A 57,671-nucleotide genomic window follows, 5' to 3' on the forward strand; every position below is an offset into this window, starting at 1 on the left:
TCCGGATATTTTTGCAGCAATTCCTGGCGATGATTATCCACCTCGGATATAGCCAACTTGTAGATCACATTCATACCGTTCAATCGGGCGTGCAGCATAGTTCCTCTCGTCGTGTCAATCGGCACAAAATAATCCGGCATAATACCTCCGCCACCATACACCGTACGTTTGTTTACCAATGTAGTGTATTTAAGCGAATCAGGGAAATGAATACTGTCAGCCTGAAACAGTTCACCGTGATTGTAACGATTCACAAAATCCTGATTGTATGTATCCTGGTCCCCGTTCTCATACGGTTTCTGGATACTTCTGCCGGTAGGGGTATAATACCTCGCCACGGTCAGACGGATCATGCTCCCGTCGGGAAGTGGTAACTGGCGTTGTACCAATCCTTTTCCAAACGTCCTTCTCCCGACTATCACACCTCTGTCCCAATCCTGAATGGCGCCGGCCAGGATCTCACTTGCGGATGCCGAGGCCTCATTGACCAATATCACCAGCTTTCCCCCTTTCAGTTCATCATCACCCGTGGCATTCATTGTATAGCGCGGCTGATTCTTTCCTTCGGTATAGACAATCAGTTTGCCGTCTCCCAAAAATTCATCCACTATATCATTGGCTGTCTGAAGTATCCCCCCTCCATTATCAGTCAGGTCAAGAATGAGGTGATCCATACCCTGCGACCTCAACTCCTGCTCCGCCTGCCGGAACTCATCACCCGAAGTGATACCGAAGCGACTCAGACGGATATACCCTATATCATCGGCCACCATATAGGAAGCATCGATACTGGTGATAGGGATCCTATCCCGGACAATCCGGAAAGGCATCAATTCCGGCACACCTCTGCGGAGCACTTTTACATTCACTTCAGTCCCTTTAGGGCCCCGAAGCATAGACACGACATCCTGGTTATTCTTCTTCACCCCGGCAATAAGCGTATCATTCACATAAATGATCTTATCTCCCGGCATAATACCGACCTTCTGCGACGGGCCACCGGAGATAACCTCCATTACATAGAGCGTATCGGTCAGCATATTGAACGATATACCAATCCCATCAAAGTTCCCCTGTAAAGGCTCATTCATGGCCTTCACCTCCTCCTTATTGAGATAGGTGGAATGCGGATCCAGTTCTTTCAACATGCCGCGTATGGCCGCTTCGGTCAGCCCTGAGGCATCCACATCGTCCACATACAGCCCCTGAATAAGTTGGAGGGTTCTCTCTAACTTGACACCTTCGGGTGACGGTCTGAATTGGGCATAAACACATCCGGTTAAAAACAGTGTACCTAAAACAATCGGTATTATTCTTTTTAGCATTTTTATTTTTTTGAGAGGTTTTATTCTTTTAATTCGATTCATCAGACAATCTCTATCCTTGTTTTCATTTAACGAAATAGTCCATTAAAATAACTCCATCCCTTCCGGGATAAAGCCACTCACATCGTACCCGTAACGCAACAATTCCCTTACATGGGATGAACTGACATGGGTCAGGGCAGGTTCCGTAAATAGTACAAACGTCTCAATTCCCGAAATAGTTCGGTTCATGTCGGCTATCGTTTTTTCATATTCGAAATCTATTACCGACCTGATACCCCGTAAAATATATTGTGCACCCACCTTTTGTGCAAATTCTATGGTGAGGGAGTCGTAACTCTCCACCCTTACCCGCGGTTCGTTTTCGTATAATCCACGGATCATCCTGAGTCGTTGATCCAGGGGGAAAAATGACTTTTTCGCTTCATTAATCCCTATGGCGATCACAATTTCATCCACCAGCGATAATCCCCTTCTTACGAGCGACTCATGACCTATGGTGAAAGGGTCGAACGTACCGGGAAACAAGGCGATTCTATATTTAGCAACATCCATCTGAGACATATTTATTGGGGATGTGAGATTTGAGATGTGGGATGTGGAAAATGATTAATTACAAATTACTAATTACAAATCAACCAATCACCTAACCACCTTTCCACCTTAATCAAGCGACCTCATCTTCTTCAACAACCAGATTTTCAATAATAAAAGATTGGCGTTCAGGAGTATTTTTGCCCATATAGAATTCGAGCAATTCTTTCAGAAGGTCTTCTTTACGCATGGTCACCCTATCCAGTCGGATATCCTCACCGATAAAGTTACGGAATTCGTCGGGCGATATTTCACCCAGCCCTTTGAATCGGGTTATTTCGGGGTTGGGTCCCAGCTCTTCAATAGCACTGAGGCGCTCTTCCTCCGTATAGCAATAAAGAGTTTTCTTTTTGTTACGCACCCTGAAAAGAGGTGTTTGCAGGATATAGACATGCCCCTTTTTGATCAGGTCGGGGAAGAACTGCAGGAAGAAGGTAAGCAGCAGCAGGCGGATATGCATCCCGTCGGTATCGGCATCGGTAGCAATGATCACTTTATTGTACCGCAAGCCGTCCATATTTTCCTCAATATTGAGTGCCGCTTGCAGGAGGTTGAATTCCTCATTCTCATACACGATCTTCTTTGTCAACCCGAAGCAGTTCAGGGGTTTTCCCCTTAGGCTGAATACCGCCTGCAGGTTGGGATCACGGCTTTTAGTGATGGAGCCGCTGGCTGAGTCCCCCTCAGTAATGAAGATGCAAGTCTTATCCCTGTCATCCCCTTTGGCATCGTTGTAATGGATACGGCAATCTCTCAGTTTCTTATTGTGCAGATTGGCTTTTTTCGCCCGCTCGCGAGCCAGTTTGGTCACACCTGCTATGGCTTTACGCTCTTTCTCCGAATCAAGTATCTTTTTCTGTAGTACCTCTACAGTATCAGCATTCTTATGCAGATAATTATCCAGTTCTTTTTTGAGGAAGTCGTTAATATGTTTGCTCACTGAGATACCATTGGGTGTCATCTCCTTGGAGCCGAGTTTCGTCTTTGTCTGCGACTCGAACACCGGCTCTTCCACCTTGATACTGATGGCTGCCACCATACCGTTACGAATATCAGAGTACTCAAAGTTACGGTTGTAGAACTCTTTGATCACACGTGCAGTCGCCTCCCGGAAAGCAGCAAGATGGGTTCCCCCCTGAGTAGTATGCTGTCCGTTGACAAACGAATAATACTCTTCACCGTACTGGTTGGTATGGGTAATTGCCACCTCTATATCTTCACCGAAAAGATGGATAATAGGGTAAAGTTCTTCGGAGGTGAGGTTTTCGTTCAACAGGTCTTCCAATCCGTTTTTCGAACTGAATTTTTTATCGTTGAAAACAATGGTCAGGCCGATATTCAAAAAGACATAATTCTTCAGTAACGGCTCAATATGTTCGTCGCGGTAATGATACTCTCCAAATATTTCCACGTCAGGGGTAAAACTCACATAAGTTCCGTTTGGATTTGTGGTCGCCACAATCTCCCTGTCATTCGAGAGCACACCCTGCACAAACTCCACCGCCTTCATTTGCCCCTCCCGGAAACATTCCATTGCAAAAGAAGAAGAGAGCGCATTCACAGCTTTAATACCCACACCATTCAATCCCACAGACTTTTTAAATGCCTTGGAATCATATTTGGCGCCGGTATTCATTTTGGAGCAGACATCCTTCACTTTACCGAGTGGTACACCACGCCCGTGGTCACGAACAGCCACACTTCCATTTTCAATAGTCACCTCGATGGTCTTACCGTATCCCATCATAAATTCATCAATGGCATTGTCCAACACCTCTTTCAGAAGGACATAGATACCATCGTCATACGAAGATCCGTCGCCCAGCTTCCCGATATACATTCCGGGCCGCCGGCGGATATGTTCTTGCCACTCTAAGGTGACAATATTCTCTTCCCTATAATTATTATCGGCTATTTGTATGTCTTTTTCCGTTTCGTTCACTATTCTATTTCATTAAAATCAGACTATTTTCCACCATGGTATAGCTCAAGCAAACTTGACTCTGCTCATTTGGCTTATAAAATAGTCCTTTATAAATTTTTTATAAATGCTCTCCGCCTTTTGTGTTGCTTTGTTTCCAGGCTATTCCACATGGAATGCACTTTACTGTTTATTTCCAGTTCGGGGTTACTCTCGGCATATTCAAATCCCAATCGGTTGGCTGCCGGGATAAACTCGTTGAACATTAGCGCATTCAGCCCTTTACCCTGATATTCGGGATCTACCGCCACCATTAACAAGTCGAGCACGTTGGTATCTTTTCCTTTTAACGCTTTGTAGAGGTGATACCAGCCGGTAGGCACAAATCGGCCTCTGGCTTTTTGTAATGCCTTGGCAATACTGGGAAGGCCTATGCCCACCCCTACCAGTTTATTGTCTTCCTGGCGAATCACCAATGTGAGGAATTCCAAACGAAGCATCGGGATATACATATCGACGTAATAATCAATCTGCCGGTCGGTCAACTCCACATATCCATAAAGATCTTTATAGGCACGGTTGATCAACTTAAAGATATCCCTCGCGTAGGGCAAAACATCCTTCTTACTCTCGAGATGCTTCACATCAAGCCCGAAACGTTTTTTTACGATCTCCGAGGCGCGCAGGAACCGCTCCGGCATCTCTTTGGGAATGGTGATAAGAAATTCAACCCAATCCTGATCCTTCACATACCCTATACGCTCCATATGACCTATATAGTAGGGATAATTGTATATGGTAGAGAGGGTACTTATCTGGTCGAATCCCTCTACCAACATCCCTTCGTGGTCGAGATCTGTAAAGCCGAGCGGCCCGTGTATCTTGTCCATCCCCCTCGACCGGGCCCAACTCTCAGCCGCACCGAAAAGGGCATCCACCACCTCACTATCATCAATAAAATCCACAAACCCGAATCGCGCATTCCGTTCGTTCCATCTCTCATTCGCCTTATGATTGATGATAACAGCAATTCGGCCTACGATCTTATCATCGCGATATGCAAGGAAATAGATCGCATCACAATGATCGAATGCCGGATTTTTACTCCAGTTGAGTGTGGCTCTCTCATCGTAGATCAACGGAGGGACAAAATACTCATTCCCTTCATAGAGATCGATACCGAATTGGATGAATTTTTTCAAATCATCTTTCGTTCTGACTTTATTGATTATGACTGACATGTTTTATTTTCTGTAAATATGATTTTTACACCGATGGCAAAGATAGTGATTTTTTTATTGAATGATCAACAGGATTTTCATTCTTTCACCTTCTCCTTGTATATCTCCCATCTGTCTATCACATCGCGTACATATTTGATTGTTTCATCTGCCCTGAAATAACCGTTCTTACAAACCGGATCGCTGTAATACTGCTCTAAACGTTTCAATTGCAGATAACGTTCCACATTCCCTTCCCAAACCTCTTTATCACCACCGTATTTTTCGGTGAGTGCCAATGCATCGAATACATGGCCGAGGCCTCCGTTATAAGCAGCTAAAGCCATTTTTATTCTCTCATCAGGATTATTTATAAAACGGAAAATGTGAAGCAGATTTTTCAGGTATTCCGTACCTGCACTTATGTTTTTCTCAGGATCAAAAAGTTGCCCTCCTTCTGCACCCAACGAAGCGGCAGTAGCCGGCATTAATCCCATCAGTCCTGTAGCACCCGCCCATGATTGTCCTTCCGTCTCGAATCTGGACTCCTGATAGGAAACCGAAGCAAGCAGCCGCCAGTCGATTCCCGACTCTTTCCCATATCGTTTGAAATAGGAATCAAAAGGGGAAATAACCCCATGGCCGGAAATCTCCCGGAAAGAGGGGCGGCCAATATTAGAGTACCCTTTTGTTTCTTCAAAATAGCGTTTAACGATCCGTAAGAAGGCCGATTCGGAAGAGCGGTTTTCAATCCAGCTATTCAGGGAATCGGCAAGCAGGGGGGTGTCTTTTCTCACCACCCACGAAGAGCGTTGGTCGAAACTGACCGGGAGGTTTACATTCAGATTTCCAAAATAGGTATGATTGACCAAAGCCAGGTCATCGTCGGCTACTGTATAGGCGATCTCCCCTCGCGAAACCATCCGGATCAGGTCTTCAACCACGATAGTGTCACTGTCAACCTTATCTATCACGATGCCTCCACCCAACTCATTATTCAGATTGTTTATCCTGTCGAGATACTTCGACTTATCAATCACCGTCACCTGCTTACCGATTAAACCGGTCACATCCGTCAACAGGGTATCTCCCTGTCCCGCACGTTGTACCAACACCTGATGTGAAATTTGCCGGAGCCCGCAATATAGTATTGAATCTTTCAAAGCATTGGTGACCGGTATACTGTAAGCAATTACATCAGCTTCCTTGTTTTGTAGCATCTCTACCATAGTTCCTGTATTCCCGGCCACAATAATCTCCGGGACTAATCCATGATGCTTGCAGAAATCACGAATCATATCGTAATGGTATCCCATGGGTTGATCCCGGTATATGAAATAGGAAGTGGATGTATTCAGAGTCAGTATGCGTAATGTATCCGACTCTACAATCTGAGGAAAATCGTACGTCCTCTCCTGCCTGCCCCAGTTCCCGCATGACAGGCACAGGATAACGGGAAACAGTAAAAACAATAGAGCTTTGCTCATATCCTGTTTAAGTTAAAAACCGGGGCAAATATAGTGAAAGCCGAGAGAAAAGCCAAGCTTGCTTAGGTTTTTCCGAGGCGCATCCTATATTATGGAAATTTAGTGAAAGCCGAGAGAAAAAACAAGCCGCCCTTGTAGAGGCAGCTTGTCCCGAAATTAAGAAAAATCAAATGACGGGTGGTTTTATTCATACGCTATTTCACCGTGTTCGGAGATATCGAGTCCGACAGATTCGCTTTCTGCACTCGCTCTGATTCCCACCATAGCATCCACGATCTTGAATAATATCCATGTCATGACCGCACTGAATACAATGGTGGCAGCAGTCGCCACGACCTGTATCCATAACTGGTTCCAATCACCGTAGAGCGCTCCCTGTGCTCCCCCTTCACCAGTAATCGCCTGTGTGGCAAAAATCCCGATGAGAAGGGAACCAACGATTCCCCCGATACCATGTACTCCGAAAGCATCCAATGAATCATCGTAACCTAACTTGGGTTTCACATATGCCACCATAAAGAAGCAAACCAAACCGGCCACCAGACCAATGACAAAAGCGCCCAATACGCCGGAAGAGCCGGCAGCAGGCGTAATGGCGACCAGACCGGCAATAACGCCCGTACAAAAACCAACCACAGTCGGCTTCTTGTTGATAACCCAGTCGAGCACCGCCCATGTCAGCGCCGCAGTTGCTGCGGCTATATTGGTAACCAGTAATGCACTTGCAGACAAGCCGTCTGCCGCCAGGCCGCTTCCGCCGTTAAATCCCAGCCATCCCAACCACAGCAAAGCCGTACCGATCACTACAAACGGCACATTATGCGGGGTAATAGGTGTGGCTCCTTTCACATTCCATCCTTTTCTTTTGCCGAGCAGGACAGCCATCACCAATGCTGATATCCCTGCGTTGATATGTACCACGGTACCACCTGCAAAATCGATGGCACCCATTTCACCTATCCAGCCGCCGCCCCATACCCAATGGGCTAACGGATTATAAATCACCAGCGCCCACAACACGGAGAACAGCAGAAAACCACTGAATTTGATACGTTCGGCAAATGCACCGACGATCAATGCAGGCGTAATAACGGCAAACATTCCCTGAAACGACACAAACAAAAGTTCGGGAATGGTATAACCGTCAAGCAGATCATTGATTCCTACGCCTTGCAGGAATATTTTATCGAAACCACCCACAACAGCATTCAAACCTCCCTCCAGCGAAGTAAAGGCCAGGCTATAACCAATCGCGACCCACTCTATAATGATTACAGCGGCCAGAATAAGACACTGCATCAATACACTCAATACATTCTTCCGGCGTACCAACCCTCCGTAGAACAGGGCCAGCCCGGGAATGGTCATCATCATTACAAGAATAGTGGCTACTATAATCCAGGCAGTATCACCGCTGTCCAGAGCAGGTACCGCATCGTCCTGTGCAAAAGCAATGGCAGGCATGGCAAATAATGCGCAAAACATCATTATATATCTTATTATTTTATGCTTCATAATCTGTAAAAGTTATTGTTTAATCATTCTGTCTTTTGGGAGTTTTAAGCATCCTTCTGCTCTTTGTCATACAATGACTCATCACCACGGTCTCCTGTGCGGATCCGGATGGATTGCTCAATGGTTGACACGAAAATCCGGCCGTCACCGCTTTCACCCGTATAAGCGGATCGTAAAATAGCGTCGATCGATTTTTGCACATTCACTTCCCTGACCACGAAAGAGAGATAAATACGCTCGATGGCATTGACATCGTAAGCGATCCCCCGGAAAATAAGACCCTGTTTTGCCGTTCCCTGACCTTTTACCCCCCACCATGAAAGGAAGTCTATGTCAGCCTCATGCAAGGCAGCCCGAACTTCGTCGAACTTTGACTTGCGGATAATTGCTTCAATTTTCTTCATAAGTGTTTGTTATAATTAATATTTAGTGTAAAGAATAGATTTTATCAAAAACTCATACCGAAGACCAGGAAGACATCCTTCGTATCAGGATTCAGAATTGCCTGGGTAAAGACCGGAAGTGAAAATGAATCGGTGATGGTTATCTCTTTGCTTGCTTTTATCGACGCATTGATCAACGCGAACCCATCTGAATAAGCGCCTTCCCAGGGAGTTGCCCCCAATATCAAATCCACATTGACACTCCCCACCGGGAGGGTATAAGATGCTTCAAAATAGCTGGAATAATCATCATCTCCTGCAAAATTGGTATTCCAGGCCAATGAAAGGGGGAATGCTTCTCCGAACGAATAGCCTAACGTGGCTTCGAAAACATGCTCCGAATAATCAAAATAACTACTGCCTTCACCGTCCGGAAGATTCCTGGGAAAGAAATAATCGGTCACCAATACCGAAAAATTGCCAATGGAGTAACCGGCATACAGGTCAAACTCCCTCCAGCTACTTTCGAAACTGGTCGAACCCCATGCCCCGATTGAAAAATTGCCTGCCGAAAGTGAAATACCCGGTTGTACTGAAGCCGGGCCACTATACAAACCACGCCAGATATACGAACTTACAATATCAGCCCCTGCCGAGACAGCCACCTCCTGCCCTTTGACCCCATTTGCAGCTCCTAAGACTGCAATCAGCACAAAAAATAATTTTACCTTTTTCATCTTTTTTGCTTTTTAAATGAATAACCTTCAATCTTTAATCTATATGTAACCAAAACCTAAAACAAACAATCTTTTTGAAATCAAATACAGGAAAATAAAATCCTTTTGATATTTTTACGATGCAAAGGTAATCAAAAAGATTATAAAACAAATAAAAACATAACATTTTGATTAAAATATCTCAAAAAAATATACACTAAGACATAAATAATGGGCTATTATCTATAAAAAAGTCAATCTATCAACTCATAATCAAATATTTATGGAATAAGAAAAAAAATCGTTATTTTTGTGTGAAACCGGGTACGAATTGAGTAGTGGCTATGAGTGTGCCATTTAGAGCAAACCTTTGAATTGAGAAACAAATATCGAAAATGAAATGAAGATGTTACAATCAAAAATCAAAACCAATGAAACCCTGTCTCTGGATCTTTATCCTATTTTCCTGTCTCTCAGAGATATCTTACGCACAACAATTTAACGACTGGCGTAAAATTGTGGAACAGCTGGCCGAAGAAGAAATGAATGAAACCGCCATCGAAAACATGTATGAAGAATTGCTGCAACTGGAAAACAACCCCATGAATCTGAACATGGTGACCCGTGAACAACTGGAAAATTTCCCGTTGCTGTCTATAGAGGAAGCCGGTGCCATTTTCCGTTTCTTAGAGAGGAATCGACCCATATACACTGTGTTCGAATTAAGGAACATACCGCTCCTCGACATCAAAACCGTAGAAATGATACTTCCTTTTTTCCGGGCAGGCGACGCAGAAAAAAGGGAAGCACGCCTGCAAGCGAACGATATACTGAAGTATGGTCGCCACGAAGCCCAATTCCGTTTTGACAAAACGTTGACACAGCGTGCGGGCTACGGAGAGTTTTCGGACAGTATTCTTGAACGGTATCCCAACCGGAAATACCGAGGGGAAGATTTTTACACCTCTCTCCGCTATTCATTCCGTTACCGGAACAGAATACAGATGGGTTTTACTGCGGAAAAAGACGCAGGAGAGCCTTTCTTCAAACCAGACTATCCTAAAGGATATGACCACTATGGCGCCCACTTGATCATTAATGATATAGGGCGACTAAGCACGGTCGCCCTGGGAGATTACCGGCTCTCTTTTGGCCAGGGATTGGTATTGAACAACGACTTTATGATCAGCAAATCATGGAGCAGTGCCAATATTGCCCGACGGACATTGCAACCCAAACGCCATTTCTCCACCGCCGAAAATGGTTTCTTCAGGGGTGCTGCCGCAGTAGCAGAATTTGGAAATTTCTCCGTCACCGGCTTTTATTCCAATAAAAAGATCGATGCTAACCTGTCGGACGATGGCGATATCACCTCTTTTAAAGTGGATGGCCTGCATCGCACCCCATTGGAAATCGAGAAGAAAAAGAATACGCGGGAACAGGTGGCGGGAGGCAACATCAATTTCCGGAAAAATCGCCTCCAACTGGGTATCAGCGGTATATTCCATCAATACGACAAGATGTATAATCCCACACTTCGGGACTACAATCTTTACTACTTACGTGATTCCTCTAATTTCAACGCAAGTATCGATTACTCTTATCAACTCCCGGGATTGATTTTTGCAGGAGAAACAGCAATTGCTAAAAACGGTGCAGTCGCCACGTTGAACACCCTGCAATACCGCTTCTCCGGCAACCTCTCTTTTTCCCTGCTCCACAGGTATTACCCCGTCTCTTACAATGCCCTGTATGCCCAGGCGTTCTCAGAAGGGAGCAGCGTACAAAACGAACATGGATTGTATATCGGCACGGAATTCAGTCCATTTTCAAAATTCTCAGTGACCGCTTATGCTGATTTCGTCCGGTTTCCCTGGTTGAAATATGGAATAGATACGCCGTCGAATGCGGTTGACCTCTATTTTCTGGGAACCTATACCCTGTCGCGTCAATCATTTCTGGAAGTACGATACAAGTACAAACAAAAGGAGAAGAATACCGCCTGGCCGGATGAAAAAAGCCGGTCGGTACTCCCCTATGCCACCCATAAATTCCGCTTCAGGTACTCCCACGATCTCCGGAGCGGGTGGAATTTCCGGACTACCGCGGATATGGCGCATTATAAAGAGAAACACTTCCCTGCTGAAAACGGATTTATGCTCTCACAAAATATCGGCTACCGGGGAAAGGGAACGTTAACCGGAGATGCTTATCTGGCCTGGTTCAATGCCGACACCTACGATGCAAGGCTTTATTCCTATGAACGGAACCTGCTGAACACCTTTTATATGCCCTCTTTTTACGGAAAAGGCTACAGGCTGGCATTTTCCGCAAAATACGCGATCACCGACAATCTCTCTTTCTCCGTGAAATTTGGACATACCCGCTATTTCAACCGCGACACCATTGGAACCGGCACCGAACTGATCGACGGGAATAACCGTACCGATATTTTCACGTATATCAGATGGGTGTTTTAGAGATACGAAATAGTTTGTACATTTGTGCACAAAATCAGAAAAGGCATGCCCACTCCACTTCTTCAAATCGACAAGCTGACCAAAAGCTTCGGTGATCTGGTATTATTCAGTGATATCTCTTTCGGCATTGCCGAAGGGGATAAGATAGGGCTGATTGCCCCGAACGGATCGGGCAAAACCACCCTGTTGAATATACTGTCCGGCAAAGAGCCGTACGAGAGCGGAAGGGTGGTATTCCGCAATGATATACGACTGGCTTATTTGGAACAGTCCCCTGTTTTCGACCCTGAAATGACGGTGTTGGAAACCTGCTTCAGCACCGATAGCGAAACAGTGAAGCTGATCGCCCGCTATGAAGAGATGATCTCTTCCGGCAACCAGAAAGGGCTGGATGAACTGCTTGTCCACATGGATCTCCACAACGCGTGGGATTACGAACAGCGGGTCAAACAGATATTGACACAATTAAAGATCACCGATTTTCATCAGAAAACAGGAGAACTCTCCGGCGGACAAGTAAAACGGGTGGCACTGGCCAATGTGTTGATCAGTGAACCGGAACTGCTGATCATGGATGAGCCGACCAACCACCTCGACCTGGAGATGGTGGAATGGTTGGAAGAACATCTCACCCGTAATAATATCAGCCTACTGATGGTAACACACGACCGGTATTTCCTCGATCGCGTCTGCAACCAGATCCTCGAGATCGATGAAAAACGGCTCTTTTCCTATAAAGGCAACTATTCCTACTATTTAGAGAAACGGGATGAGCGGGTCATGGCACAAAATGCCGAAACCGAAAAGGCCAGGAATCTGCTGAGGAAAGAGCTGGACTGGATGCGGCGGCAACCACAGGCTAGGGCCACCAAAGCCAAATCGCGCATCGATGCGTTTTATTCGCTCGAGGAGAAAGCCCAACAGAAAAAGGATGAACAAAATATCCGCCTGGCCGCAAAGGGCAGCTATATCGGGAAAAAGATCTTCGAAGCGAAAGACGTCAGTAAGCGGTTCGGCGACGTCAGGATCACCGAAAAATTTAACTATATCTTCACCCGTTATGAAAAGATGGGCATCGTGGGAAATAACGGTAGCGGAAAATCCACATTCGTGAAGATGCTGCTGGGAGTGGAAGAACCCGACAGTGGCGGTTTTGATATCGGCGAAACGGTCAATTTCGGCTATTACAGCCAGGATGGATTACAATTCAACGAACAGACAAAAGTGATCGATGTGGTACAGGCTATTGCCGAAGTGATCGACCTGGGTGACGGCCACCGCCTGACCGCCTCCCAGTTCCTGCAACACTTCCTCTTCCCGCCCGAGAAACAACATAATTATGTATACAAACTCAGCGGGGGTGAAAAACGGCGACTCTACCTCTGTACGGTACTGATCAAAAATCCCAATTTTTTAGTACTGGACGAGCCGACCAATGACCTTGACATTCTTACGCTGAATATATTAGAAGAGTATCTTGCAGGCTTCAAGGGATGCCTTATCGTAGTGTCGCACGACCGATATTTTATGGATAAGGTGGTAGATCACCTGCTGGTCTTCCATGGCAACGCGCAGATTCAGGATTTTCCGGGTAACTATACGCAATACCGGGAATGGAAAGCAGTGGAAGATAAGAAAGAGTCCTCCGAAACAAAGATATCTGTACGCCAGCAGGAAACTCCACCACACAAGAAAAGACCTGAAGAGAACAAAAAACTCTCCTTCAAGGAAAAACAGGAGTTCGAAGCGCTGGAACAGCAAATTGAACAATTGGAAACGGAGAAGGATCGGATCAGTGAAGAACTCTCCTCCGGAAATCTTTCTACCGAAGAACTGATGAACAAATCGAACCGCCTGTCGGAACTGATCGATATTATTGATGAGAAAACAATGCGCTGGCTCGAGCTCAGTGATCGCGATCAATAATACCAATAGTTTTTCACCTTTGAGATAACGCTATATTGTTTCATTGGTATTACTTTTGTGCGCGATTTGAAAACAAACATGGAGTACAACGAATTATTTGCCCGTACCGAATTGTTGATCGGGAGGGAAGCAATGCAGTCGCTCGCCACAAAAAAAGTGATCCTTTTCGGTGTGGGCGGTGTAGGCAGTTGGTGTGCCGAAGGATTGATCCGCAGTGGGATCATGCACCTTACGATTGTCGACTCAGATAAAGTGGCTATTGCCAACAGCAACCGACAGCTACCCGCTACTACCCAAACAATTGGACAGTTGAAAGTGGAGGTACTTAAAAAGCGGCTTCAGGAAATCAACCCCTTCGCCACTATCAATGCAATCCCGGAAATTTACAGTGCCGACTCATCCTTGTCATTTCAATTGGAACAGTATGACTACGTGATCGATGCGATCGACTCACTCGCACACAAAACGCATCTGCTCACCGCAGCATCGGAAAGCGGAGCCACTGTCTTCTCCTCTATGGGTGCAGCACTCAAGATAGACCCGCAACAAATCAGGGTAGCGGAGTTCTGGAAAGTACGTGGATGCAAGCTGGCATCGGCATTACGTGACCGCCTGCGGAAAGGAGTAAAACTACAAAAACCGATCTTGTGTGTCTACAGCGAGGAACGACTCTCCAACATAGGCACAGAAGCCCTACCCGATGCCGATGAGAAAGGCAGTTTCCGTAAAGCGCAGACCAACGGCACCATGGTGCAGGTGACCGCCGTCTTCGGCTTCACCCTCTCGGGCCTGGTAATTCAGGATATTGTGAAAATGAAATCTGCGAGTAAGCGAGAGCAAAGATAAGTTTACTTGAGTTTGCCGAGCGAGAGCAGATTGCGCGAAGCAAATAGTGAATAGTGAAAAGTGAATAGTGAAAAGTTCGCTCAGTAGCAATTTCTTTACTACTTTTGTGTCTCTAAAACAGCAATATCAAGACATGCATATCGAGAATAATCTTCAGGATGTCATTATCCGCGCAATAAAAGAACTTTATCACGTAGACGTGGAAACGTCGCAAATCACGCTTCAAAAAACAAAGAAAGAGTTTAAAGGGCACTACACGCTCGTCACCTTCCCTTTGCTAAAAATCTCCCGGAAGAAACCGGAAGAGACAGCACAGGAAATAGGTTCCTGGTTAACGGAAAAGACAGATATCATCTCCGGATTCAATGTAATCAAAGGATTTCTGAATCTGGAAATTACGGCAGAAGCCTGGCTCCGATTACTGGAACAGATCGACAGAGAACCTGATTACGGTTTCACACCTGTGGCGGATGATGCACCACTCTATATGATAGAGTACTCTTCCCCCAACACCAATAAACCATTGCACCTGGGGCATGTGCGAAACAACCTCCTGGGACATTCGTTGTGCGAAGTATTGGCAGCCAACGGAAAACGGGTGGTAAAAACCAATATCGTGAACGACCGGGGTATCCATATCTGCAAATCGATGCTTGCCTGGCAGAAATGGGGTAACGGCGAGACGCCCGAATCTTCCGGTAAAAAGGGGGATCACCTCATCGGCGACTATTATGTGCTGTTCGATAAAAAATATAAAGAGGAATTGGGTTCATTACAGGACAAAGGCATGTCGAAAGAGGATGCCGATGAACAGTCGCAACTGATGGCGGAAGCCCGCGAAATGTTACGTAAATGGGAAGCCGGGGACGAAGAGACCGTCAACCTGTGGAAGCGGATGAACGAGTGGGTATATGCAGGATTTGACGAAACCTACCGCCGAATGGGAGTATCATTCGATAAAATCTACTATGAATCGGAGACTTATCTTGCCGGAAAAGAAGAGGTACTGCGAGGTCTGAATCAAGGACTTTTCTACCGGAAAGAAGATGGATCGGTGTGGGCCGATCTCACTCCCTACGGGCTGGATCACAAGCTGCTACTACGTGCCGACGGGACATCGGTCTATATGACGCAGGATATCGGTACAGCCAAATTACGGTTTGACGACTATCCCATCGACACCATGATCTATGTGGTGGGGAATGAACAGAACTATCATTTCCAGGTACTTTCCATCCTGCTCGACATGCTTGGATTTGAATTTGGCAAGGGACTCGTGCACTTCTCTTACGGCATGGTGGAACTACCCGAAGGAAAAATGAAATCGCGTGAAGGGACAGTGGTCGATGCCGACGACCTGATGACCGAAATGGTGGAAACTGCCCGTGAGACATCGAAAGAATTGGGTAAACTGGATGGTATATCTACCGAAGAAGCGGATAAAATCGCAGAGATGGTCGGTATGGGCGCCCTCAAATACTTTATACTGAAAGTAGACCCGAAGAAAAACATGACCTTTAATCCGAAAGAATCGATCGATTTTAACGGGAACACAGGGCCATTCATTCAATACACGCACGCACGTATACAATCCGTCCTGCGCAAAGCCAGTGAACAGGGCATCACTATTCCTGAAAGACTGGAGAACACCCTCACCCTTTCCGGGAAAGAAGAAGGGCTGGTACAGTTACTCGCGGAATTCGATGCGGTGGTGAAACAGGCAGGCACCGAATACAATGTCTCTCTCATCGGGAACTATGTGTACGAACTGGCAAAAGAGTTCAACCAGTTCTACCACGATTTCTCCATCCTTCGTGAAGAGAACAGCTCATTACGTGATTTCCGGTTGTTATTGTCAAAAAATATAGCCCTGACCATCAAAAAAGGAATGAAATTATTTGGCATAGATGTACCCGAACGGATGTAATACTAACTGAAGAATTGATTCAGTCGGAAGTCCGGGATCTGCCATATCGGAAGCGCTATGAGCAAAACAAAGATCAATAGAAGCATACTCCTTCTTACCATCCTGTTTTTCTGGAACACAGGAGGCGTGCGGTCACAACTCTATCCCGATTCGGTTTACTCCGACCGGCCAACTCTTATTCACCGGTTAGAAATAGGAGGCCGTCCGGGTTACATCATTCCCACCAACAAATTCCTGAGGGGAGAGAATGAGCAATCCCGACCGATCAGGTATGCCTTTTCCTCTCACCTGAAATATGCTTTTCAGTTCCATCCCGACAGCCGTACCGGACAGATCTACCGCGGCGCTTATCAAGGAATCGGGTTTGCCTATTATAACTTTGAAAATTCCCGTGAGATCGGGAACCCGAAAGCGGCCTATCTGTTTCAGGGAGCTACCCTTGCCGAGATCACTCCTCGCTTGTCGTTCGATTATGAATGGAATTTCGGGCTGTCGACCGGATGGAATCCTTACGACTATGACAAAAATCCTTACAACGGAATGGTCGGATCAAAGGTCAACGCCTATATGAACGTAAACTTTTATTTCAGGCATCTTCTTTCCCGGTATTTCGATCTTATTTACGGCGTCACTTTCACCCATTTCTCCAACGGAAATACTAAATTCCCCAATGCAGGATTGAATGCGACAGACATAAAAGCGGGGATCACCTATAATATCAACCGGCAGGTAAACTACCTCTCACAAGGCTTGCCCGGTTACACCTCTCTTATAAGAGATTTTCCCCGCCATATCAGTTACGACGTAGTATTATTCGGCTCCTGGCGGCGCAAAGGGATAGTCTTCGATGGGGAACCAATGGCTTCGCCTGACAAGTACACCGTGCTTGGATTCAACATCAACCCCATGTACAATGTGGGATACAAACTTCGGGTAGGGGCATCGTTGGACGGGATATATGACAGCAGCGCCAACATATATACCGAAGATTACATCACCTCCTACGGCGACCCAAATCCCGGATATACATTTTATAAACCTGCGGTGAATAAACAACTGGCGCTGGGACTTTCCGCACGGGCAGAATATGTGATGCCCTATTTCGATGTGGGAGTGGGTATCGGGGCCAACCTGTTGCACGGCGGTGGTGACCTTAAAGGGTTTTATCAAATATTGGCTTTAAAAATAAAAGTCACGCGTCACTCGTTCATCCATATCGGGTATAACCTGCAGAATTTCGATACGCCTAACTACCTGATGTTAGGCCTTGGCCTGCGGCTAAATAACCAACATCCGCAGCATTAAATGAAGTGGAAAGGTGGGAAAGTGGAAAAGTGATTTGAATTAGCAATTACCAATTACTAATTACCAATGGATCAATGCGACATAAGTCCGAGATCCCAAATTTTTCATTTTTCACTTTTAGTTTAAGAAGTCTTGATTCATGACTCTAAGAGTCTTAATTCTAAATAAAATGAAACTAAAAAAACTGATCACATCTTTTTTCCTGACAGGCAGTATAGTATTGGCCTGGGGGCAGAATCCCGCATTAAAGACGCACTATAATTCTCCCGCTACAAATTGGGAAAATGAAGCTCTGCCGATTGGCAACGGCCACATAGGTGCAATGGTCTTCGGGGGTGTCGACGAAGATGTTATTCTTGTGAATGAAAAAACATTATGGTCAGGCGGACCGGGTAAAAATCCCGGTTACAACGGCGGGCACCGGAGAACGCCTGCTGAAAACCATCGCACTTTGCAACATATCAGAAATACTTTGCAGGAGAAAATGACGGATTTCACAGCTACACAGTCCGCAGGAATAGATGCAAACGGAAAAGTTATCGCACATGATTATGCTCCTGAAGACGACGAGTTGAAAAGCCATATCCTAGACCTGACAGGGAACAGAGACGATTTTGGATCCTATCAGCAATTGAGCAACATCCATATTGGCTCGAATCCGGCGACATCTGCCGGTTATTCGCGGTACGCGCGCGAACTGGATATCGATAATGCGGTTGCTAAAACGACGTATCTCCAAAATGGAATAAATTACACACGTGAATATTTCGTCAGCCATCCCGACAATATAATTGTCATTCGCCTTACGGCTGATAAAAGAGGTTCACTTTCACATACATTTTATTTCACATCACCGCAGGAAAGCATCCATATGAACGTGACAGATAACATAATTACTATGGAAGGGAGGCCGGCTGACCATGGTGACGACGGCTTGAAGTTTGTCCAGCAAATGATAATCATCCCTACGGGTGGAGCGATAAGTAATGACGGTAACCAAATCAAGGTGGAGAATGCCGACGAAATATTGCTGATCTCCTCGGCCGCAACCAATTACCATCAGTCGATGAACGCTGATTTCAATTATTTTTCCGGCATTAATCCCCGCAACACAGTTGAAAACACAATACATAAAGCAGCTCAAAAAACCTATACCCAATTGTTGGATACACATATTCGGGATTATAAATCACTGTACGACAGGATGAGTATTTCATTGGGCAATGCGGCTAACATCAACAATAAGACTACTGATGAGCTATTAAAAGGATATAAAGACGGTACCAATACACCTGCAGAAAATTTATACCTCGAGCAGTTGTATTATCAGTTTGGACGCTATTTATTGATCTCATCTTCCCGAAAAGGCTCATTGCCCGCCAATCTTCAGGGGATCTGGGCAAAAGGATTAACCCCTCCATGGAATGCCGACTATCATACCAACATTAATGTCCAGATGAATTATTGGCTGGCCCAACAAACCAATCTGTCCGACTGCCATATACCGGTCATTGAATACACCAAAAGCCTTGTTCCACGGGGAAGACTTACCGCGCAACATTATTATTGTAAACAAGACGGAAGTCCGGTGAGAGGCTGGGTCATTCATCATGAAAATAATATCTGGGGTAATACCGCCCCCGGAAACTGGTACACAGCATTTTATTTTCCGGCTGCCGCCGCCTGGATGTGCCAGGATATCTGGGAGTATTATCAGTTCAATCAGGACATAGAATTCCTGAGAGATTATTACCCGATTATGGCAGATGCCGCATTATTCTGGGTAGATAACCTCTGGCGCGATTCCCGCGACGGAACTCTTGTCGCGAATCCCTCTTATTCACCTGAACATGGCCCCTATTCGCTTGGCGCATCAGCCGACCAGGCCATTATATGGGAGCTGTTCGATATGGTAATCAAGGCAAGCGATGCATTAAAATATGATACTCCGGAATTACAGGAGATAAAGAAGGCAAAGGATCAGTTGGCCGGACCCGGGATCGGGCTGGCCGGACAACTGATGGAATGGAAAGATGAGTTGCTGATGGACATTACGGGCGACAACGGGCATCGGCACGTCAACCATTTACACTGGTTGCATCCGGGAAGCAGGATCGTATCAGGCAGAAGTGCGGAGGAGGATTTATATGCAAAAGCGATGCAAACCACACTGGATACGCGTGGCGATGGGGGTACAGGCTGGAGTAAAGCGTGGAAAATCAATTTCTGGGCACGACTGCATGACGGTGACCGTGCTCATAAACTGGTGCAGGAAATATTGAAAGAATCTACACTGGCAAATCTGTTCGATACCCACCCACCCTTCCAGATCGACGGGAACTTTGGCGCTACTTCAGGAATGACCGAGATGCTCGTGCAAAGTCACGGCGGTTATATCGAATTATTGCCTTCACTCCCTGATGCCTGGGCCAGCGGCAGCTTTAAAGGGATCAAAGCCCGGGGAAATTTTGAAATAGAAGCAGAATGGAAAAATGGAAAAATAATATCACTATGGATCACCTCCGGTTCAGGAAACAACTGTAGGGTGAAATACAATGGAAAAATGTTCTCTTTCCCAACCACAGCGGGAACGATTTATGATGTAAGCAATGAAATAAAACAAAAATTTTAAGCATATGAAACGAGCATGTAAACTATTCTTTTTTATTACGATCGCTTTATCGCTCAAATGTTCCTCCAATGTACAATTGATTGCAGAACCAAAGGGATTGGTAGATTATGTCAATCCCTATATGGGTAATATCAGTCATATGCTTGTGCCCACGTATCCAACAGTTCACCTTCCTAACAGTATGTTGCGTATATATCCCGAACGGGCTGATTATACCAGTGACCTGTTGCATGGTTTACCGATCGCGGTTACAAGCCATCGTGGAAGTTCGGCTTTCAATTTAAGTACTTTCCATGGAATCGAATCGGAGTTGAAACCGGTTATCCCTTACAGCTATGACAGGGAAAAAATCACCCCTTATGACTATTCTGTCTATCTCGATGAAGAAGAAACAAGCGTCTATTACGCCGTCTCCAATCAATCAGGTATCTATGAACTGGATTTCGACCGGACAGATCCTTTGTTTGTGATCCTCAATTCAAGAAGAGGTGAGTTGAAATGGGATGGAAAAGCATTTTCGGGTTATCAGCAACTTCAAAACAATACCCGGATTTTCGTCTATATGGAGCCCGATGTGCAACCTCAAAGTGTAAAGAACGAAACAGCATCGGGCACAAATGCCCATATTGTATTATCTTACCCGCCGAACACCATGCGGTTGAATTTACGTTACGGAATTTCGTTTATCGATGCCGAACAGGCAAAGAAAAATCTCTCCCGGGAAATACCGGATTTCGATGCAAGAGCTGTAGCGGAAAAAGGACGAAAAGTGTGGAACGAAACATTGGGAAAAATTAAAGTGGACGGAGGTTCGGAAAACGACAGGGCTGTTTTCTACACCTCACTGTACCGAACCTACGAGCGTCCGGTTTGTATATCGGAAGACGGACGTTATTTCAGCGCTTTCGACGGAAATATCCATAATGACAACGGAACACCTTTTTACACCGATGATTGGATCTGGGACACTTACCGTGCCACACACCCGCTTCGTGTCCTGATAGAGGCCGATATGGAAAGCGATATCCTCAACTCTTTCTTGCGGATGGCGGAACAAATGTCGGAATTTTGGTGGCCTACTTTCCCCGAAATTACGGGCGATAGCCGCCGGATGAACTCCAATCACGGCATTGCCACTGTAATTGACGGATACATAAAGGGACTGGAGAATATCGACCTCGCTAAAAAATATCCGGCTATGCGAAACGCCATAATGGAAAAAACGCTGGCTCCCTGGTCGGCAAAGCCGTCAGGCGAATTGGACCGGTTTTATCACGAGAACGGGTATATTCCCGCACTAAGAGAGGGCGAGAAGGAAACGATCCCTGAAGTGCATGGTTTTGAAAAACGCCAACCTGTAGCCGTAACGCTCGGAACAGCTTATGACCAATGGTGTCTGGCACAGATAGCCAAAGAATTAGGAGAAATGGAAGATTATGCTTATTTCCTGGAAAAGTCATACAACTATCGAAATCTTTATAATGCGGAAACTGGCTTCTTTCACCCGAAAGATAGACAGGGGAACTTCATCGAGCCTTTCGATTACAAATTTTCAGGTGGAATGGGCGCACGTGAATATTATGGAGAAAACAATGCCTGGACCTATCGTTGGGATGTGCAACATAATGTGGCCGACCTGATCCATCTGATGGGAGGACGTGAAAAATTTATTCAGAATCTCGACCAAACGTTCCGCGAACCACTTGGAAAAAGTAAATATGGATTCTATGCCCAACTGCCCGACCAAACAGGAAATGTAGGACAATTTTCAATGGCAAACGAACCATCGCTACACATCCCCTATCTCTATAATTATGCAGGAGAACCCTGGAAAACACAAAAGCGCATTCGCAAACTGGTAACCGAATGGTTCAGGAACGACCTGATGGGTGTTCCGGGTGATGAAGACGGCGGCGGAATGTCGGCTTTCGTGGTGTTTTCACAAATGGGATTCTATCCGGTAACGCCGGGTAGTCCGACATACAATATCGGAAGCCCGTTTTTTGACGAGGTAACCATGCAGTTGAGTAATGGCAAAACATTGCGTATTGTTGCCCAAAACAATAGCGAGAATAACAAATACATTCAATCGGCACGGCTGAATGGGAAAGAATGGACAAAACCCTGGTTTAATCACGAAGACATCAGAAACGGCGGGACATTAGAGCTTGTGATGGGCGATAAAGCCAACAGGTCATGGGGCGCCACCCCGCAGGATGCGCCACCCTCGGAAGGAATTAAAAACAACTAAAACGGGGAAAAGATGAGAAAAACAGCGGAGGTAAATAGAGCACTGTAATGTCCAAAGTGTCGGATAATCCGCCATGAGTGAAGTGGCAAAATTTGCCGGCATGTAAATTCACAAATTGTATGAGCATATGATAAAAAATCAATACAGTTAAAATTATTTAATAACAGGATGTCAATCCGATAAAAAGAGTACCTTTATTTCATTCAATCCAAGGCAATGTCAAGGACAGTTATTGTTGTCGGAAAACAACTGATTATTAACCCTATAATTTACATAAAAATGCCTCGACCAGTAACACTCTACTCTCTTCAATGGGGAGATCTATCATTGGAAAACGTATGTGCCAAAGCGAAAGAATTTGGCTACGACGGGCTTGAATTAGGATTGCCTGATCATTTGGATGTGCGACAAACCGATCCGGAATATTACAAAGGTATCAAAGATCTTTTGGGAAAGAATGGGTTACAGCTACACACAATTTCTTCCCATCTGGTAGGACAAGCGGTATGTGACCGGATCGATGAACGGCACAAAGGAATTTTACCCGCTTACATCTGGGGTGACGGTGATCCCGAAGGTGTCCGCCAACGTGCTGCCGAAGAGTTGATATTAACGGCAAAAGCGGCCCGGTCATTAGGTGTAAACACGGTGGTAGGATTTACAGGAAGTCCAATCTGGCATTTGCTTTATTCATTTCCGCCTGTTACCGGATCCATGATTGATGACGGCTATAAAGAATTTGCCCGCCGTTTTATCCCCATTCTCGATGAATTTGAAAAACTGGGTGTCCGTTTTGCATTGGAAGTGCATCCTACCGAAATTGCATTTGATACATTTTCAGCCCGCAAGGCATTGGAAGCTGTGGATCATCACCCTGCTTTCGGCTTCAATTACGATCCGAGCCATATGGGATACCAGGGCGTGGATTACGTGGACTTTATTTACCAGTTCCCCGATCGTATCTTCCACGTCCACATGAAGGATGTGCACTGGAGTGATACCCCCAAACAAGTAGGCGTGTTCGGCGGGCATGTACCTTTCGGCGATCCCCGGCGTTACTGGAATTTCAGAAGTGTAGGGAGAGGCAGGATCAACTTTGAAGAAATTATCCGTGCACTCAATGCTATCGGTTATCAAGGACCACTTTCAATAGAATGGGAAGATAGTGCCATGGATCGTGAACACGGTGCGCGTGAGTCTTGTAAATTTACCAAACGGATCGATTTCCAGATGTCAAAACATGCTTTTGACGCATTTTTTGCAAAATAACCATCAGCTATATCATTGTATATGAAGAGGAGAAAATTTTTAACAAACGCAACAGTACAAATTGCTAATTACCAATGGATCAATATGACATAAGTTTGAGATCCCAAATTTTTCACTTTCACTTTTAATTTTAATTTTTAATTTAATAAGTCTTGGTTCTTGTGTCTAAAATAAAAAATCGTATGCAAAATCAATCAAAAAAAGTAACACGAAGAGAATTCCTGGGTTTATCCGCATTGGGATTAACAAGTCTGACGATATTACCGAGTTGGACAATGAATGGGGTTAGAATAGCACCGAGTGACAGGGTGGTTTTGGGCTTCATTGGTTTGGGGAGGCAAGGTATAGGCGACTTCCACGCCTTCACCCACTGTCCCGGCGTACAGGTGGTTGCCGGTTGTGATGTGGATTCTATCAAAAATGATCGTTTCAGGCAAGCTGTCACCGCATGGCAAAAATCCAAAGGCATGCCCGAAAGATGCGATACATACGAATTCTATGAACAACTCCTCGAACGTAAAGATATTGATGCTATTGCCATCGCCACTCCCGACCATTGGCATGCACTGAATGTAATCCACTCTTGTCAGGCCGGCAAAGATGTCTATTGTCAAAAACCATTGTCGTACAATATTTCCGAGAGTTTGGCTGTAGTCAAAGCAGTTCGTCACAATAACCGCATTGTACAGATAGGCAGCCAACAGCGATCAAGCAAAGAATTTCAAACAGCCATCTCCATGGTAAGAAACGGAAGTCTCGGATATGTAAAAGAAGTACATGTGAGAGTCGGTGAACCACCTGCACCTTTTAACCTGCCGGAGGAACCGGTACCCTCTAACCTGAACTTCAACCAGTGGCTTGGCCCGTTAAACTTTCCGGTAGTGCATTACAATCACAAAATGTGTCCGCCTATCACTTACCCTGAACTCAAAGAAACGGGCGACTGGGCAGTATGGCGTTACTACAGGGAGACTGGCAACGGATTCATCGGTGACTGGGGCGCTCACCATTTCGACATTGCACAGGCAGCATTGGGTATGGACGGATTAACGCCCGTGGAATACATACCTGCCGGATATAATGGAACGAAATACGCCACAATGAAATATACCAACGGACAGGTAGTAACCGAACAACCTTTCCGTGAGGACAAACCGGATGATAAAGGTATCAATTTCATCGGCGAAAAAGCGTGGTTGAAAGTGGCAAGAGGCTATATTGAATGTTCCGATCCGAACCTTCTGCAAAAATCGGAACAAATTTTTGCCGCGGGAGAATACGAAGTGAGTGCCCCGCATATGCAGGACTTTATCAACAGTGTGAGATCCCGGAAAGAACCTATCGCACCTGTTGAAGCAGGCGCTTCTACCAATATCTTCTTCTGTAATGTGAATATCGCCCATGAACTCGGACGCCCGGTAAAATGGGATCCGGTAACCAAGAGATATTTCGATGACAAAGAGGCTGAAGCTCATCGTTTATATTACTACGAATATAGGAATCCTTATAAACTACCCTATCGGGATAGGATGATTTGATAATGAGTTAATGTGATAATTGAAACCCTAAAAAAATGAATTGTATGCAATCTTACAGGAAAATAATCATCGCTTTTGTAGCAGTAATGTTTTGCGCAGCCAATATTAAGGCAACCAATAACCTGAAAATAACCGAAAACTCGTTGCACGGTAAAAAAGTGTTGTACGTTTACGGCGGCTGGGAAGGCCACGAACCCGAAAAGTGCCGGGATATATTCGTACCTTGGTTAAAATCGGAAGGTGCGGAAGTTTTTATATTCGATCAACTCTCCTGCTATGAAGACTCTGCATTAATGGCCAATATCGATTTGATCATACAACATTATACACAGGGAGAAATATCCGGTTCACAAGACAAAGCATTGCGTAATGCTGTGAAACGGGGAGTGGGGTTAGCAGGCTGGCACGGCGGGACAGGAGACTCTTTCCGGAACAACGTTGATTTTCAATATATGATTGGCGGACAATGGGTTGCCCACCCTGGAAATATCATATCATACACGGTGAATATCACCGACAAAGAAGATCCTGTTACCAAAGGATTAAACGATTTTGACATGAAATCGGAACAATATTACATGCATATCGACCCAAACATAAAAGTGTTGGCAACGACCACATTCTCGGGAGAGCACGACTATTGGATTGAAGGAGCCGTAATGCCCGTAGTGTGGAAAAAACAGTACGGAAAAGGGCGCATTTTCTACTCTTCATTGGGACACGTTGCCAGCGATTTTAATGTTCCCGAAGCACTCGAAATCATGAAACGTGGTATCAGATGGGTTGCCCAAAGCTTGGAAAAAGAGCCCGAAAAATTGGTTTCACCGATTTATAAATAAAGTGGTTTTTTCCATTTTCTGTACTTCTCCGGTCATTTTGTAGGGTAAAGGGTAAACATTTCCCTTACTATCTCCACCACCCCATTGCTGGGGAGTATTTTCAGTCGGTGCAACCACTGTCCATTGCTTTTTATCGGCCCAGATACTACCGGTGTCATAATTATGGTCGGATGTGGCAATCTTATGATTCTCCCATTCTGCACCGTTCCAGTAAATTACCTGCCATTCTTTCAGACCGTTATCCGGGCCGGGTTGATGCCCCTTTCCCGATACATAAAAAACTAAAAAAATAAAGATACACCCAGTAAATAACATTTATTCATATACATTCATCATCTGACAAATCACAAGACAACCAAACTAATCAGTAGTCCAATCCTACTTGAGGTATTTCGCCAGGAATCCCAGCATGGTACTATAAAAGTCCATACGATTCTCTTCGCGATAGAAGCCGTGCCCTTCGTTGTATTTCACCATATAAGGTATTTCCAGGCCTTTTGCACGCAATGCCGTCACGATCTGGTCGGATTCGTTGATATTCACACGTGGATCATTAGCACCCTGCACCACATAGACCGGTTTGATGATCTTATCGATCTGGTAGACCGGCGAAGCTTCACGGGCGATAATTTTCTCTTCGGGATCATCCAGGTCGTACCATATCTGCTTCACCATTTCGGTCAACGGTTTCCAGTATTCCGGGAATGACGAAAAGAAAGTTTCGATATTGGATACACCCACATAATCTACCCCGCAGGTATAGAGATCAGGAGTTTTCACAAGCCCCATCAGGGTAGCATAGCCACCATGGCTGCCTCCATAGATTGCGATTTTGTTTTCATCTGCCCAACCCTGTGCAATGGCATAGCGTACACCATCTTCCACATCATCCATCACTTTCCTGCCGATCTGCTTGAAACCGGCACGTAGAAACTCTTTACCATATCCGCCCGAGATACGGAAGTTCACCTGCAGGGTGGCATAGCCGCGGCTGGCAAACAATTGCGTTTCGGGATTAAATCCCCACGAGTCGCGGATTCCCTGCGGACCGCCATGCGGATTCACGATCATAGGCACTCTTCTACCTTCCAGTGCCTCTTTCGGGAGTGTGATATATCCGTGGATCGTCAGTCCGTCACGGCTCTTAAAGGTGATAGGACGCATTTCCGCCATATCCTCTTCCTTCAGTTGCGGCATCAGGTCGTATAACAGGGTAAACTGTTTTGTTTTTACGTCGTACTCATAGTACTTTCCATACAACTTATCGCTTTGCAGGATGATCAGGAATGTGTTTTCATCGTCATCATAATCAGCAATACCATATATCTTTCCGGGGAAGTGCTGCTTCACTCCGGCATCGATTTCCTTGTAGAGGTCACTCACTGGGATAATTTCCGATTTTTCTCCCTCGTAGCTGAAATAATCAATTTCGTAGTTGCGTTTACGAGAGAGCCCCATACCGGCTACATCATAATGAGGGTTTGAAAATACTTCTTTTATTTCACGGTTGTTTTTCAGGTCGTAGAGAACGATACGGGTTTTATCTCCGTCGAGGTTGGTAACCACATAGGCATCATCGGGATCGGACGTATTGTAATTAAAGGCGATGATCGAGAAGCTGTCGTCCCAGTTCGTTTTTTTCTTCAACTCGAAATCTCCTGTTTCCGTATTTTTATAATAAAACTCCATTTCCACTCCGTTTACCATTTTGGTATAGGCACGCAAATTGCCCTCTTTGTCAAAATCATATCCCTGGATAGGATTAGCGACATCACTGTTTTCGTAGAGTTTTTCCAATTCACCCGTTACCACATTCAGTTTATAAGGCTCAAATATCTGCGGATTATCTTTGTTCATCGAAATGATAATGTAATCTTTCTGATCTTTCAGGAGAGAGATGATTCCCGCCCTTACACCTTCAAAGGGAGTAAGATCACGGCTATTTCCCCCATCGATATTTGTCGCGTAAATATGGTAGTTTTCATTTCCCCCGTTGTCCATCGCATAAAACAAACGATCGTCGTTGATCCATCCGTATCCTTTGATCGGCTCCTCTTTTTCTTCGATGGCACGAATCACCTCTCCGGAGGCAAGATTTTTTATATAAACATGGTTTTTAAGTCCATCCTTTTCTTTGTACGACAGATACTTTCCGTTTGGTGATAACTGGAATGCCGATGCATTGGGCCGGGCAAAGTAATCGGCCACACTGTATTTATAATCTCCCTTATCGAAGTCGACCAGTTTACGCAATTCTTCTTCATTCGTCACCAGATCGGGATTCCCGGGAAGTTTACTTTCAAACCGTCTTAAAGTAAGCGGGAGAGTCATTCCGGCCTGCTCGTAGTTTCCGGTAATACTGTCTCCCTGCAGTTCTCCATTATAAACGATCTGTGCCGCAGTCACTCCCAGTTTGAGCCGATTATCCGACAGTTCTGCCACATCTACCGGTATGCCGGCCGCTCCCTGCATAGGGACGTCCATTGTACCGGATAAATTCCCGTCTTCCCCGGTAAGGTGGAAAATCAGTTCCAGATCTATCCCTTGCACCGAAAGGGTGCCTTTCCAGTCACCTGCAATAGTTTGCGCATTCAGACTCATAGTTGTTACAATCACGGCGATCAATGCGCCAATTCTTTTTATTATGTTCATATGATTAATTTTAATGCAAGTAAAACAAACAGAATATAAAATTGTTGAAAATAATCTCATATTCCGGTACGAATGTAAAATAATCTATTTGTATCGGCAAATAATTTTGCTCTTTCTTCACTATTCTTAATTCTTATTCCACATCAAGAGAGCTTTCCATCCCTATGAGCTGTGAGGGTGGATTTTCTTTCTTCGCAGGGTTTTCCATCATGATTAGCTGCTCATATTCTGTTTATTAATCCAAATTTAAATGATGAACAAAGGGGATTTTGAACAAACGCCCGTTTTCCTTGGGACAAGCGATCCCGATTTCCACGTACCTGTGGAACGTGTGTACGCTTCCACCAATATCCTGCGGGAAATGAATGCCTCTGTCACCGAAAAGGTCTATCCAAACCGCGGGCATACCATCTCCGAAGACGAAATTGAACAGGTAAACCGGATTATCTTTTGATATGAAAGTAACCCGTATTTATACCGATACTAACGGTGATTCCCGGTTTGAGGATATCGAAATACTGTTGTTCGACCGTGGAGAAATTGGCCGCCTGTCTGAAAATATCGGAGTAAAGTCTCTGCAATTCAGAACAGTCCCACCCGATTACGACTACGATTTCCATCATGCCCCGCAACGCCAGTATATTGTTTTGTTAGACGGCGGTGTGGAAATCGAAACATCCCTGGGAGAGGTACGTCAATTTCAAACCGGCGAAGTTCTTTTGGTGGAAGATACAACCGGTAAAGGACACCGCACTAAGAATTTAGAGAAAAAGGAACGTACGTCAATTTTTATTCACTTAGCCTGAAACGAGTATGATAACCGTTCTCACCCGGGAACGTTTTCTATAAGCGAATACAGAAGAAAAACAAGTTTTTCCTCTGTTGAGGTAGAATTGAAAATCGAGAAGCGAAGCCGACTCAAAACGACTAACTTCAGTGAACATGACAATATGGGAGTTCCATACGACCTTACTATTAAAAATAAATATTGTCGTATGGAGAACTGTTTACCGGAATATTCAAATTCTTAAAGAAACGATGTCACCCTGCGTAAGAATTACTTTGTAAACTGAACTGTTCTCCCCTCTGCGGCACTTTGTTTCGCCGCGTCCAATATTTTCACGACAATCAGGTTGTTTTCCAAAGAAGAAAGGTCTGTGACTTTCACTTTGACATCTCCCCTTATCACATTTGCGAAATAGTTAAATGGCTCTTTTGCTTCCAAAGGAGATTCGGTAACTTTTTCTTCGCGCTTTGGAGTAGAACGCGCTAAACGGTATTCCAGATCATGGCTATTGAGCACACTTACATACCCCTCCTCTCCGTAAATAGAGAGGTCTTTCCTGTCTATAGGCCAGTTCCACGATCCTTGAATCACTGCCTGTGCGTGCGGATAAGTCAGAATAATAGTTGCTTGGTCATCTACTTCGGGATAAACCTCCGGCTTGATCGTCTGTAGTATTGCCGTAACAGTTTCAGGTTCCTCATTCTGCATAATCCAAGTCATCAGGTTAGCTCCGTAACAGCCAAAATCGGTTACCGCCCCTCCTCCATTCAGGACAGGATCAGTAAGCCACTCCAGAAATTCGGGAGAGCATCCGATCTCCACAGGCCCTTTATGTCCGTCATTGATAATGACTTTGTTAATATCTCCGATTTCCTGCTTCAGGACAGCCATTTCGAAAGCCTTGTAATGAGCTGGATACCATGTTGTTTCGTAGTTGGTCAAAAGGTGAATATTATTTTCCCGAGCCAGTTTTTTCATTTCTTCGGCGTGTTCGGTACTCACTGCCAGCGGTTTCTCCACCATTACATGGATTCCTCTCGGTGCACATACCTCTACGGTGCTTAAATGATCATAAATCGAATTAAAAGCGACCACTCCTTCCGGTTGGGTCTTTTCAACCATTGTGGCCAGGTCATCGTATACGATATTCATATCGAATCCGTATCGGTCTGCCAATTCCTGTGCTCTTTTTTTATTGGGTTCGGCAATACCGACAATAAGGATATCGGCACGTTCCTTATATCGATTCAAAAGGCCGTGTACATGATCATGCGACAAGCCGTCAATTCCAATTCTAACAGGATTACCCGATGGCGGCGTATCAATAAGCTGCTTACAAAGCAAGCCTGCAAGAAGAATAAGGCCGATTAGTAAAACAGGGAACCTCATATAGCATTCTCTCAGATGTGTTATAAAACTGTGAAACATTTATCAAACTATTAAGCAAGAAAAACTACTTAACGGATCATTATACACGAGCAAATGTAGTAAAAAAAATTTCACTCCATCTATAACACAGACAGTATATTACAAAATCTTACGTTTTTGTCCCAAATAAATAATCCCAATTGTATTTATTTGTAATTTCCAATAAAAACAACCCAAGTGAATAATCTATCAGTTTGCCATGCACCCATGCTCGTTTACCGAATTTCTAACTGCCACAGGCAACGGGACAATAGAGAAGACGAAACCGATCATGATATTGCTGTTAGGATTTGGTCGGGACAATACAGTGTGGATAAGGTGGAGGCGTTTGCCAAAAAAGATTTTTAGTTAATTAACCTACCTTTTTATATGATTTATGGGTTACCAGGAATAATCGACCACTTAACATGGAACAACCAAAAATAACGCAAAAAATCAGGAATATTTTTGCTATATAAAAATAATACCATAATTTTGCGTCCATATTGGTACACATTATAAAAAAGCTATGTTAGTTATAAGTACGCGTGAATTTAGAGCCAAACAAGGAAAATACCTTAAACTGGTAAAAAATGGGGAGGAAGTAATTCTGAAATCAAGAGAAAACGGAAGCTTTGCCCTTACACCTGTAACGGAATATTCCACGCTTATCCCTAAAGAATATATTCTTAAAACAAAAGACGAAGACCTGAAAAGGGCTATCACAGGGGAAGAACTTCTGGAAAGACTTATTCCCCGTGTGGAAAAACTGTTTGATAAATGAGAGTTTTATTCTTACCCGAAGTTGAAAACTATCTCTTTGAACTAACAGAAATATTGTACAAAAAAGAATATTTTGGTTTTAAAGAGAGAGCGGTTAAATATGTTGTAGATTTGGAGAATGATATAAGAACAAATCTAATGAACAAAATAAAGCGACCCGCACCTCCTTTTTTTGACAGATACGGAAAAAAAATGTTATACTCTGTATTTACAAAATCCAAGGCAACACATTGGTACGTGTTTTTTAATGTATATGAAGATACCGGAGAAATTATTTTATTAGTACGTTATATAAGTAATAACCACATAATCGCACAATTTCTATAATTAAACTTTTCCCTTACGTTTTTGGGTATTAAGACTCTAACAGGAATATTCTTAACACGGAAATTCTCATGGCGTACAATGCAGAAAGGAACATGGTGACCTGAGGGTATTCCGTATAGTTTTCAGGGTCATTAAAAAGGAACAGGGCCTCCATACCACTCAAATCATAGTTCGACGCAAAGTAGTCAAGCCACGTCATCTGCCACATCACATATTCATAAGGGGTGATTTCCTTTCTTTCTCCGAACAATGATTTGAATGAGAGTTCGGTTTTCTTCAGCTTATCATCCTGTATCTTTATCGCCATGTCTTCCAGTTTCAAAAGGGCATGATCAGGGTATTGTTTAAGTGCCCTCTTTATCCTGGCTTTTTTTTCCGAAGGATCATCAAGGATATCTATTTCGAGAAAGTCAACGTAAGGAAGTTCTCCCCAACGCTCACGGATATATTCGCTCAATTTTGCTTCGTTGGCATCTTTGGTCAGATACGACAAATCTTCATACGTGAAATCATTTTCATTCTGTAAACCAAGCATCTGCCAGTAAGCGGCATTGGTGATGGTATAATCACGCGCCTCTTTGTTCCATTTCGTGACCCACCTGTTTACTTCCTTAAAATCCGTAAGATCATCATACAACAGATTTGTGAGCGCTCCAATTCTTTTGAATTTCTCCTCTTCGTCCGGATCTTCATCGTCACGGTGATTTTCAAACATCCCGTCTTCCGAAGCCACGTTTTCTAAATATTGGGTTAACTCCAGAAAAATTGCGACATTCTCTTTGTAACTATTTCCGGAATATTCATCAAAAAAATCATCCTCGTTATCCCAGATATCGTCGTCATCATCATCATCATCGTAAGAGTCATCAAACGGATCACCCCCCCCTAACACATAATCATAATTACCGGCACCAAGCGTCTTTTCCAGCCTGTTCATAATCATTCCAGCCATTGTATCATCCTCCAAAGGCCCCTGCACAAACAGGGGTTTCCCATTTTCACCACCACAGTGGATATCGATCAAAGGGATCTTGTCACTGTCCTCTTCAAGCATGTATTGTGTGATGGAGAGAAAATCCTTATGCGGTTCGAAACCGATTTCCTCGGCATATTCCCACCCGGCATGAATGATGTTGTGACCCAGATTGTATTCGCTTTCAATCATGCCAAGATTATCATCCAGTTTGTCCTTATACTCGTCAAACTCATACTCCGGAACATTGAATTGGTACAATGTATCCTTTATCCCGAGGCATTTCAGGTCGACAAGATAGGAGCAATAAGTAATATTCCCGTTCACATGTTTACGGGAAATAGTAACATGTGCAAGACCTTGTTCATCCCATCCATCATTGACAAAACATTTGAATATAGGAAGGTTACGGGCTCTCTGGCGGATATAGTTTTCCGGGGAAAGGATCTGTGGAGACTGCTTCTGTTTCTTCTTCATAATGGATGATCACATTGGGGTGAATAATGATGATTTCGGCACAAAGGTACAATAATTCTTTCAGGGATAAATGTTTTCCACTTCAAGTAAAATCCTGTTTTGGCAGAACTTTTAACCAACTCCACACTACCGATTGTAAATTATGCTTTTTTGCATAATTCTTTTTTGCATAAATCTAGCTGATATTATATATGATCAACACGAATGGGAGATAATCCTTCAGTTCGGCTCTTAATACGCTTAGCGCCTTGCTGATATAAGCCTCTATTGTTTTGGGAGAGACGGACATTTCCTCCGCTATCTGATTGTAAGTCATATTCCCAAACCGGCTCAGTTCAAAGGCTCTCCGCACGTTTTCGGGTAGTTGCTTCAAGGCAGTATGAAGCATTTCTTCCAGTTCCCCAATCGTATAAATCACTTCGGGGGTATCGGTGGTAGCCGAAGTAACCTGTATCCCGACATGATGCTGCCGTACGGATTGCTTACGAAGATAATCCGTACAATTGTTCTTTACACTGGTGATCAGTAAATTTTGAAATTATTCCCTGATAGGAAGCTAATTAAAGAGAGGGTGAAATCCGTTGTGGATACACCCTCTTTCTCTTTTACTGTATAATCCCAAGTTTTATTGCCGGCCAGTTATACCTTTGCAGAGCTTACGTCCTCATACCCGACATGTATTTGTTACCGGTTGGGTGTATCCCAGACCCGGGTCTCCGCACAATGGATCATGGCAATCTGATCGCCCGCCTGTAGTTTGAACTCGCCCGCTTCGAGCGTCCACTCTCCTTTTTCATTCACAAAAGCAAGGTCGTCGGCCGCCAGTTGCAGCATAACGGTTTTGGTTTCACCCGGTTCAAGAGATATCTTTTCGAATGCACGCAAACGGCGTACGTCGGGCGAAAGGGAGGCCACCATATCGCTGCTGAAAAGCAGTACCGCCTCTTTGCCGGCTACCGTTCCGGTGTTCTTCACATCCACGGTCACGGTCAGCAGGTCGCCCGACACAAAATCTTTCTTGCTCACTGCTAAATTAGCATACTCAAATATGGTGTAGCTCAAACCAAAGCCGAACGGATATTGCACCGAAGTCTGTGCTCCGTAATCATAAGCGCCTTCCATCTTACCGTCGATATTCTGGCTGGGCTTATGATCGTAGGTGATCAATCCATGTTCGAACTTGGGATAAGTATAGGGCAACTTCCCGCTGGGATTGACATCTCCCGCGAGGATATCGGCCAGCGCATCTCCCCCGAAATTACCCGGGAGATAAAGCTGAAGTACCGCTTTGGAATCGGGTTCAATCTTACGGATCAGGCGTGGTCGTCCTTCATTCAATACCAGTATAACCGGTTTTTCAGTCTTTTGCAAAGCAAGTGCCAGTGCTGTCTGATTCTCCGACAGCACCAGTTCATCCAGGTTACCCGGTGTTTCGCAGTAGGAGTTCTCTCCCACACACAATACGATATAATCCACTCCGGCTGCAGCGGCTACCGCTTTTCCGATCTCAGGCGGATTTTCTTCGTAATACTGGCCATCCATCTTATAGGTAACTCCCGGCTCATATCTCACGTTCGTGGCACCAAATTTGTTTTGCAACGCTTCGTAGATGGTATTGTAATCCTGGGCGAACTCTTCGGTTTTTTCTCCCTGCCAGGAATAGCTCCACCCCCCGTTGAGGGTACGCATAGAATGTGCGTTAGGGCCTGTCACTAAGATACGGGCATTGGCCGGCAGTGGAAGGATGTTGTTTTCATTTTTCAACAGAGTGATCGCCTCATCTGCAGCTGTTTTCGCTACCGCTTCGCTCTCACTGCTCCCAAAGTCGGGATATTCGGAGCGTGACCAGTAGGGACGTTCAAAAAGCCCCAGACGGAATTTCAAACGCAATACCCTGCGTACTGCATCATCGATCCGTTTCATAGGCACCTCACCCTCTTCTACCAGTTCTACTAAAGTGGGGCAAAACGCAAGGTTATACGGCTCCATGACTAAATCGATACCTACATTGATAGCCGTTTTCACTGCCCCTTTATAATCGGTGGCAATCCTGTCGCGCGAGAGCAGGTTCTGCACATCGGCCCAGTCGGTCACAATCACGCCATCGAACGCGAGGTCCTCTTTTACCCATTCGGTCAGCAGCCTGTAATCGGCATGTGTGGATACACCGTTGATGATGCCCGAATTGACCATCAGCGAAAGCGCTCCTCCTTCTACAATAGAAGTGCGAAAGGGTTCAAAATATTTCTCACGCAGTTCGCTTTCGGAAATAAGGGCCGGCGTACGGTCTTTACCCGAGACCGGTACTCCATAACCCATATAATGCTTCACACAGGCCGCAATACGATGGCTCCCTACACTATTCCGGTCATCACCCTGAAACCCGAGTGTAGAGGCCAAACCCATCTGCGCATTGAGATAGGAATCCTCGCCGTAACTCTCCCACTGACGCGACCAACGGGCATCTCTCCCCAGGTCCATAGTAGGCGCAAAGGTCCAGGGAATATTGCTGGCGCGGGTCTCATAGGCCGTGATACGGGAACCCTCCTTCATCAGGTCGAGGTTAAAGGAGGCAGCCATACCCACACCCTGAGGAAAAAGGGTGGATCCGGCAGTATAAGTGGTTCCGTGAATGGCATCAATGCCATAGAGCACCGGTATACCTGTTTCGGCCAATGCCCTCTCCTGAATAGCTTGTACTGTTTTTTCCCAGACTTCAGTGGTACGTGCCCGGTTGTTGGCCGTATTCAGGATGGAACCCACCTTGTATTTGCCGATCACCGTATCAAGCATGGCGGGATCGATTTCGAAAGGTTCGTCGCTAAAATAAACATTTCCCCCTTTTCCGATCACGTCGAGCGTGAACTGCGCCATTTGCCCTACTTTCTCCTCGAGGGTCATCTGCGCCATGATACTGTCGATCCGTTTTTCAATACCGGTATCCAAACCCAAGCCAGATGCTTTTTTATTTCCCTCGTTACAGGCAACCACCAAAAGTACCGTAAGGATAAAAAAAATGATTTTTTTCATTTTTAATTTTTTACTTTTTCTGATATACTCTTACGTAATCAATTTCATAGGAGGCAGGCAATGCCGATTCATCTACCCCTTGGGCGCCCCCCCAGGATCCGCCCCAGGCCAGATTAAGCTTCAGATAGAATGGATTGAAAAAAGGCCACGTATCTTTGTTCCCGGCCTTATCATTGGGAAAATGGAAATATTCAACTCCATCCACAAACCCTTTGATATAATCGGGAGTCCATTCAGTAGCATAGACATGGAATTCGGTTGAAGCATTCTGTATGGTTCTTGATGCACCTTTCTGTGTTTGATTCGTATGATTGTATGCTTTGGTATGTACGGTAGAATGCACGACATTGGGATCATAACCCACATATTCCATAATATCGATCTCACCGTCATCGGGCCAAGCGGTAAAATTTTTCGGCATCATCCAGAAGGCGGGCCAAGTACCTCTCCCAACCGGTAATTTCAGGCGTGCCTCAAAATAGCCGTATATCCAGCTTTTATCCGTATTCATACGGATGGAATAAACCGTTCCGTCTATTTTTTTTGCAGTGATAGTGAGAATACCGTTTTTTACGACAGCCAATTGCTCTCCATCTTTATCACCGCTGACATAGTGCTGCAGTTCTCCATTTCCCCAGCCTCCGCCACCGGTTTCGTACCACCATTCGGAGGCATTGGGGCGATCGCCTTCGTCAAACTCATCGTTCCACACCAGGGTATAACCTTCCGGAGCCTCGACATTGGGCACTGGTTTGCCTTCCTGTTCTACCGGAATACTGACCCGTTGGGTTCCCGCTTTAACGACAACCGCACCTTCACGCGCTGAAGTACTCGTGTTGGCAGCAATGGTTACCGTTATCGTTCCGGTAGTATTGACGGAACCCGTAGGACTGCAGGTAATCCAATCTTCGTTACTATAGGCGGCCCACTCGCGGTCAGCCGTAACATCAATAGTCGAAGTCTCCTTACTATAACCTACATAAATTTGGGTGGGAGAACAAGTAACGCTCCCGCTTGCTTCAATTTCGTTGTCTTTACTACTGCAGCACACTATAGCAAGCGCAAGTACCGACAAAAAAAATAGCTTCATTTTATTCATAATCATATAATTAAAAGCATGTACGGCAAAACCATGATGCCGTACTATGCTATAGATTCATTATTTTATTCGTTGCATTCGGATTCTTTCAGGATAATGCTGCTGATGGTGACTTCGGCATTCGCAGGATTTCCCCCAAAGTCAAATACCAAATTTATCTTATCAATGTCAATTCCATCCATAGCAGGCATCTTAAACACATAATCCTCATACGCGGTAAGATCAATATTCTTAGTGAAGAAAAACGTATTGTCATCGTCTACTTTGGTGAGTTTGACAGTTACTGACCTGATATCCTTGCTTGAATTAAAGATACAGCGAAAATCATACTTATTCGCAGCGCTGGTCGCAATATTGTCTGTTTTGAAATGGACCTGTGCCTGCCATTGGGAAAATGTTTCTTCGGACAACGTGATTTTGTACGAGTTGCCGTCAGCCACGAAGCCGGGGTCTGCTATCTGGTTCCAACCCGGGGCATAATAAAAGAAGTTCGTATAGCTAACCGACTTCCACATATTGCAGTCCGAGTCCGGCAGCCAGTTCACATCATCTTCTTCAGGTTCTTCGATGACAGTGCCGTCGTCGCAACTATGCTCTTTCAATACGGTACGACTCACAGTAACGACCGTTTCTGCCGCATTACCGCCAAAGTCGAGCACAAGGCTTACCTTCTCCATGTCAATGCCGGCCATATCTGTCTGAATAAAGGTATAATCTTGATATGCTTTCAGTGAAATACTTTCCTGAAAGTAATACACTCCGTCGTCTCCCGTCTTAACCAGTTTTACTGTTACATTGTTGTGATCCTTGGTAGAATTGAAGATAGTCGAAAAATCATAATTCGTTGCCGCATTAGTAGATAAGTCAGTCAGGAATTTCACTTGCGCCTGCCACTGGTCGGAGGTGGCCTCGGGCAAGGTAATCTGATAAGAATTACCGTTGTCGGCAAAGCCGGGGTCATCTATCTGGCTCCAACCCGGGGCATAGTAAAACTCGTTTGTGAACGTTGCCGTCTTCCACATGTTGCAATCATTATCCGGATCATAACCGCCCGGTTTTGTTTCTTCACCGCTTGTCAGGATATAATGCCACGCAATAGATCCGTTGTCCGAAATCAGCTCTATTTTAGTAGGTGAAATACCTGCCAGCTTATATTTCGGAGTATTGTAAATATCGTCGTTGGCGATATATGGGAACAGCGTGTGTGCCGGGAACGTCAGGTAAATGTCGTTTCCTTCCGCAACAAAATCATAGGTGGTTACCTGTTCTGAAACGGCCGCCATAAAGTCATTCCCATCGTTGGTATTATATTCGCTGAATACGGAACAACCGGCATTCACATACACCGTGCCTCCCACACCCGGATTATAGGTATAGTCCATACCTGTTGTAAAGGTAAGTATATCGTCATAAAGCCCCCAAGCTGCTTTCTCGTTAGGCGATGCGCTCCACCAGCCCGTCCCGTCTGTTCCCGATTCTCCACAAGCCAAGTGCGCAGGTTCGCTGGCAGCAATTGACCATGTTTTGCTTTCAGTTCCGGCAAAGAATGTAATGTACTTGTTAAAGTCAACCATCGAGTTGTCAATCGTAAACGTCTTGATGATGGAACCATCGCTGATACCGTTTGCATTCCCGATCTTGATCTCTACCGTATAGGTGCCGGCGGTACTATAAATTTTGGTAAGCCCGTTCACTGTGGAATAGGTGATTTTACTTTGTTCCTCAAAAATCCATACAGGATAAGCAGCCTTATTATTTAATGTGAACGTTACCTGGTTGATTTCCTGGTCGACAGTGATATTCACGTCAATATCCGCGGCCAGGGGAATACCAGCCTCATTCGGCGATGTAAAACCATCCGGGGAACAGCCTGCCAGGCAAAAAGCTATCGCCGCCATCAAGAGGGTAACCCTTATATAGCCATATATATTTTTCATAATTCTTCTATTTTATTTAATAGTTATTCTGAGTTAACGTACCTTGCGCCGCATCAATCTCATTTTGAGGAATGGGCAGGTATTTTTTATTGGGTGTCCATGAGTTTGTACGGTACTGTCCATCCGGAACAAGCACGGTAGTTGCTTTACCGGTACGTACCAAATCCCAGTAACGTTTTCCTTCGCCCACAAATTCCAACCGTCGCTCCTGAATGATATTGTCTACCGTGGCAGGAATGCTTCCCAATCCCGCCCTGTCGCGTACTTCGTTTAAATAGTTCTGTGCCGTTCCCTTACCTGAAACACCGCGGGCTAAAAGCTCGGATGCGTACAATAATGTTTCCGCATACCTGTAAACACGGAAATTGTTATTGTAGTTCATATCGGCATCAGCAGCATGTCCTGCATTACCACCCACACGGGGCAGGTACTTCCTTAAAAAATATCCGGTATCCTGATAACGTCCTGTGTAAGTAGCACCAGTGGAAACGGTATAGTCGGCAAAATTAAGGATACCCCCATCGCGACGTTCATCGGCTTCGTCATACATTTCGTAAGTTTCCACGCGAACCGGTTCAAATCCCCATCCGCCTTCATAATCCGGACTGCTGCCCAGATTGTTTATGCCTATAAATTTCGGATAAACTGAACCACCGGCGCCAGTAGCATTGTCCCAGGCGCGTTTACCGGCAGTAGAAACATAATTGATCTCGAAAATCGACTCGGTATTCCATTCTCCCGCTTCTTCCCAGATTGAAGCAAAATCGTCTACCAGGTCGTAGCTGCCGGAAGCGATGATCTCTTCCATATAGCTGAGAGCTTTGGAGTATCTGCTTTCGTCCTGCTGGTACATTACCACTTCAGTATAGAGCATATATGCCATGGCTTTCGATACGCGTCCATACCATTGGGCCGTTGTACGCATAGGTAATCCCCCGTTATCGATCGCGTCTTCCAATGATGTTATTATTCCGTTATAAACATCATCGGCTGCGCTTTGCTCATGTATATAAGGAAACGAGAGATTCTGTTCATAATAGGGAATATTGCCCCACAATTTCCACAACCACGTGTAATAGAACGAACGTAATATTTTTGCTTCGGCTGTATAAAGAGCCTTGTTTTCATTAGAAATATCAGTTACATTTTCAATGTTTTCCACTACAACATTCGAACGGTTTATACCGGAATAAAATGTCGTCCAGAGATCACTTACCACAGAGGTGGGCAAAGCATTGTAATTAGACATACGATGCAAATAAATACAGTCATTTTCATCGGCTCCCCCGACGTAAACGTCATCAGCCATCACATCTGAGACCAAACCGATATGCGTATATTGCCCCCATGCATAGTCAAACCATTTTAACGGGTCGTATGCGGCAACGAGTGCTTCAAAGATCCTTTCATCCGAATTATAATATTCGTCAACAAAAACCTTGTCGGGCGATTCTACATCCAGAAAATCAGTTGTGCAGGACGTTCCCGTCATACCCAACAGTATGCAACTTATTAAAATTAAAATATATTTTTTCATACGATAGTCAGATTAGCAATTAAAAATTTAAATTTAACCCGAATGTATACGTTCTCGCCTGAGGATATATACCCCGGTCAATACCGATCTGTGTGCCTCCGGCGGAGATTTCGGGATCAAACCCTTCATATTTTGTGAGAGTCAGCAGGTTTTCAGCTGCTACAAAAAGGCGCAAGCTTGAAATCAGAAGATTTTTCGTCATCCCTCTGGGGAGCGTATATCCCAACTGTATGTTCTTCAACCGCCAATACGAACCGTCTTTCACGTACAAATCGGACGACAGCCAGTTGTTATTATCATCGGTAAAGGTGAATCGCGGAATACGGTTGGAAGTCCCTTCGCCGGTCCAACGATCCAACATATACGAAGGCAGGTTGATATAAGCGATATCCGTACGGCGCGTCGCATCAAAAATATCGTTCCCTTGTGTACCCTGCCACATCATGTTGAAATCAAAATTTTTCCATGCAACAGAAAAATTCAAGCCAAATGTCCAGTCGGGCATACCTTTACCGATTTTGGTCTTGTCGTTATCATCAATTTTACCATCTCCGTTTATATCGACGAAACGTACATCCCCCGGCACCGCTTTAGGCTGTATCAAAGACACATTTCCATCGGCATCGGTATGGGTATAACTGTTGATTTCATCCAGGTTCTGGAAAATACCGTTGGTTTTATACCCGTAGAAGAAAGGGAACGGTTGGCCATTTTCGGCTCTCGATACAGTTCCCACATTCTGGTAATTGTCGTAATTCTCGAATCCGGTTTCATTACCCAATTTAATGAGTTTATTTTTCAGGTAGGTAGCATTCCCCCCGATACGGAAGTTAAAGTCGGATACCTTGAATCTATAGCTTGTTTCGAATTCAAAACCGGAGTTTTCCATTTCTCCGACGTTACCCCAGGGTTTGGATTCACCCACATAAGAAGGGATGGGCATTACCATTAGCATACCGTCCGTAATTTTCTTGTAATAATCACCACTGAATGTTAATGCATTTCCAAGCAATCCGAAGTCAATACCGATATTGGTCTGTATGGATTGTTCCCAACGCAGGTCTCTGTTTGCCAGTCCGTTTGGTTTGGTACCGTTGAGCAGTCTTATGGCATCACCTGTCCCGAAGAAATAATTATTTCCGGTTTGGGTAAGCGCTACGTAGCGGAAATCATCGAGATTTTCGTTACCGTTTTTACCCCATGAAAACCGGAGTTTTGTGCTGTTCAGCCAATCGGGACGGTTTTGTGCAAATTCTTCGTTCATAATATTCCATCCCAGCGAGAAGGAGGGAAAGGTGGCCCAGGGATTGTTGGTCCCGAACCTGGAAGAACCGTCGCGGCGAATAGTTGCCTGAAACATGTAACGCTCGGCATAGTTGTAGCTTAACCGTGCGAAATAAGAAGCCAGGGCATGAGGATTAGTAGCGCCTCCGTAAACCGACATGTCGCCGTTAGCAGCGGTACCGGTCGTAAAGTTAATATTCGCCTTGTTGGGATTTTCTTCCACCATATAGTAATTGCTGCCACCCAACTGGCGTCCGTTGGTTTTCTTCGCCGATTGTCCCAACAGTACGGTTACGTTATGTAGTCCGATGGCTTTATCGTATGATAATGTGTTCTCTAACTGCCATACTAAAGAACGGTTCATCTCCGACCATACGGATGATTTCTCAGCCTTATTGGATTGTCCCAGGTAATACACGGGAGTCCAACCGTCAGTACCCCAGAAAGCCAGATCCGTTCCAAACGACGACCGAAATTTCAGATTATCCCAAATAGTCAGTTCGCCCCAGAAATTGGCAATAAACTTGTCGGCATTTCCTTTCTCGCCCGGTAAAGTCAGCGTGGCCAACGGATTGACAATTTCATTATAGTCTGAGCCGGCAATGGTATAGATACGTCCATTATTTTTATCGCGTACGGGACTAAAATTCGTTACGTTGGCATATCTTTCGAATACGGCATCCTCGTCTTCTTCATAAATTCCGAGGATAGGCGAGAAAGCAAGTGCACTGCCCAAAGGTGAACCATACTCCGAATTAGTGGTAATACCTTGCGACTGGATGCGCGAATAGGCCAGATTGGCGCCAAAGGTGACATTACTTAACCAGTTACGTTCATTCTTGGCATCCATGAGCACATACGTATTGTTGGAACGCAATGCAAGGCGTTTGTAATTGGAGCGGTCGAAATTTCCACCGACAATACCTTCCTGCGAATAATAACCTGCTGACAGGTAATAGTTGAGCCGTTGCGTGGTACCGCTCGCGCTGAACTGATGCTGGACTAACGGTGCATTATAATTGAAAACTTCCTTTTGCCAGTTTGTACCTTCCCCGAAGGAATAAGGATCGGCATAAAAGGGTGAATTTCCCCCGTTTATCCTGCCTTCGTTCATCAATATCGCGTATTCGGTGGCATTCAGCACGTCCCGTTCTTTCCATGGACTTTGCATACCATATGAGAAATCATACGTAAAACTCACTTTTCCCTCTTTTCCCTTTTTCGTAGTAACGAGAATAACACCATTCGCGGCGCGCGTACCGTAAATAGCTCCCGAAGCGGCATCTTTCAATACTTCTATGGATTCAATATCGCTCGGGTTAAGGTAATCAATACCTCCGTCAATCGGCATGCCGTCCACAATATAAACAGGATTGGAATTGTTAATGGTTCCGATACCACGCACACGCACCTTTGCTGCGTCACCGGGCTGACCGGAAGCGGAAGTAACGGTAACACCTGCTGTAAGCCCTTTCAACGCATTATCCACCCTGACGGGAGCCGTAAAGGCGAGATCATCGGCAGTTACACGACTAATAGCGGCTGTCACCACACTTTTGCGCTGTACACCATACCCGATTACCACCAGTTCATCGAGCACTTCGGTATCTTCCTGCAATTGTACGTTAAGCACGGTCTGATTAGTAATCGTAAATTGTTGCTCCAGATAGCCGATATAAGATACGCGAAGCGTAGCTCCTCTCGGTACGGATAACGCATAATTCCCATCTATATCAGTTACGGTACCAATCGTAGTTTCCGGAACGGAGATATTAGCCCCAATAACCGGATCATCATTTTCATCAGTCACCCGCCCGCTCAGACGTATTTCCTGTTGCGGAGCCTGCGTTGTTTCACTTGTTGCGGCCGTCGACTTATCAAAAATATAAATTTTGTTGTCTCTCAGCTCGTAACCGATATTACGGGGTGTAAACAACTGGTCCAACACCTGCGTAAGATCGGTATCGGTCACTCTGATAGTTACTGCATCATTCAGATCCACCACTTCCTTGCTAAACGCCAGGGTGTAGTCTGTCTGTTGGGTGATACTTTCCAGTACAGTTCTCAGATTTGTTTGGCTGAAATTCAGGTTCACTTTTTGTGCCGAACTGATTACGGTACTCAGCACAAAGAGCGACATCAGAATCATCCATCGCCTTTTCATTGGAATTTTTCCCATGGTTTGTTCTACATATTAAAAATTAGACATTAAAATTTTTTCACCTCACTAGAATTAATCTATCTCTCTACTTTTTATTACAGATACTGATTTAACACTTTTGAATGCTTGTTATCGCTTCTTTATAGTAGACACAGAGAAAAAGAAAAAGGATGAGTAAAAAGTAAAAATTTAACAAAATGATAAGAAAAACCGCAAAAAAATAATGATAAATCCTTTGAATAACAGGGTGTAAGATAAAAAAGAGAGACAAAAAAGGTCACAAAGATCCGGAGAAAAAGGGTCGAAGGACAACAGAAACAATATCCGAAACATATAAATATTATATCGGTCAATCGGAAGCGAAGAAGCGTTTTATATTTATTTTTCTCTCTTTCACTTCAATCTCAAAAGGATCGAGCACTGTAATTTTACCGGCTTCGATCGTGAAAGTACGGGTATAATCTTTACACTCGGAGTGTTCAGGCAACGTTTTGGTATCGAAGGTAATGGTATAGGTTCCCATGGGCAGGAAAGTGGTAAATTTTCCGTCGGCATCGGTGACAACGGTTTGAACAACTGTTCCGTCGGTATTTATTACTATAAATCGAAGACCTTCATACCTCGGCAGAATCTCCACACTATTCTCATCACTGATATAACCGACACTTCCCTGTAATGTACCGCTTTGTTTGAGGGAAATATTGATCACCGTTCTGGCACTTTTGGCAGTGATTTTCTTCCGGTCGAAGAACCAGCGTCCCGTCTGTATCGGCTTCACTATATACTCGCCGTAGGGTACCAGCGAGTAGCGCACCTTTCCTTCTTCGTCCGAAATAAAGGCTTTGTTATCAATGTTCAGCAGATAGCCTCCGGCCGGCTCATCTCCGTCATCATAACGGTTATTGGCGTTATGGTCGTAATAGACTTGAGCGACTACCTTGCTTTTCCGCCCCTTCATCGGCTGCGATTTGCTGAAATTCCATGTCACTCCCACCTGCACGTTGAACATATTACTGCTATTGATAAACGTGTATCTGTACCAATAAGCGTTCATAAAAAAAGCCATATTATCTTTTGCAAAAAAGTTTGCAGTAAGGTTCGCCGACGGCACGCTGCCCTGATACACATCATGGCTGAAGTTGATACCTGACGAGAAAGATAATTTTTTAGAAATATTTTTATTGATGGAAACCGAAGAGGTAAACCGGTTGAACTCCTTATGCTGTTGCTTCGCCATCATATATTCATAGAGATAGTAAGCTCCTTTCTGGTATGAGGCGTCTATCATCACTTCCCGGAATGAGTAATTCAGGGTTGTTTTTGCCTGTCCCGAACGGCCACCCTCCAAAGGATCGGCAAAAAATCCTGCCTCCAGTGTGCCGAAGAGGGAGTGCCTCGCATTGGGACTTTGCCATCGCCCTTGCCATCCCATGCGATGAGAAACCATTCGCACATTCCCTGAAACAGTTCCTTCATCGAGCCATGAGGTGTATGAGGGGGAACTTTCACCTTGATGCCGGTAATAGAGTGACGAAGTTACTCTCCCTAATTTTGGCAATGAGAGCATGATATTTCCATAACTGTTCTCTGACCGGTAAGTATAAGTGTAGGCGTACGATTTAGGTGCCGTTCTGTTGTAACCAACACTGCCGCTGATATAGGTGTTTTCAGACAATCTTTTATTGACTCCCTGCGTAAAGGAGAGAGTTCCTTTTCTGCTTCCGGGAAAATATCCATCGCTGTAATAACCCGATCCGTCCAAAGCGATTCCGAAAGGCAGATTACCTCTGTACCGAAGTTCAGCTGCACCGGAGAATTTGCTGTCTGGTATGTTCTCATAGCTGCTCAATGCTCCATGCGTCTCCATATGGATGCTCCAATTTTTCCCTAACAAGCTTCTCCACTGAAGGCCTCCTACATTATATATTGCTTTTTCATAAGGGTTTTTCTGGTAAATATAGGTTGCTTCCATACCCCTATCTGAATTATTGGCTCCTAATGCGCCTTGTATGTAAAACGAGTAATACTCGGTAAACCATGGCTGTGAACCTATCAGGTTAAAATTCTGATCGACCGCCCCGAAAGTGAGCGTTTTTCTCCTGTCGGCAGTCGACAATATTGCTTTTGCGCCCCGGCCAAATAGCGGTAACTCCGTCTGTTCACTCACGTTGCCAATAGTGAACTCATTCTCTTCAAGCTTATACATCAACGAGGTATTGGTAATCATGGGTGTATGGCCGGAATTGTATTTGTAGATATTCCCTTTCAGGTGGAGATAGCCTGCCGGCAGGTTCATATATCCCCCACCCTGTAATTGCAGCATATTCGAAGTAGCATTGTACTGCCGGTAGCTCAATGTAACGGAATTGTCGGCCAATCCCTGTCCGGGATACAAATTACGGGCGGGATTGGTATCTATATACTTCCTATCTGTAAAAACATTCTGCACGGTAACGGTCTTACTCCCAAAAATCGTTTTCTCCCTCCCTTTCATGGCAGTGATATGCACCGAAAATTGTCCCGATGAAAGGAGATTGCCACTGGGAATAAAGCTGTGGATAAACCGTTTCTGTTCCATAGGCGCCATGGTGATTTTCATCTCTGTAAAAGCAGGTGCTTCCCGCAGGTTGGGAACATTAAACACCAATGTCACCTCCTGATATGTGTTTCCGCTGTTATTCACCGTTACATGCACCCGCACCGAATCCTCCGGACGGGTTATCATCAGTGGGGCGTCATCCGTCATGAAAAATATCTGCTCCCGCTCTTCAATATCGATGTAGGTTTCCCGGGCCAGCACCCTTTCCTTTTTTTCATTGAGAATGATATACCTGATAGCTTTTCTTCCCGCACCGATATCCTTGGCTGCAATTAACCGGTAAGCGACAAAAACACTGTCGTTCTGAGCAACAGAAATCTCCCGTTCACCCTGTGAAAGGGAACGGAGTTCCGAGAGTGGATCCAACAGGACAGTTCCAGTGAATATCTGCTCCGATCGATTGGTTATCTTCAGGATATGACTTATAACCTGTGCATTAACCGAAGACTCCCGTATCTCCAAGCCGACCGGTTCTTCCGCAACAGATTGAGCCTTTATTCCGTGGAAAGTATAAAGACTGATGAGCAATAATCCTGTGAAGCAGAGCTTTTTTCTATTGCGGAACATTTGCTATCGGGGAGAAATTTCATACATAAGCGATGTCTCGTATTGTTCGGGAGGAACATTGAACAGGCGCGAATCATTCGCTTCGGTAAAATAGGTAATATCAAAATTTACAGGTGTACCCCCGGTAGAGGGTCCCTCCAGTATGGTCTGGGTACCAGTAGAAAGCGTACGGGAATATATATTTCCGGTTCCCCCGCTTAATTGCAGGTGAACAATATCCAACGGTAAAGTATTGCCGGCGGAGGAGGAGAAATGAGAGGATACGGATCTTACCGTAACCTGATAGGCAGTAGTGGCGGAAACAGATAATCCGTCAACATAAGTAACACTTTTGCCGTTGATATAATCCGCCATCGTTTTAAATTCCAGCAGTCCATTAGATGCTTCCGTAGAAACCCGGATGGTGTACCGTTTCTCTTCAGGAGGAGGATTACCCAGATTGGTTACCTGTATCTTAAAAGTATGTTGCAGTCGGGCTATGGGTATATTATTTTTATCGTATAGCGTATATTCTATCTGAAACGGATACTCTTTCCATGCCTGCAGGGAATTCAAATAGCTGCCGGGAGCGACCGTCAGATTAAATCCCATAATAAAATCAAAATAATCATTTTGATTTGGGCTGTTGTTTATGATGGGGGCATTGGAATTGGGAACAAGGTACACTTCATTCGGTCCGTTTTGAAATGGAACGGATAAAGGCATTCCTACCTGAGTAACGCTGGGAATGGGTCCCGGTTTCAAATTACCGGATGTTCCGGTCGGGGAAAAACTTATTTTGTCTGCAGGAAATTCATTCCCTCCGTTTACAACCGGGTAGTTTACTATCCGGGCGGATAATTTCCAGTTCTCGAAAGTAATATTTCCATTACCGCTGATTTTCAATCTGGTAATATCCGATTGTGATACGGCACCTGAATAGGAACCCACACTAAGATAGTCGGATCCTCCCTGCCATGTCAGATTCACCTGACCGTATGCCGATATATGGAATAAGAGAAAAAGAAGTTCTATGTATATGAATAGCCTACTCATGAGTGAACTGCAGCTCTGCGGCTTCTATCGTGGTGCGGTCACCGTAATCGAGCATCACGGTGGCGATATATCTTCCTTTTTCCAGCTCTTGCCGGAGAGGAATCTGCATGATCCGACGGTCACCGGGCATCGTATAAAAATCGGCCGCTTCTATGTTCAATTCTTTACCGTCACCCTGGTTGAACAGACTGGCGCTCGCACGGCCGTTAATCCAAATATTACCCACATTGCTGAATAAGAGCATCAGCGAATTGGTTTCCTTATCGTATGCCAGATTCTCAATTTCCACTTTCTTTATTTCCGGAGCGTTGCCTTTACGGTATATTTTTATTCCCTGGCGGACATTGATCTTGATGGCTGCTCCCTGCGTATCTACGCCATCTACGGGATTCATCTGCGTTACAAATAGCATGGCCGTCTGTACATTCGCGTCACGGTCGATTTCCGCAGGTATGGTCATAATCAGATCGATCTCCCGGCTTTCTCCCGGCTCAAGGGTCATATACATGCCACCGGGCAGGCTTAGCCAGCCGGCACAGGAATTATCCAGTGAATCAGGCGGGAACATAAGGTTGCCACCATAACTATCGTATTCCCAATCCCCCATTGTAAGGGAGAAATTGAGCGGATGATCTTTACTGACATTGCTGACCAGTACTTTCTGTGATCCTGTCTCTCCCGGGTCCAGACTATAATATACCCGCGGCGGAGACACCGAAATCCCTACCTGTGAAAAGACGGTGGAAGGAATTATGAAAAAAAGTCCGGCAAATAGTAAAAAACAGTGGACAAACAGATATCTCATCGATTAGAATATTTTATTCAGTCGGGTCGGTCGTCCCTATTGATTGTTAAATACAAGTAATAATACCCTATTGAATATAAGATAGAGGGAGAGAGAAACGATTCAACCGAAACGTTCTCCCCTCCTTCTTTCTATTTTTAATAAATATACTTTATTTTGATACTATAGTGTAGGTAACCTGTGCTGTATATACTGATTCGGCATCATCATGGATATATCTATTGATGTACTGGTATGAGGCGCCGGCAGCAGTGTTATCGTACTTTATATTGTAATTAAGTACACTCCCCCCCTCGGAGGCTGTAATTATAGGGATATCTCCTGTCGTTAAAGCTTGTTCATTAAATTCACCCACTGCGGTATTTGTTCCAAGTGATGCTAAAATCTTCACATCACCGGCTGATATAACCTCCGCTCCGTCACCTCTCTTAAACTCCCCGTTCGATTTCACATTTACTTGAAATCCTCCGGTACTGAATACGGTCAAATGATCTTTTTGCTCGGAAGAGACACCACTCGCATAATGATCTTTTGTTTCGTACACGAGATCTACTGTTTTCTGACTCGGATTAACAACAATTGTCTGAATTGGTTTAAACCTGATATTCACTGTTACATTATCCGTATTCGACGGACCTTCTGCTTTCACACTGTTCACACACACTAAACCGCAAATGATCAAAGCGGCGATTGAAAGAAAGTTTTTAGTTCTCATTTTTGAATTAATTTATAAAGTGTTTATTTCTTTATGTGGTCTGTTTACCGGCCGACCATGCCACGAGTTTATATATAAAGGACATTTCATTATTCTTTACAGACACCTGAATCCGACAGATGCTAAGACAAAAATCCGGTACTCCATTGCTGTGCAATTTCTTTCGGGTTTTTACCTATTAAACTACTTGTAAAATAATCTTTTCTATGATCCGGATATCGAATCCTGCAGGGTGAAAGTGCAGATATCCTTAATACGAGTCAGTGAAGATGATTTTTGTATGCCTACTTATTTTTACTCTCTGTTCTATGTATAATCCATCATTTATTTAACCGACCCACGAATAAAGTTTTTCCGGGAAGCGCCTTTATTCCTTAAATACGGTTTAAGATACTAACCTACAACATATTACATCATATTCACTCAAAAAAGTGAGTCAAAGGTACGTCGACTTTTCGAAATAACAAAAAAAGGACATTATTTTTTATCTATTTAACATAGATAGCATTTATTGAATACTTTTAACTAAGGTTAAACATGCGTAATAAACTTAGTCCAAAATAGTTGTTTAAATTACATAAAAAACACACTGTTCATTTTTTAACGATTAATATAATAAATCATTAGATTTGGTGTCCGTTTTTTTATAAGATACTCTATTCGGCAACACATAAGTTGCATATTGATATATTAAGGATTTATAGTAAAACAAACAGGAAGAATGAACAAACAGGGAATCAGTGAAATCAGGTATCAGTTCTGCAGGGTTTATGAGAAGATTAAATAGAAACAGTAACCGTATCACCCTCGACAACAAATTTCACCGGGGATATTTTCTGAAGCTCCTTCAGCACATTTTCAATACCGGGTTGTTTGGTCGTTAGGGTATAACTGTAATTCAATGCTGCTGCATCTTGCACATGAAATTGCACATCAAATCTTCTCTCCAGTTCCTTTATCACTTCAGCAAGAGGGGTATCATAGAAATGGAGTACATTCTTTTTCCATAATGAAGCATTGGATGGATTGATAAGATTTCGCAAAGTTATTCTCCCGGTCGACTTATCATATTCTATTTTTTGTCCTGGCAACATGGGGTAGCTGTTTTGATGCACGTGAAAAGCGGTTCTCCCCTCATCCAGCACTACTTCTATAGTGTTGCTATTACCATAGGCTCTTACATTGAAAGAGGTACCTACTACCTCTGTCTCGGTATGCTGTGCGTGCACCACAAAGGGGCGGCTGCGATTGGAAGCCACGTTAAAATAGGCCTCTCCTTCGAGATAGATTTCTCTTTTTCGTAATCCGAATCTGTTCGGATAACGGATCTTTGTATCTGCATTAAGGAATACCTCTGTACCGTCCTGGAAAAAGATCCGCGCATCTTCTCCTTTAGGAACATATACTTCGGAATAGGTTGTTCCGGAGAAAAGATCGGTCTGTCTGTTCAGGTAAAAACCTAATCCTGAAAGAAGCAATATCGGCAAAAGAACGGCAACCACTTTGAGTAGATTTTTTCTGAAGCGGTTTTGGTAGATATTCCTGTCGATCCTTTTGTACAGGAGATCGGACTGTAATGGGGTAAATGATTTACCAAGGTCAGGTTCATTCTCCATCAGATAAGCATCTCTGTCGAGCATATCCGACAGGCATTGCTGCCCCTCGACCGTAGAAGAGAACCAATCGACCACCTCTACAGCCTCCTCTTTCGATGCCGATTCGGCTATAACCCTGTTAATAATATTTTTGTCCGATGATTGCATTTAATAAAGACTTTAGAGTCAAGAACCAAGACTTCTTAAACTAAAAGTGAAAAATGAAAGATTTCGGGTCTCGGACTTATGTCGCATTGATCCATTGGTAATTAGGAATTGGTAATTGCCAATTAAATCACTTTTCCACCATTCCACCATTCCACTTTCTATATTATATAGACACATATCCGGGTAAAAGAAATGAGTTTCGTTTCCTGTTTTTATAATAAGAGCATCTTAATCTGCTGAAAATAGGATCGTAATATTTTTAGAGATTCCTGATAATGGGACTTCACAGTATGAACTGATATCCCCATCTTATCGGCAATCTCCTGATTACTATCGGATGTCTTCAGTTTCCTCATACAGATTTCTTTTTTCTGAGGCGGAAGTTGTTCTATACATTTATAAAGCATTTCATACATCTGCTTTTCTTCCACCTCCCTCAAAATATCCTCTTGTGCGGGAAAATCGATCTGCGCATTGACATAGTTAAGAGAAACTGCCTCCTTATGATCGCGGATCATATTCAGAATATAATTCTTTGTCATCGTATAGAGATAATTCTTCAAATTTATCTCTATATGAATATCTGCAGTGGATTCCCACAATTTTACGAACACATGCTGTACGGCATCTTCCGCCATTTGTACACTCTTGAGGTATTTCAGCGCCAATGAATAGAGATACCGGTGATATTTTTGATATATCATGGAGAAAGCCTCTTTATCCCTCTTTTTTAATAAGATGAATAAAGCGTGATCTTCATTTCTCTCCTTACCCCGGAACTCTTTTTGCATACAGCTGCCGTTCTATTTGTTGATTCAGTGATTGGCTGATCATTAATTACCAAATTTCAATTACTAATTACCAGCTATCAACTGTCCATTGTCAATTATCAATTGTTACCGAAACATCTGAACAATCCTTTGAATACCACTTATGAGCATATCTATTTCCTCTTTGGTATTATAAAAGGCAAAAGAAGCACGAACAGTACCTTCCACGCCCAGCTCGCGCATCAGCGGTTCAGCGCAATGGTGTCCGGTACGGACTGCAATCCCCATTTTATCCAGTAGGGTACCCATATCGTAGGGATGAATACCATCCACCAGAAAAGAGATTACGCTGCTCTTATCAGCGGCATTCCCCAGGATTCGCAATCCAGATACGGCAAGCAGCTTTTCGGTAGCATACCGGAGCAACTCGTGTTCATAAAGATCTATATTCTCTAATCCTATAGAAGTAATATAGCGCAGCGCCGAAGCCAATGCAGCCGTTCCCACAAAATCGGGAGTACCCGCTTCAAACTTGAATGGCAGGCTGTTGAAAGTGGTTTTCTGAAATGAAACACTCGAGATCATCTCTCCCCCACCCTGATAAGGGGAGAGTGCATCAAGCCATTTCTCTTTTCCATATAATACACCAACACCAGTAGGTCCATACACTTTATGCGAAGAGAAAACCAGGAAATCGCAATCGATCTCACGTACGTCCACTTTTCGGTGCTGCACACTTTGCGCCGCATCGATCAGTACGGGGATATCGTGCCGGTGTGCTATTTCCACGATCCGACTTATCGGATTGACTGTCCCCAGCACATTGGAGATATGGGTAACCGCAATCAGTTTGGTACGGGAAGTGATCTTTTTCTCCAATTCATCCAGGATCAGTTCACCCTCGGCATTGATTGGCACCACTTCCAGTTTCAATCCGTAATAATCACACTGCAACTGCCAGGGAACAATATTGGAATGGTGTTCCATAGCTGTGATCACCAGTTCGTCACCTTCCCGGCAGAAGTCCCTGCAAAATGATGACGCCACCAGATTGATCGATTCGGTGGCACCTCGGGTGAAAACGATTTCATTAGAAGACGCAGCGTTGATAAATTCCTGAACCGTCCTTCTTGAAGCTTCATGCTCATCAGTCGCCGCCTGGCTAAGAAAATGCACTCCCCTGTGCACATTGGCGTTCACAGTGGTGTACATCTCGTTGATCTTATCCATGACACACTGCGGCTTTTGCGTAGTAGCAGCATTATCAAAATAGACCAGGGGCTTCCCGTATACTTCACGCGAAAGTATAGGGAAATCGGCACGTATCTTATGTATATCGAGTTCTTTCAATTCTATCTCGGATTTGGGATGTTGAAAGTGATTAATAACAAATTACTAATTACCACATTGGCACATTAATCATCACCTTCCCTCTTTTCACTTTTCACTATTAATTTTTCACTTTTCACTTACAAACAGCGCAATTTCCGCAACGCATCAGTTCTCCGCGGAAACGCTTGTCGATAAGGGTGATCAGACGCTCCTGCAATGTAGGAATACGAATCATATCTACCACGTCACGGGTAAATGCCACCATAAGTAACAGACGGGCCTCTTCTTTATCGATACCACGGGCACGCATATAGAACAGGGCATCCTCATCAAGTTGTCCGGTAGTAAGTCCATGGGAACATTTTACATCATCGGCATATATCTCAAGCTGCGGTTTTGAGAACATCTGTGCTGTGTCGGTCGAAACCAGGTTACGGTTCGTCTGATATGCCTGTGTTTTCTGTGCATCTTTCTCTACCAATATCTTCCCGCAGAAAACGCCGGTCGCCTTATCCTTCAACACATTCTTAAATAGCTCATTGCTGGTACAATTGGGTACCGCATGATCGAGAAAAGCAAAGTTGTCAATATGCTGTGTTTTATCGCAGATAGCCAATCCCCCTGCATGCGCTTCGGCATGTTCGCCTAACAAGCGAAACCGGTAGTTATTACGTGTATAACCGTTGTGAAGTGTAATACCGCTGGTAACCACATTGGAATTCTCTTTTTGTTCACTAAAGAGATTACTCAACCGGGTTACTTTTTCCGAATTCTCTTCAAGTTCGTAAAAATCAACCTGTGCCGAAGCACCGGCATAGATTTCCGTTACCTGGGTCACCACGAAGTGAACATCGTCCACAGCATGATCACAAACAAGCAATTTCACATGGGCATTCTCTTCCACGATGATCAGAATTCTGCGGTTCACATTCAGATCCACACCGCCGCGCAGGATATTGATCAACTGTAACGGTTTTTCAACCTCTACATTCTTAGGGACATACACTACAAAACCATCCTGGGCAAACATGGTGTTATAAGCCACTATGCCGTTATTATCCATGTCGGCAATCTGAGCATAATGCATATCAAACTGTGCAGGATACTCTTTTGCGAATTGCTGTAAACTACCCACGAAGACACCATCGGGCAGACCCTCTGTTTGCTCTGCTTTATCGTAATATCTGTCGTTAATAAGAAAATAGGTATGTGTAGAGAGGTTGGGGACGTCACATTTGAAAGCATCATAAGGATTGACCGGAATGAGAATATTCCGCAGGTTCAATCCCAAATCTGCATCAAAACAGCGCATTATGTTCGAATGCTTGTAGTCTTCCTGCTTTGAAGAGGGAAATCCTATCTGTGTAAATATATCGAAAGCTGTATCCCGGTGCCTGTTCAGTCCTTCCGTGGAATTGGCGTCCAATTCACCGCGATACTGCTTAAACAGATCTATATATTGTTGTTCAATCATTTTTATTCAGGGGTTACGGGGTTATGACTTTATCAGCCAGTCGTATCCTTTCTTTTCAAGTTCTAACGCAAGTTCCGGTCCGCCGGATTTAATAATTTTACCTGCATATAATACATGTACGAAATCAGGTTTGATATATTCCAGCAGACGTTGATAGTGAGTGATAAGAATAGTAGCGTTTTCTTTGGTCTGCAGCTTGTTTACACCGGCAGCAACCACTCTCAGGGCATCGATATCGAGTCCGGAATCGGTCTCGTCGAGGATGGACAACAGCGGATTGATCATCGCCATCTGAAAGATCTCGTTCTTTTTCTTTTCACCTCCCGAGAAACCTTCGTTCACCGAACGGCTTACCAACTGGCTGTCTATACCCAGTAAATCGCGTTTATCACGCATCAATTTCAAGAAATCGGTAGCCGATATCGGCTCCTCATTCCTGTATTTTCGTTGTTCATTGACCGCCGCACGCATAAAGTTAACCATACTCACACCGGGGATCTCCACCGGATATTGAAAACTGAGGAATATCCCCTCACGGGCCCGGTCTTCAGGTTCCATCTCCAGCAATTCCTTTCCTTTAAAAAGAATACTACCACGAGTAACTTCAAATTTCGGGTTGCCTGCCAGCACAGAAGCCAGAGTACTTTTTCCGGATCCGTTCGGTCCCATGACCGCATGTACTTCTCCGGCATTGACTTCCAGATCGATCCCTTTCAATATCTCCTGTTCTTCTACAACTGCATGCAGGTTCTTTATCTTTAACATATTTGGATATTTTATAAATATATACAAGCGGCTATTTTGCCTGGCCGCTTAAAAAACTGATTATTATATAATGATTTTGTGCTATGCACATTATTCAACTACGGAGTAACAACTCTTACCGTGAAATTGTTCTATCCTTATTCTTTATCCCTTTTCCTCTTCTGCTTCCTTGATCTTTTTGAAAAGGTCGGAAGCGAACACGAAATCATTCAGCTTTTCGTTGTCCGTTCCCATTACTTCCGATTTATTTCCTTCCCACTCTTTCACTCCTTCATTGATGAAGATCACTTTGTCGCCAATGTTGATCACCGAATTCATGTCGTGCGAAACCACTATGGTAGTCATCGAAAAATCTTTTGTCAGATCGTAGATCAGCTCATCGATAAGTTGTGATGTCTTCGGATCGAGACCGGAATTGGGTTCATCACAGAAGAGATATTTCGGGTTCAACGCAATGGCTCTTGCAATAGCCGCTCTCTTTTTCATACCGCCACTGATTTCCGAAGGATAAAGATTGGCAGCCTCCAGCAGATTCACTCTTTCCAGGCAGAACTCGGACCGTTTTTTACGTTCCCGCCGATTCTTGCGGGAAAACATATCGAGGGGGAACATCACATTTTCGAGTACTGTTCTCGAGTCGAAGAGTGCTGCTCCCTGAAAGAGCATCCCTATATCACGGCGTAAACGGCGTACTTCTTTCGATTTGAGCCCTACGAAATTCCTGCCGTCATACCGGATATCTCCCGAAGTAGGGATCATAAGACCTACAAGGCATTTCAACAGAACAGTCTTTCCCGAGCCACTCTTGCCAATGATCATATTGACCATTCCATTTTGAAAGGAGGCATTGATATTGTCGAGAACAACCTCGCCGTCAAATTCTTTCCTGAGATTTTTCACTTCTATCATAACGGCATTTCTTTACCCCAATGCTAACTGCGTGAACACCAAGTCACATACCAATATTAGCACGCTGTTGATCACCACTGAATTGGTGCTTGCCTGCCCTACCTCCAATGCCCCTCCTTTCGCAGTATATCCGAAATAGGCGGCAACGGATGCAATAATAAAGCCGAATAACATCGATTTGAATATCGAATACCAGATAAACGACTCTCTGAAGAAAGCCTGAATACCATACACATAAGTCTCTACCGAGGGAGTTCCTAAAACCAGACAGATGATATAACCACCAGACAACCCCGTAAACATACTAAA

The 57,671-nt window shown here is 44.4% G+C and carries 44 protein-coding genes (2 of these 44 cut by a window edge); 15 read left to right on the top strand and 29 right to left on the bottom strand.

Features of this window, described 5'->3' with window-relative positions:
- From F597_RS0112055 to F597_RS0112090, 8 genes are all read right to left on the bottom strand, one after another.
- Positions 1–1,325, bottom strand: the 5' portion of a protein-coding gene (locus F597_RS0112055) for a S41 family peptidase (RefSeq protein WP_019540004.1). Its footprint begins 298 nt before the window's first position; the window shows 1,325 of its 1,623 coding nt (coding positions 1–1,325); its start codon is at positions 1,323–1,325; its stop codon lies off the left edge, out of view.
- A gap of 84 nt (positions 1,326–1,409) precedes the next feature.
- Complete coding sequence (gene coaD, locus F597_RS0112060) at positions 1,410–1,889, bottom strand: pantetheine-phosphate adenylyltransferase (protein ID WP_019540005.1); 480 nt, start codon at positions 1,887–1,889, stop codon at positions 1,410–1,412.
- A gap of 103 nt (positions 1,890–1,992) precedes the next feature.
- Complete coding sequence (locus F597_RS0112065) at positions 1,993–3,861, bottom strand: DNA topoisomerase IV subunit B (RefSeq protein ID WP_019540006.1); 1,869 nt, start codon at positions 3,859–3,861, stop codon at positions 1,993–1,995.
- 89 nt (positions 3,862–3,950) lie between these two features.
- Positions 3,951–5,081, bottom strand: coding sequence for a GNAT family N-acetyltransferase (locus F597_RS0112070; protein ID WP_019540007.1), 1,131 nt, complete (start codon positions 5,079–5,081; stop codon positions 3,951–3,953).
- 77 nt (positions 5,082–5,158) lie between these two features.
- Positions 5,159–6,547, bottom strand: a complete 1,389-nt coding sequence (locus tag F597_RS0112075; RefSeq protein WP_019540008.1) for an MltF family protein — start codon at positions 6,545–6,547, stop codon at positions 5,159–5,161.
- A gap of 183 nt (positions 6,548–6,730) precedes the next feature.
- Positions 6,731–8,011, bottom strand: a complete 1,281-nt coding sequence (locus F597_RS0112080; protein ID WP_019540009.1) for an ammonium transporter — start codon at positions 8,009–8,011, stop codon at positions 6,731–6,733.
- Between the two features lie 95 nt (positions 8,012–8,106).
- Positions 8,107–8,466: a P-II family nitrogen regulator gene (locus tag F597_RS0112085; protein ID WP_019540010.1), complete on the bottom strand. Its 360-nt coding sequence runs from the start codon at positions 8,464–8,466 to the stop codon at positions 8,107–8,109.
- A gap of 44 nt (positions 8,467–8,510) precedes the next feature.
- The gene (locus F597_RS0112090) at positions 8,511–9,182 is read right to left on the bottom strand and encodes a TorF family putative porin (RefSeq protein ID WP_019540011.1); all 672 of its coding nucleotides are present in this window, start codon (positions 9,180–9,182) and stop codon (positions 8,511–8,513) included.
- Positions 9,183–9,592: 410 nt separating this feature from the next.
- Here F597_RS0112090 and F597_RS0112095 point away from each other — a divergent pair, with 410 nt between their 5' ends.
- From F597_RS0112095 to F597_RS0112140, 10 genes are all read left to right on the top strand, one after another.
- A complete protein-coding gene (locus tag F597_RS0112095; RefSeq protein ID WP_019540012.1) occupies positions 9,593–11,641 on the top strand; it encodes a ComEA family DNA-binding protein in 2,049 nt (682 codons plus the stop codon).
- A gap of 45 nt (positions 11,642–11,686) precedes the next feature.
- Positions 11,687–13,567, top strand: coding sequence for an ABC-F family ATP-binding cassette domain-containing protein (locus tag F597_RS0112100; protein ID WP_019540013.1), 1,881 nt, complete (start codon positions 11,687–11,689; stop codon positions 13,565–13,567).
- A 78-nt stretch (positions 13,568–13,645) separates the two neighbouring features.
- On the top strand, positions 13,646–14,413 hold the full coding sequence (locus F597_RS0112105; protein ID WP_019540014.1) for a tRNA threonylcarbamoyladenosine dehydratase: 768 nt from the start codon (positions 13,646–13,648) through the stop codon (positions 14,411–14,413).
- Positions 14,414–14,546: 133 nt separating this feature from the next.
- On the top strand, positions 14,547–16,340 hold the full coding sequence (gene argS, locus F597_RS0112110; RefSeq protein ID WP_019540015.1) for an arginine--tRNA ligase: 1,794 nt from the start codon (positions 14,547–14,549) through the stop codon (positions 16,338–16,340).
- A gap of 57 nt (positions 16,341–16,397) precedes the next feature.
- Positions 16,398–17,645, top strand: a complete 1,248-nt coding sequence (locus F597_RS0112115) for an acyloxyacyl hydrolase (RefSeq protein ID WP_019540016.1) — start codon at positions 16,398–16,400, stop codon at positions 17,643–17,645.
- Between the two features lie 169 nt (positions 17,646–17,814).
- A complete protein-coding gene (locus F597_RS20735; protein ID WP_019540017.1) occupies positions 17,815–20,277 on the top strand; it encodes a glycoside hydrolase family 95 protein in 2,463 nt (820 codons plus the stop codon).
- 4 nt (positions 20,278–20,281) lie between these two features.
- Entirely contained in the window at positions 20,282–22,528 is a 2,247-nt protein-coding gene (locus tag F597_RS0112125) for a GH92 family glycosyl hydrolase (RefSeq protein WP_019540018.1), read from the top strand.
- 279 nt (positions 22,529–22,807) lie between these two features.
- A complete protein-coding gene (locus F597_RS0112130) occupies positions 22,808–23,797 on the top strand; it encodes a sugar phosphate isomerase/epimerase family protein (RefSeq protein ID WP_026327399.1) in 990 nt (329 codons plus the stop codon).
- Between the two features lie 182 nt (positions 23,798–23,979).
- Positions 23,980–25,335: a Gfo/Idh/MocA family protein gene (locus F597_RS0112135; RefSeq protein WP_019540020.1), complete on the top strand. Its 1,356-nt coding sequence runs from the start codon at positions 23,980–23,982 to the stop codon at positions 25,333–25,335.
- A 44-nt stretch (positions 25,336–25,379) separates the two neighbouring features.
- Positions 25,380–26,174, top strand: coding sequence for a ThuA domain-containing protein (locus F597_RS0112140; RefSeq protein WP_019540021.1), 795 nt, complete (start codon positions 25,380–25,382; stop codon positions 26,172–26,174).
- Here the strand turns inward: F597_RS0112140 and F597_RS0112145 are convergent.
- Together F597_RS0112145 and F597_RS0112150 are read right to left on the bottom strand one after the other, a co-directional pair.
- Positions 26,157–26,489 (bottom strand): hypothetical protein, encoded by a 333-nt coding sequence (locus tag F597_RS0112145; protein ID WP_019540022.1) that lies wholly within the window; start codon positions 26,487–26,489, stop codon positions 26,157–26,159. The genes F597_RS0112140 and F597_RS0112145 overlap by 18 nt on opposite strands.
- Positions 26,490–26,552: 63 nt before the next feature.
- Positions 26,553–28,826 carry a S9 family peptidase gene (locus F597_RS0112150; RefSeq protein WP_245542035.1) on the bottom strand — a complete coding sequence of 758 codons (2,274 nt, stop codon included), beginning with the start codon at positions 28,824–28,826 and terminating at the stop codon, positions 26,553–26,555.
- Between the two features lie 250 nt (positions 28,827–29,076).
- On the opposite strand from F597_RS0112150, the gene F597_RS0112155 reads away from it, so the two are divergent.
- Positions 29,077–29,280, top strand: a complete 204-nt coding sequence (locus tag F597_RS0112155) for an alpha/beta hydrolase (RefSeq protein ID WP_026327401.1) — start codon at positions 29,077–29,079, stop codon at positions 29,278–29,280.
- A gap of 1 nt (position 29,281) precedes the next feature.
- Positions 29,282–29,632, top strand: a complete 351-nt coding sequence (locus F597_RS0112160; protein ID WP_019540025.1) for a cupin domain-containing protein — start codon at positions 29,282–29,284, stop codon at positions 29,630–29,632.
- 251 nt (positions 29,633–29,883) lie between these two features.
- Here the strand turns inward: F597_RS0112160 and F597_RS0112165 are convergent, their stop codons facing one another.
- On the bottom strand, positions 29,884–31,002 hold the full coding sequence (locus tag F597_RS0112165) for a Gfo/Idh/MocA family protein (RefSeq protein ID WP_044060289.1): 1,119 nt from the start codon (positions 31,000–31,002) through the stop codon (positions 29,884–29,886).
- A 216-nt stretch (positions 31,003–31,218) separates the two neighbouring features.
- Between F597_RS0112165 and F597_RS22405 the strand changes: the two genes are divergently transcribed.
- The 3 genes from F597_RS22405 (at position 31,219) to F597_RS22600 (ending at position 32,130) form a co-directional block, all read left to right on the top strand.
- Entirely contained in the window at positions 31,219–31,389 is a 171-nt protein-coding gene (locus tag F597_RS22405) for a hypothetical protein (RefSeq protein ID WP_157279117.1), read from the top strand.
- A gap of 160 nt (positions 31,390–31,549) precedes the next feature.
- Complete coding sequence (locus F597_RS0112175; protein WP_019540028.1) at positions 31,550–31,804, top strand: type II toxin-antitoxin system Phd/YefM family antitoxin; 255 nt, start codon at positions 31,550–31,552, stop codon at positions 31,802–31,804.
- A complete protein-coding gene (locus tag F597_RS22600; RefSeq protein WP_019540029.1) occupies positions 31,801–32,130 on the top strand; it encodes a hypothetical protein in 330 nt (109 codons plus the stop codon). Before F597_RS0112175 ends, F597_RS22600 begins: the two co-directional genes overlap by 4 nt.
- A 28-nt stretch (positions 32,131–32,158) precedes the next feature.
- On the opposite strand, the gene F597_RS21655 is transcribed toward F597_RS22600, so the two are convergent.
- From F597_RS21655 to F597_RS0112270, 18 genes are all read right to left on the bottom strand, one after another.
- Positions 32,159–33,580 carry a hypothetical protein gene (locus F597_RS21655; RefSeq protein ID WP_019540030.1) on the bottom strand — a complete coding sequence of 474 codons (1,422 nt, stop codon included), beginning with the start codon at positions 33,578–33,580 and terminating at the stop codon, positions 32,159–32,161.
- A 175-nt stretch (positions 33,581–33,755) separates the two neighbouring features.
- On the bottom strand, positions 33,756–34,106 hold the full coding sequence (locus F597_RS22000) for a sigma-70 family RNA polymerase sigma factor (RefSeq protein WP_081624371.1): 351 nt from the start codon (positions 34,104–34,106) through the stop codon (positions 33,756–33,758).
- A 158-nt stretch (positions 34,107–34,264) separates the two neighbouring features.
- Entirely contained in the window at positions 34,265–36,610 is a 2,346-nt protein-coding gene (locus tag F597_RS0112195; RefSeq protein WP_019540032.1) for a glycoside hydrolase family 3 N-terminal domain-containing protein, read from the bottom strand.
- A gap of 10 nt (positions 36,611–36,620) precedes the next feature.
- The gene (locus tag F597_RS0112200; RefSeq protein WP_019540033.1) at positions 36,621–37,700 is read right to left on the bottom strand and encodes a family 16 glycosylhydrolase; all 1,080 of its coding nucleotides are present in this window, start codon (positions 37,698–37,700) and stop codon (positions 36,621–36,623) included.
- Between the two features lie 74 nt (positions 37,701–37,774).
- The gene (locus F597_RS0112205) at positions 37,775–39,646 is read right to left on the bottom strand and encodes a hypothetical protein (protein WP_019540034.1); all 1,872 of its coding nucleotides are present in this window, start codon (positions 39,644–39,646) and stop codon (positions 37,775–37,777) included.
- Between the two features lie 16 nt (positions 39,647–39,662).
- On the bottom strand, positions 39,663–41,183 hold the full coding sequence (locus F597_RS0112210; protein ID WP_026327404.1) for a RagB/SusD family nutrient uptake outer membrane protein: 1,521 nt from the start codon (positions 41,181–41,183) through the stop codon (positions 39,663–39,665).
- A gap of 19 nt (positions 41,184–41,202) precedes the next feature.
- The gene (locus tag F597_RS0112215) at positions 41,203–44,646 is read right to left on the bottom strand and encodes a TonB-dependent receptor (RefSeq protein ID WP_245542036.1); all 3,444 of its coding nucleotides are present in this window, start codon (positions 44,644–44,646) and stop codon (positions 41,203–41,205) included.
- Positions 44,647–44,977: 331 nt separating this feature from the next.
- Positions 44,978–47,794 (bottom strand): carboxypeptidase-like regulatory domain-containing protein, encoded by a 2,817-nt coding sequence (locus tag F597_RS0112220; protein WP_157279119.1) that lies wholly within the window; start codon positions 47,792–47,794, stop codon positions 44,978–44,980.
- 3 nt (positions 47,795–47,797) lie between these two features.
- Positions 47,798–48,829, bottom strand: coding sequence for a hypothetical protein (locus F597_RS0112225; RefSeq protein WP_019540038.1), 1,032 nt, complete (start codon positions 48,827–48,829; stop codon positions 47,798–47,800).
- Positions 48,822–49,634 (bottom strand): fimbrial biogenesis chaperone, encoded by an 813-nt coding sequence (locus tag F597_RS0112230; protein ID WP_019540039.1) that lies wholly within the window; start codon positions 49,632–49,634, stop codon positions 48,822–48,824. Before F597_RS0112230 ends, F597_RS0112225 begins: the two co-directional genes overlap by 8 nt.
- A gap of 151 nt (positions 49,635–49,785) precedes the next feature.
- Positions 49,786–50,349: a hypothetical protein gene (locus F597_RS0112235; RefSeq protein ID WP_019540040.1), complete on the bottom strand. Its 564-nt coding sequence runs from the start codon at positions 50,347–50,349 to the stop codon at positions 49,786–49,788.
- Positions 50,350–51,128: 779 nt separating this feature from the next.
- Positions 51,129–52,112: a FecR family protein gene (locus tag F597_RS0112240; RefSeq protein WP_019540041.1), complete on the bottom strand. Its 984-nt coding sequence runs from the start codon at positions 52,110–52,112 to the stop codon at positions 51,129–51,131.
- Between the two features lie 212 nt (positions 52,113–52,324).
- A complete protein-coding gene (locus F597_RS0112245; protein ID WP_019540042.1) occupies positions 52,325–52,903 on the bottom strand; it encodes an RNA polymerase sigma-70 factor in 579 nt (192 codons plus the stop codon).
- A 105-nt stretch (positions 52,904–53,008) separates the two neighbouring features.
- Positions 53,009–54,232, bottom strand: coding sequence for an aminotransferase class V-fold PLP-dependent enzyme (locus F597_RS0112250; RefSeq protein WP_019540043.1), 1,224 nt, complete (start codon positions 54,230–54,232; stop codon positions 53,009–53,011).
- A gap of 115 nt (positions 54,233–54,347) precedes the next feature.
- The gene (sufD, locus tag F597_RS0112255; RefSeq protein ID WP_019540044.1) at positions 54,348–55,688 is read right to left on the bottom strand and encodes a Fe-S cluster assembly protein SufD; all 1,341 of its coding nucleotides are present in this window, start codon (positions 55,686–55,688) and stop codon (positions 54,348–54,350) included.
- Between the two features lie 21 nt (positions 55,689–55,709).
- Positions 55,710–56,453: a Fe-S cluster assembly ATPase SufC gene (sufC, locus tag F597_RS0112260; RefSeq protein WP_019540045.1), complete on the bottom strand. Its 744-nt coding sequence runs from the start codon at positions 56,451–56,453 to the stop codon at positions 55,710–55,712.
- Between the two features lie 144 nt (positions 56,454–56,597).
- Positions 56,598–57,362 (bottom strand): ABC transporter ATP-binding protein, encoded by a 765-nt coding sequence (locus F597_RS0112265; RefSeq protein ID WP_019540046.1) that lies wholly within the window; start codon positions 57,360–57,362, stop codon positions 56,598–56,600.
- 12 nt (positions 57,363–57,374) lie between these two features.
- Positions 57,375–57,671, bottom strand: the 3' end of a protein-coding gene (locus F597_RS0112270; RefSeq protein WP_019540047.1) for an MlaE family ABC transporter permease. It continues 453 nt past the right edge of the window; the window shows 297 of its 750 coding nt (coding positions 454–750); the start codon falls outside the window, past its right edge; its stop codon occupies positions 57,375–57,377.

Source organism: Proteiniphilum acetatigenes DSM 18083 (genome assembly GCF_000380985.1).
Lineage (GTDB): Bacteria > Bacteroidota > Bacteroidia > Bacteroidales > Dysgonomonadaceae > Proteiniphilum > Proteiniphilum acetatigenes.

What these genes read in the sequence shown, in the direction of transcription:
- coaD (WP_019540005.1), bottom strand. Translation starts at nt 1,889, where the DNA reads ATGTCTCAGATGGATGTTGCTAAATATAGAATCGCCTTGTTTCCCGGT.
- F597_RS0112070 (WP_019540007.1), bottom strand. Translation starts at nt 5,081, where the DNA reads ATGTCAGTCATAATCAATAAAGTCAGAACGAAAGATGATTTGAAAAAA.
- F597_RS0112075 (WP_019540008.1), bottom strand. Translation starts at nt 6,547, where the DNA reads ATGAGCAAAGCTCTATTGTTTTTACTGTTTCCCGTTATCCTGTGCCTG.
- F597_RS0112080 (WP_019540009.1), bottom strand. Translation starts at nt 8,011, where the DNA reads ATGCCTGCCATTGCTTTTGCACAGGACGATGCGGTACCTGCTCTGGAC.
- F597_RS0112085 (WP_019540010.1), bottom strand. Translation starts at nt 8,466, where the DNA reads ATGAAGAAAATTGAAGCAATTATCCGCAAGTCAAAGTTCGACGAAGTT.
- F597_RS0112090 (WP_019540011.1), bottom strand. Translation starts at nt 9,182, where the DNA reads ATGAAAAAGGTAAAATTATTTTTTGTGCTGATTGCAGTCTTAGGAGCT.
- F597_RS0112095 (WP_019540012.1), top strand. Translation starts at nt 9,593, where the DNA reads ATGAAACCCTGTCTCTGGATCTTTATCCTATTTTCCTGTCTCTCAGAG.
- F597_RS0112100 (WP_019540013.1), top strand. Translation starts at nt 11,687, where the DNA reads ATGCCCACTCCACTTCTTCAAATCGACAAGCTGACCAAAAGCTTCGGT.
- F597_RS0112105 (WP_019540014.1), top strand. Translation starts at nt 13,646, where the DNA reads ATGGAGTACAACGAATTATTTGCCCGTACCGAATTGTTGATCGGGAGG.
- argS (WP_019540015.1), top strand. Translation starts at nt 14,547, where the DNA reads ATGCATATCGAGAATAATCTTCAGGATGTCATTATCCGCGCAATAAAA.
- F597_RS0112115 (WP_019540016.1), top strand. Translation starts at nt 16,398, where the DNA reads ATGAGCAAAACAAAGATCAATAGAAGCATACTCCTTCTTACCATCCTG.
- F597_RS20735 (WP_019540017.1), top strand. Translation starts at nt 17,815, where the DNA reads ATGAAACTAAAAAAACTGATCACATCTTTTTTCCTGACAGGCAGTATA.
- F597_RS0112125 (WP_019540018.1), top strand. Translation starts at nt 20,282, where the DNA reads ATGAAACGAGCATGTAAACTATTCTTTTTTATTACGATCGCTTTATCG.
- F597_RS0112130 (WP_026327399.1), top strand. Translation starts at nt 22,808, where the DNA reads ATGCCTCGACCAGTAACACTCTACTCTCTTCAATGGGGAGATCTATCA.
- F597_RS0112135 (WP_019540020.1), top strand. Translation starts at nt 23,980, where the DNA reads ATGCAAAATCAATCAAAAAAAGTAACACGAAGAGAATTCCTGGGTTTA.
- F597_RS0112140 (WP_019540021.1), top strand. Translation starts at nt 25,380, where the DNA reads ATGCAATCTTACAGGAAAATAATCATCGCTTTTGTAGCAGTAATGTTT.
- F597_RS0112145 (WP_019540022.1), bottom strand. Translation starts at nt 26,489, where the DNA reads ATGTTATTTACTGGGTGTATCTTTATTTTTTTAGTTTTTTATGTATCG.
- F597_RS0112150 (WP_245542035.1), bottom strand. Translation starts at nt 28,826, where the DNA reads ATGAACATAATAAAAAGAATTGGCGCATTGATCGCCGTGATTGTAACA.
- F597_RS0112155 (WP_026327401.1), top strand. Translation starts at nt 29,077, where the DNA reads ATGATGAACAAAGGGGATTTTGAACAAACGCCCGTTTTCCTTGGGACA.
- F597_RS0112160 (WP_019540025.1), top strand. Translation starts at nt 29,282, where the DNA reads ATGAAAGTAACCCGTATTTATACCGATACTAACGGTGATTCCCGGTTT.
- F597_RS0112165 (WP_044060289.1), bottom strand. Translation starts at nt 31,002, where the DNA reads ATGAGGTTCCCTGTTTTACTAATCGGCCTTATTCTTCTTGCAGGCTTG.
- F597_RS0112175 (WP_019540028.1), top strand. Translation starts at nt 31,550, where the DNA reads ATGTTAGTTATAAGTACGCGTGAATTTAGAGCCAAACAAGGAAAATAC.
- F597_RS22600 (WP_019540029.1), top strand. Translation starts at nt 31,801, where the DNA reads ATGAGAGTTTTATTCTTACCCGAAGTTGAAAACTATCTCTTTGAACTA.
- F597_RS21655 (WP_019540030.1), bottom strand. Translation starts at nt 33,580, where the DNA reads ATGAAGAAGAAACAGAAGCAGTCTCCACAGATCCTTTCCCCGGAAAAC.
- F597_RS0112195 (WP_019540032.1), bottom strand. Translation starts at nt 36,610, where the DNA reads ATGAAAAAAATCATTTTTTTTATCCTTACGGTACTTTTGGTGGTTGCC.
- F597_RS0112200 (WP_019540033.1), bottom strand. Translation starts at nt 37,700, where the DNA reads ATGAAGCTATTTTTTTTGTCGGTACTTGCGCTTGCTATAGTGTGCTGC.
- F597_RS0112205 (WP_019540034.1), bottom strand. Translation starts at nt 39,646, where the DNA reads ATGAAAAATATATATGGCTATATAAGGGTTACCCTCTTGATGGCGGCG.
- F597_RS0112210 (WP_026327404.1), bottom strand. Translation starts at nt 41,183, where the DNA reads ATGAAAAAATATATTTTAATTTTAATAAGTTGCATACTGTTGGGTATG.
- F597_RS0112215 (WP_245542036.1), bottom strand. Translation starts at nt 44,646, where the DNA reads ATGGGAAAAATTCCAATGAAAAGGCGATGGATGATTCTGATGTCGCTC.
- F597_RS0112220 (WP_157279119.1), bottom strand. Translation starts at nt 47,794, where the DNA reads ATGTTCCGCAATAGAAAAAAGCTCTGCTTCACAGGATTATTGCTCATC.
- F597_RS0112225 (WP_019540038.1), bottom strand. Translation starts at nt 48,829, where the DNA reads ATGAGTAGGCTATTCATATACATAGAACTTCTTTTTCTCTTATTCCAT.
- F597_RS0112230 (WP_019540039.1), bottom strand. Translation starts at nt 49,634, where the DNA reads ATGAGATATCTGTTTGTCCACTGTTTTTTACTATTTGCCGGACTTTTT.
- F597_RS0112235 (WP_019540040.1), bottom strand. Translation starts at nt 50,349, where the DNA reads ATGAGAACTAAAAACTTTCTTTCAATCGCCGCTTTGATCATTTGCGGT.
- F597_RS0112240 (WP_019540041.1), bottom strand. Translation starts at nt 52,112, where the DNA reads ATGCAATCATCGGACAAAAATATTATTAACAGGGTTATAGCCGAATCG.
- F597_RS0112245 (WP_019540042.1), bottom strand. Translation starts at nt 52,903, where the DNA reads ATGCAAAAAGAGTTCCGGGGTAAGGAGAGAAATGAAGATCACGCTTTA.
- sufD (WP_019540044.1), bottom strand. Translation starts at nt 55,688, where the DNA reads ATGATTGAACAACAATATATAGATCTGTTTAAGCAGTATCGCGGTGAA.
- sufC (WP_019540045.1), bottom strand. Translation starts at nt 56,453, where the DNA reads ATGTTAAAGATAAAGAACCTGCATGCAGTTGTAGAAGAACAGGAGATA.
- F597_RS0112265 (WP_019540046.1), bottom strand. Translation starts at nt 57,362, where the DNA reads ATGATAGAAGTGAAAAATCTCAGGAAAGAATTTGACGGCGAGGTTGTT.